This window comes from Nocardia transvalensis, assembly GCF_015477765.1.
In the GTDB taxonomy this organism is placed as follows: Bacteria; Actinomycetota; Actinomycetes; order Mycobacteriales; family Mycobacteriaceae; genus Nocardia; species Nocardia transvalensis_A.
In genome coordinates this window covers 399,879-457,549 of record NZ_JADLQQ010000007.1, presented here as the reverse complement: position 1 = coordinate 457,549, position 57,671 = coordinate 399,879, and the positions used below count along the sequence as shown (strand labels likewise).

Genomic DNA, 57,671 nt, shown 5'->3' with positions numbered 1-57,671 from the left:
CGCCTGAGCACCAGCGCCCCGGGCCGGGAACGACACGGCCTGGACACCAGCGAGCTGCGCCATTGCATCGAGGCCATCTCCGGAGTGTTCCTGCGGCTGGACAGCGGCGGCTGGACAGCGCTGGTCCCGCTGCAGCCCGGCGACGACGGCACGGCCACCGCGGCCGCGCTGGCGTCCCGGATGCCCGCGCGGGTCCCCGATCTGCCGCCCCCGTTCTGGGTGGGTGTCGGGGCGGCCCACACGCGCGCCGAGATCCCGGCCGTCTTCGCCGAGGCCCGGGTGCTCGCCGAACTGGGTCGCTGCCTGGACCGGCCCGAACAGCTGTGCCGCCGGAAGGATCTGCAGTTCGAATACACCGTCGCCGCCAGTGGTCCGGCCCGCCCGGGCCTGGCGACCGTGCTGGCGCCGCTGGACAGCCAGCCGCTGCTCGCCGAAACGCTCGCGGTGTTCGTCGACACCGGCTTCAATCAGCTCGCCACGGCGCGGCTGTTGAACATCCACCGCAACACGGTGACCTATCGACTGGCCCGGGTGCACGAACTCACCGGCCTGGATCCGCATCGGCCGACCGACGCGATGACCCTGTCGGCCGCCCGGATCGCGCGCAGGCTGGAATCGGCCGGATTCGCCCCGTGATCCGGCCGGTGTGTAAAAATCAGGGAAATTAAAAGTAAATTCCCTTGGCATGGGACGGTAGCCACATTCGGGCCTGTCGCATTGCCCCTGGTCGAAGTGCCGCCACGGCGAGCGGAAACCATTCTGTCCGAAATTTGCTACTTATTAGCGGCCTTCTTTACGCACCCCCTTGCACTGCCATCGAGACCTCGCCGTAACCTTTACTGGTCAGATGTCCTAGAGTCATCGGCATCCGGAGAACAACGAGGTCACCCGGAATTTCCGACCAGGGCGCGCGCCGCACGGCGCGGGCGAGGATTTCCCGTTTCGAGCCGGAAAACCACTTCCGTACGGGATTTTCTGAATACACGCGTGAAGGATGTCATGAAATTCGTCGATCCGGCCGGCATTCCCCTGCCGACCGCATGCGGTGACATTTGCGTGTCCCCTCTCGCCCGAGCATCCCGCCTGCCGCGTGCCCGTCGCACGGCGTCGCATTCCCGACCGCAGTACCGCGACGCCCACCGACGCATCGGACAAGGAGTACCGATATGGACATGATCCGCCTCACCGACTGGCTGCCCAAACCGGGTGAGCTGCTCGAATTCACCCCCAGCGCCACCGCTCTGGCGGCCGCGGCCGCCGCCGATCCGGCTCCGGTGGCCCCCTCCTACATCCAGGAGTTCCAGCTGCGACATCGGTCGGTGGATGCGCGGCACCCGGCCCGGACCGAGCTGTCGATGTGCTTCACCATCGCCGAACCGCTGGACCGCCAGGCGCTGCGCCGCACGTTCATCCAGTTCCTGCGCCGCCACGACGGGCTGCGCAGCTGGCTGGTCGCCGAGGCCACCGAGCGGTCGGCGAGCTGCCGCATCCTCGACCCCGCCTGGGTGGATCTGGACATCGTCTCCGTGGGCAGCTTCGCCTCCGGCGAGGCGTTGCGCGACCGGATCGACGACCGACTGCGGGCGCCGGACCCGGCCACCTGGCCCGCCTTCGCCCTCGGTGCGATCGACCACGGTGCGGACGGCTTCACCGTCTACGTCAGCATCGATCACGCATTCTCCGACGGCACCTCGCAGGTGGCCGCGATCTTCGAGATCCATCAGCTCTACACCTCCTATCTCGCGGGCACCGCGCCGACGCTGGCGCCGGTCGGCGGCTACTCCGACTACGCGCGCCACGAGCGGGCCACCGCCGAGCGGCAGCCCTCGGAACTGGAGCAGCTGGCCCGCATTCTCGCCGACAACATCGACCACATCCGGCCCCTCCCTTGGGATCTCGGGCTCGAGCCGGGCGCGTCGGCCGAGAGTATCGGGATGCGTTACGACCTGCTGACCGGCGCCGAATGCGACGCGTTCACCCGGGCGTGCGCGGCGGCGGGCGGTTCGTTCGCCTCCGGGATCTACGCCGCCATCGCGCTCACCGAACTCGAACTGGCCGGGCGCACGCGGTACGCGGGATTCAACATGGTCGGCACGCGCAACACCCCGAAGTTCCAGTTCACCCAGGGGTGGTTCGTCAATCTGATGCCGATCGTCTTCCACGTCGGCGTGGCGGCGCGGTTCACCGAACTCGTCGCGCGGGCGCGCACCGCCCTGCACGACATCAAGCCGCTCAGCGGAGTTCCGCTGTTCGCCGCGCTGCCGCGCGCCGCCGAACTGGCCGGGCGCGAGCTGCCGTGCGTGCGGAACTGGCCGTGGGTGTCGTATATGGATGCGCGGCCGATCTCGGGGGCGATGCTGGAACAGTCGCTGCCGGGACTGCACGGCATTCACGGGCTGTGCTCGACCTCGCCCACCGACCGGCCCTCGCCGCTGTCGTTCCACCGCGAGGCCGACCGGGTGCATGTCACCGTGTCGTTCCCGGACACCCCGCAGGCGCACGGTTCGGTCGAGCAGTACATCGAGCGCCTGCGGACGGTGCTGCGCACGGTGGCGGCGACCGGTGAATTCGCCACGGCGGCAGCGCCTTCCAGCCCTCGGCGGGAGATGCGAGCCACCGTCGTGGCCTGACGCGAGGCCAACCATTTGCCTATCGGGCAATTTTTCCCATCGGGAACTCTTGCCCAGTAGGCAAGTTTCTGTCAGGCTGGGTGCATGGCCGACGAACCCGTCCTCGGACTGCGGGAACGCAAGAAGCTCGATACCCGTAAGGCGCTCAGCGACGCCGCGCTGTGGCTGATGTTCGAGAAGGGGATCGAGAATGTGGTCCGTGAGGACATCGCGGCCCGCGCGGGGGTGTCGGTCCGCACGTTCAACAACTACTTCGCCAGCAAGTACGAGGCGCTGGCCTACCGGCAGCTCGAGCGGATGCAGCGCACGATCGATGCGCTGCGGGCCCGTCCGGCCGAGGAACCGATCTGGGATGCCGTCACGGCGGCCGTGCTGGAGCCGCTGGAGGCCGACGGTGTGCAATTCGGCCCGCCGACCCGGGAGCAGATGCGGGAGAGCCGGAAGCTGTTCGACATTCCCGAGATGCAGGCCGCCCTCAACCGCGGGATCTCCGACGATCTGGTCGCGGCGATCGCCGAACGTACCGGCACCGATCCGGATCGGGACCTGTACCCCAGGCTCGTGGCGGGTGCACTCTTCGCCGCCTATCAGGCCACCTTCGAGATCTATGTGCGAGCCGATCCTCCTGTGATCATCACAACCATTCTGCGCCAAGCGTTTTCCGCTATCGCGGCAGGGCTGCCGGACCCGCGAACTATTCGCTGATCTCCCGGGGGCCCGATCCGTCCCTGGGGTTGTCTCGTCGTTACCGAGATCCGGCGCGACCTTCGATTACCGAACACCCACCACGACAAGGGGTTTACCTAGCCATGTCCGAAACACGTACCGATGTCGTCATTTCCGGTGCCGGTCCGAACGGGCTGCTGCTCGCCATCGAGCTCACTCTCGCGGGCGCGCGGCCGGTCGTTCTGGAGGCCTCGCCCGCTCCGAGCACCACACCGAAGGCCAACGGCATGGTCGGCCAGATCGTGCGATCGTTGGATATGCGCGGCTTGTATCCCGGCGAGCCGCCGCGTCCGTTGCCCGCCTACATCTTCAGCGGGCTGCACATGGATTTCACTGTGCTGGCGCACAATCCGATGTACGCGTGGCTGATTCCCCAGCCCGAACTCACCCGCCTGCTGGCCGCGCGGGCACAGGAACTCGGCATCGAGGTGCGCTGGGGCCATGCGCTCACCGACTTCGCCCAGGACGCGGACGCGGTGACTGCCACCGTGACCGGACCGACGGGCGACTATCGGCTCGCCGCCCGGTTCCTGGTCGGCGCCGACGGCGGCAAGAGCCTGGTGCGCAAGCGATCCGGAATCGGCTTCCCCGGCTTCACCGCAGCCGATCGCATCTCCCGGATCGGTGCCGCGGAGGTTCCCGATCTGGTGCGCACCGACGACGGCGGATATGAGCTGCCCGGTTACGGCCGCATCTCCTGGGGGCACAACTGGACCGGACGCGGCATGTTCGTGCTGGCGGAATTCCAGCCGGGCCGCCCGCATGTCGCCACCATGGAGTACGGCGTCGACGCCATCGACGACAGTGTCGAAATGACCTGGGATGAACTGTGCGACAGCGTTACCCGCGTCCTGGGTGTCGAACTGGCGTTGCGGCGGCCGACCTGGCCCGGACCGCATCGGATGCTCCGGTATGTCGGCCAGAACACGCGCGTCGCGGACCGCTACCGTGACGGTCGAGTGCTGCTGGTCGGCGACGCGGCCCACGTCCACTCCGCGATCGGCGGCCCCGGCCTGAATCTCGGCATGCAGGACGCGCTCAACCTGGGCTGGAAGCTCGCCGCGCACGTGCAGGGCTGGGCACCGCCGAACCTGCTCGACACCTACGAATCCGAACGCCGCCCGGCCGCCGAGCGGGTGATGATGCACTCCATGGCCCAGAGCGCCCTCATGGCACCGGGCCCGGAGGTCGGTGCCCTCCGCCAGGTATTCGGCGAACTACTCCACCTTCCCGCCGCGGTCGATCACGTCGCCCACCTCTTGGCCGGCGCGGACATCCGCTACGACACCGGCTGCGACCACCCCCTTGCCGGACATCTCGTCCCGGACTTCACCATCCACACTCCCGACGGCCCCACCCGAATCGCCGAACTCCTCCGCCCGGCCCGCCCGCTCCTCCTCGACCTCACCGGCCACCTCACCACCCCGGCCCCCGCCTGGTCCGACCGCGTCGACACCATGATCGCCCCCACCCCCGACGCACCCGCCGCCGCCCTCCTGATCCGCCCCGACGGCTACGTAGCGTGGGCCACCACCGAACCCACCACCGAGGGTCTCCTCGAGGCCCTCACCCGCTGGTTCGGCTCGGCCCACGCCCTCGTCACCACCGACTGAACCACCTGGCAGGCGCGGACTGCGGGCTTACCGGGGAGGGATGCTCATGGCGTTGTGGAAGATGTTGTCCGGGGCGTACTTTCGCTTGATCGCCTGAAGCCGCGGAAGTGGTCGCCGTAGTAGCTGGCGTACAGGTCGCGGCCGTACAGACCCTCGTCGAGGTCGTCGTCGCCGATGTAGCCGCCGACGGTGTGCGGGTACATCAGCTCGTAGGCCCCGCGCTGCCACCCGCGGCGTGAATCACCCAGCCGGAGACCCACCGGCAGGCAGTCACCGCCGGGTGCCATGAGTTCGCCGTGCGTCCATGCCTCCCAGTAGAGGTTGGAGGCTGTTGTCCTCGATCGACCGTAGCCGACAATCAGGGCCAACTCGTCGAAGCCGCGCTGCTGTCGCAGAGTCGGCTGTCCCACCGGATCAAGCGCAGGGACAGCCTGAGGTCGATCCTGCGGCCGGTGCCGGACGCCCCGGCGAACCGACAGCAGGGCGACGGTCAGCGGGTGGGTGAGGGGACCGGTTCGAGGCAGCTCGACGGGGGGTCGACGATGGAGCAGGGGGTGGTGGGGCGGGTGGGGTGGTAGTCGGCGGGGACGCCGTTGTTGGTGACGATGTCGCGGTAGGCGGGGACGGCGTCGGTGGGGTGACGGGTGAGGGTGGGGTCGGTTTTCACGTTGACCGTGTAGAGGCCGAAACGTGGGGTGTAGGAACCCCATTCGTAGTTGTCGGTGATGCTCCAGTAGTTGTAGCCCATGACGTTCATGCCGTCGGCCTTGGCACGCTGCAACCAGTAGATGGTGTCGCGCAGGTTGTCGGCGCGGGTCCAGCCGTCGTCGCGGGGCTTGCCGTCCTGGGTGGGCATCCCGTTCTCCACGATGTAGAGCGGGCGGCCCGGGAATTGCCGCGCGTAGTGGCGCAGGGCGTAGTAGATCCCCTCCGGCTGCAGCGGATTGGCCCAGGGCGTATTGGCGGTGAGCGCATCGACCGGCGACGGGAGGCTGCCGTAGTAGTAGTCGATGCCGATGTAGTCGAGCTTGTCGGCGACCCGGTTCTCGAACGGCAGCGCGGCGAGGCTTTCGTATCCGGGTGTGTAGGACAGGTTGCTGGTGACCATGGCGCCGGGCTGGCGGGAATGGATGTAGTCGTAGATGGCGCGGTGCGCGGTGACCATCCGGTCCAGCGCGATTCCCGCCTGCCACGCGGGCAGATTCCCCTGGACGACGTAGGTCGGCGGGCCGAGGGTGGGCTCGTTGAAGGTGACCCACAGCGGATCGTCCCCGGCGTAGCGGTCCACCACGCGGCGCGCGTTGGCCACCCAGTCGTCGACCATGCCGGGATTGGACCAGGCCCCGCGATCGAGCTCCCACGCGGGGAACACCCAGTGGTCCAGGGTGATCATCGGCCGCATGCCGGCCTCGCGGATCGCGCCGATCACATTGTCGTAGAAGGCGAATCCCTGTTCGTCCCAGACGCCCGGCTGCGGCTGCACCCGCGCCCACTCGACGCTGATCCGGTACACCTTGACACCCAGGTCGGCCGCGAGCCGGATATCGTCGCGATAGCGGTGATAGAAGTCGACGGAATTGCCGTACTCGTCGGAGGTCCGCCCCGACGCGGCGTATCGGCTCCAGTTGCTGTCGGGTGCGCTGCCCTCGCTCTGGAAACCCGAGGAGGCCACACCCCACAGGAAGCCGTCTCCCATCGGCGGCACCCCGCCGTCGGCGGCCCGGGCCGGCGCGACCCCGCCGAGCGACAGCACGGCCGCGGCGGCGAGTGCGAACGCGGTAACGGGACCGAATCCTTTCGCGCGTCGAATCACCAGCACACCTTTCCACTACGACGATGTCGAACGATCACGCTACCGCCCCGTTTCTACCATCGCTCCCGGTGTCGATGGTTCGCCCGCAAGCGCGCTCACGCCGGATGCGCCTCCATGTAGTACTCGGCACCGATCAGGCCCAAGACCTGCCGCACACCCGGCGGGGCCCAGCTCGCCTGCGGATCGTGCCGCACCGCCGGAGTGGTCAGCGTCACCGTCCGCCCACCGGTTTCCAGCTCGAACCGATCGGCGGCGAGGATGTTCTTGAGCCAGTCGACGTCGCGCCCGTAGGTGAGCGCAACCCGGTAGCCACCGTCATGGGCGAAGATCGTCACCGGCGTGCGATAGACGCGGCCGGAGTTGCGACCCTTGTGCACGATGATTCCGAAGCCGGGCGCCCGGGCGATCACAGGTGCGGCGACCCGGTTGGTGACTCGTCGATTGAATCTCGCCAGCGCCTGCGGCAACGGCATGAGCATCCCCTCTCGGACATCCCTGCGAACCACAGGCTACGCCGGTGCCGCCGATTTCGCGCCGGGAACGCAGGGGACATTCGTGATCACGGCCGAACCCGCTGCGCAGCAGGCCAATCCATGCCTCCGGCTAGGGCGACCAGGGGCGGAACCGGACGCGCTGTCCCGGACGAGCCTGGGCCAGCAGGTCCACATCGGCGTCGATCACCGTGCCCACCACCGGATATCCGCCGGTGATCGGATGGTCGGCCAGGAACACCACGGGCTGCCCCGACGGCGGCACCTGGATGGCACCCAGGGGCATTCCCTCGGTGGGCAGTTCGGCGTCGCCGACTCGGCGCAGCGCGGGGCCGCCGCCGGCCCTGTCGAGCCGCGCACCGATCCGGTCGGAGTCGCTGGACACCTGCCAGCATCCGGCGAACAGCTCGGTGGGGTTGGTGAACCAGTCGTCCCTGGGCCCCAGCCTGACCCGTGCCGTCACCGTCGCACCGGTCATCGGTGCCAGGGGCGCGGCATCCACGGCGGGCCACTGCCGCGGCGGCGGCCCGATCGGCAGCTCGTCCCCGGCCCGCAATGGTTCGGGTCCGATGCCGGCAAGGGTGTCGCGGCTGCGCGAGCCGAGCACCGGCGGCACCGCGATCCCACCCCGCACCGCCACGTAACACCGCAGCCCGGTCGGCGCGACTCCCAATTCCAGCCGCTGCCCCTCGTCCACGAACAGCATCGACGCCTGCGCCTCGACCCGGCCGTCGACGGTGATCGGCGCGGGCGCACCGGTCACCGCCACGACCACGGCCCTGCTGAATTCCAACGCCAGTCGGCCCACGACGCATTCGATCGCGGCCGCCGCCTCGTCGTTACCGACCAGCCGATTGGCCAGGGCGAGCGAGCCCCGATCGGCCGCACCCGATATCCCGACCCCGGCGTGGAACCAGCCGGGTCGGCCCAGATCCTGAATCGTGCTGAACATTCCGGGCGCAACCACCCGCAGTGTCGCACCGCTCACCGCACAGTCCCCCGCGACCACACCCGCATCACGCCGCCTCGATCCCGCATCGCCTCGACAACCCCTCACCCCTCCGCCCGCACGAATCGCACGCGGCTGCCCGGGCTCAGCAGCGCGGGTTCGGGACGGTCGAGGTCCCACAGCGGCACGTCGGTGGTGCCGATGATGCGCCAGCCACCGGGCGAGGTGCGCGGGTAGACCGCACTGTATCCGCCTGCCAGAGCGACGGATCCGGCCGGGACCGAGGTCCGCGACCGGTCGCGCCGCGGCACCTCGAGCCGCGCGTCCGGCGCCTCCAGATAGCCGAAGCCGGGGGCGAACCCGATGAACGCGCACCGCCAGAGATGTCCGGTGTGCCGGGCGATCAGCTCGTTCTCGGAGATGCCGAGCAGGGCCGCCGTCTCGGCCAGATCCTCGCCGTCGTACCGCACCGGTATCACCAAAGGCCCACCGTCGCTACCGGATCCGGTGTCGCGGGACGCTGCCGCGGTGATCGCCTCACGCAGCCGGTCGGCCACCTTCACCTCCGGAGCACCCGGCCGCAGGGTGACCAGTACGGTGCGCGCGGCGGGCAGGAAATCGCACACCCCCTCGATCGAATGCTCCCGCAGGTGATCGACCAACCCGGCCAGCGTGTCGTGATCGGGCGGCTCCACCAGCAGCGCCCGATCGCCCGCCGGGAGAATCCGCACGGTCACGCGAATGCCCGCAGCTCGATGCCCTTGGCGCTCAGCGCTTCCCGGATCGATCGCGCCATGGCCACCGCACCCGGCGAATCACCGTGGACACACAGGCTGCGGGCGGGCACCGGCACCGCATTCCCGTCTCGGTCCCGGGTCACCCTGTCCACGGCGATCGAGACCGCCTGCGCCAAGGCCGATTCCGGTTCGAGCACGCTGCCCGGCTCACTGCGTGAGACCAGCGATCCGGCGGCGGTGTAGGCGCGATCGGCGAATCCCTCGGCGTGGAACGCGATCCCGGCCGCGACCGCGGCCTGTTCCAGCTGCGAGCCGGGCAGCCCCAACAGGCTCAGCCCACCGAAGGCCGACATCGACGCCACCACCGCCTCGGCGACCGCACGATCCACCGACGCCGAATGATAGAGCGCACCATGGGGTTTCACATAGCGCACCCGATCCCCCGCCGCCCGGGCGAAGGCGTCGAGCGCGCCGATCTGGTACAGGCATTCGTCGGTCAGCTCGGACGGCGGTACGGCCATGGCGCGGCGCCCGAACCCGGCGAGATCGCGGTAGGAGACGTGGGCTCCGATCCGCACCCCGCGCGCCACGGCCATCTCACACGTGCGCCGCATGATCGACGGATCCCCCGCATGGAATCCGCAGGCGATATTGGCGCTGGTGACGATGTCGAGCAGGGCCGCGTCGTCGCCCATCCGCCAGGCGCCGAAGCCCTCACCGAGATCACTGTTCAGATCGATCATCGCAGTCCTCTCACATCAGTTCCCGGCCGCGCGTCTCGGCCAGCCCGAACAGCGCCAGCACCGCAACCGCGTAGCCGAGCGCCCCGAACAGCATCGCACCCGCCAGCCCGAGCGAGGTGGAGGCCAGGTACCCCACCGCCGTGGGGAAGACCGCACCGACGCCGCGGCCGAAGTTGTAGGTGAATCCCTGTCCGGTGCCGCGCAACTGGGTCGGATACAGCTCCGACAGATACGAGCCGAACCCGGAGAAGATCGCCGAGGCGGAGAATCCCAGCGGGAAGCCCAGCACCAGCACCAAGGTGTTGGCGCCCTCCGGGACCTGGGTGTAGGCGACCATGAACACCACCGACAGCGCGGCGAACAACTGGATATTGCGTTTGCGGCCGAGCTTGTCGGTCAGGATACCGCCGCTGACATAACCCAGGAACGCGCCCGCGATCAGGAAGACCAGATATCCGCCCGTACCCACCACGGTCAGGTGGCGGCTGTTCTTCAGATAGGTGGGCAGCCAGGTGGCCAGCGTGTAGTACCCGCCCTGCACACCGGTCGCCAGCAGCGCCGCGAAACAGGTCGTGCGGATCAGCTCCCGGTCGAAGATCGCGGTGAAGCGCCCGCGCACGGCCGCGGTGTGTTCGCGGCGTTCGGTGGCGACCTCGGCGTCGCGGACGCTGCGGCGCACCCAGACGATCAGCACGGCGGGCAGGGCGCCGGTGAAGAACAGCACCCGCCACGCCAGCCGCTCGTCGAACAGGTGGAACACGATCGTGTAGACGCAGACCGCCAACCCCCAACCGGCCGCCCAGGCGCTCTGCACGAACGCTACTGCACGACCGCGATATTCGGGCCGGGCGTACTCCGCGACCAGGATCGCCCCCGCGGCCCATTCACCGCCGAAGCCCAATCCCTGCAGCGCGCGGAACACCAGCAGGCTCTCGAAGTTCCAGGCAAACCCGCACAGCACGGTGAACACCGCATACATGGCGATGGTGACCTGCAGGGTGCGCACCCGCCCGATCCGGTCGGCGAGCACACCCGCCCCCGCCCCGCCGAGCGCCGACACCACCAGCGTGACCGTGGTCAGCAGGCCCGACTGTCCGGTGGAGATGGCGAAATACGAGGCGATCGCACCCAGTGCCAGCGGCAACACCTGAAAGTCGTAGGAGTCCATGCCGTAGCCGCCGAACGCACCGAAGAACGCGCGCTTGCCGGTGGGACTCAGGGTGCGGAACCAGGCGAAGGGCCGCGCGGTGGCGGGCGAGCCGGGAGGTTGGGTGTCGGTCGACATATCGGTCATGGTGACCCCTCGGGTCGAAATGTGGCAGAGGTCTCATCGTACGAATCGTTGAACGATCCTGCAATACTACGAGCGGATCGTCGGTCGATCGCGGTAGTCTCGGAGCCGGCACATCCGCTCGCCGATCGGAGGATTCGATGACCTCGCCGTCCGGCACGGCCGTCGAGACGTATGCGAGCCTGGCCGCGCGTCGCGACCGGCTCGACCGGGCCAGCCGCAGCGCCCAGGTGGCCGATATCGTCCGCGACGGCATCCTGGACGGGACGTTCCGGCCGGGCACCCGGCTCTCGGAACCGGATATCTGTGCGGCGCTGAAGGTTTCCCGCAATACGCTGCGCGAGGCGTTCCGGACCCTGATCGAGGAGCGGCTGGTCGTGCACGAACTCAACCGCGGTGTGTTCGTGCGGATCCCGTCTCCCGACGACGTCGCCGAGGTGTACAAGTGCCGCCGGATCGTGGAATGCGCCGCGCTGCGGGATCATCCGCGCGTCGGCGGCGATCTCGGTCCGGTCGCCGCCGCCTTGGAACGCGCGGATCAGTACGCGGCGCAGGGCGATTGGACCGGCGTCGGCACGGCGGACGTGGATTTCCACCGCGCCGTCACCGCCCTCAACGACAGCCGCCTGCTGGATGCGCTGATGGCGGGCGTGTGGAACGAACTGCGGCTGATCTTCCACGTGGTGGCCGATCCCGACGCGTTCCACCGCCCCTACCTGCAGCGCAACCATGCCGTCTTCGATGCCCTGACCCGCGGCGAGGCCGAGGCCGCCGCCGAGATGCTGGCCGACTACCTGGCCGACGCCGAGGCACAGATCCAGGCGGCCTACGCCGAACGGGCGTAAGGGGCGAACCGGATGGGTGAGCTGATCGCGGTCTACGACCGAGCCGGACGCCGGGTGGGCAGCGCCGAGCGCGCGACCGTGTACGCCGAGGGGCTGTGGCATGCCAGCGCGGGCGTGCTGGTGCGCTCGCGCGACGGCGAACGGATCTATGTCCACCGGCGCACCGACACCAAGGCGGTGTTCGCGGGCATGCACGACTGCCTGGCCGGTGGCGTCCTCGGACCCGACGAGGACCCGGCCGCCGCGGCGGTACGGGAGCTGGGCGAGGAACTCGGCATCGAGGTGGGCGACGGCGAGGATCCGCCGCTGCCGCTGGCCAGCGTTTCCTGGGACGGCCACTGGGCGGGAAAGCCCATGCGGTGCCACCTTTTCGCCTACGAGGTGCGCTACGACGGCCCGATCCGGCATCAGCCCGACGAGATCGCCGAGGGCTGGTGGTGGACCGACGCCCAACTGCGCGAACGGCTGGCCGATCCGGCATGGCCGTTCGTGCCCGACACGCGCGTGCTGCTGCCCGACATCCTGCGCTGAGTCCGATCCCGCTGCGCATCGCTCCGCGCTGCGCAGCGGGAAACGAGGTGCGCCACGCTGGCGGGTCCACCGGAGCCGAAACACCCAACAGCCCACCGGGTCTGCGGTTCCGGTGGGCCGTCGGTGTGGGATACGGGCTAGTCGGCGCTGCCCGTCAGTAATTTGGCCAGGGTCTTGGCGAGTAACTCAACCAAGAACCCGGCGGCGGAACCGCTCTCCATATAGTGCCTCCCTCATCTTCGGATCGTCGCCACGTCTTCCATGGGCGACGACTGAAGCATGCCCTATTCATTTCTGGCCGGAAGGTCTTTGGCGGAGATGGCCGCATACCCCTTTATTGAACCCCTATAACGTTTCTCCGGCGAATGAGCTGCTACCCGGACGAGGTGACCGCACCCGCCCACACCGCGAATGCACCCGGGTTGCGGGTCTGCAGCAGCACCCGGCCGGGCCCGGTGAAGTCGAAGACCAGCCCCTCCCCCGACTTCAGCGATTGCAGTGACCGCCCCGACACCGCGCGGCGGATGCTGAACTTCACGGCCAGGTCGTAGGCGACCACATGCCCACTGTCGATGGTCACCGATTCGCCGGGTTGCAGGTCGACCGCATCGATCGCACCGTAGACGCCCAGCACCACCTCGCCCTGTCCGTGCGCCCGCAGGCCGAAACCGCCCCCGCCGCCGAACAGATTCGCCAGCCCGCCCCACCCCGTCTCCACCTGCACGCCATGGGAATTGGCGATCCAGCTGCCGCGGCTGATGAAGAACGGCCGGTCGGGGCCGATGGGCAGGGCCAGCATGTCCCCGGGCAGTGCCGGGGCGACGTCCACCCAGCCCCCCTGGGGCGGCGCGGTGAACGTCGACACGAAAAACGATTCGCCGGCCAGCACCGACCGCTTCAGCCCCGCCAGCAGCCCGCCCTCGGCCTTGGCGGTCAGCGTGACACCCGCCGAATGCGCCAGCATGGCACCGGTTTCCACCCGCAACGGTTCGCCCCCGGCGAGAAAGCACCGCGCGACCGTCGAGGAGGGATTGTGCCGCAATTCCACCTTCATGGCGGCGACAGTAACAGGGCCGGATATCGATCAGGTCGCATCGACGTAGCCGTCGGCGACGGTGAGGACATCGTCGAGGATTTCCAGGGCCAACTCCAGTTCGTCGGTGCTCGTCGTCAGCGGTGGGGCCAATTGCACGCGATTGGCCACCGAGAAGGGCCACAGACCGCGCTCCTTGGCGGCGGCGGTCACGCGGTTCATCGGTTCGGTGGCCGCGCCGGTGGCGGCGAACGGGACCAGCGGTTCGCGGGAGACCGGATCGCGGACCAGTTCCAGCGCCCAGAAGAAGCCCAGTCCGCGGACCTCACCGACCGAGGGATGCCGGGAGGCCAAGTCGTGCAGTCCTTTTCCGAGCACATCCGCTCCCGCGGTGCGCACGTGGTCGAGGATCCCGTCGCGTTCGAACACCTCGATCGAGGCGACCCCGGCCGCGCAGGCCAGCGGGTGACCGGCGTAGGTCAGCCCGCCCGGATACACGGTGTCGTCGTAGCGGGCGGCGATGGGTTCGGCGATGAGCACGCCGCCGAGCGGGACGTACCCGGAGTTCACCCCCTTGGCGAAGGTGATCAGATCCGGGGCCACATCGAAGGCCTGTACGGCGAACCATTCGCCCGCCCGGCCGAATCCGGCCATCACCTCATCGGCGATATAGACGATGCCGAATTCGTCGCACAGCGCCCGCACCCCGGCGAGGTATCCGGGCGGGGGCACCAGAATGCCGTTGGTGCCCACCACGGTCTCCATGATCAGGCCCGCGATGTGCTGCGGCCCCTCCAGCTCGATGACCTGCCGCAGATGCCGCAGCGCGGCCTCGGTCTCCTGCTCGGGGGTGGCCGTGCCCCACGGGGAGCGATACGGATAGGGCCCGAAGAAGCGGACCACGTCCACATTCGTCGGTTCGGCGCCCCAACGGCGAGGTTCACCGGTGAGCCCGATCGCGGTGCCGGTGCCGCCGTGGTAGGAGCGGTAGGCCGACAGCATCTTGGTGCGCCCGGTGTAGCTGCGCGCCAGCCGCACGGCATGTTCGACCGCCTCGGCGCCACCGGTGGTGAACAGCACCCGGTTCAGCGCCCCGGGGGCGCGTTCGACGATCAGGCGGGCCAGTTCGCTGCGCACCTCGTTGCCGACGGTCGGCGAGATCGTGGCCAGCGAATTGGCCTGTGCCACCACCGCGGCCACCACATCGGGATGCTGATGGCCGAGGTTGAGGAAGACCAACTGGGAGGAGAAGTCCAGGTAGCGTTTGCCGGTGGCATCCCAGAACCACGAGCCCGACCCGCCCGTGATCGGTACCGGATTCACACTCGCCTGCGCACTCCAGGGGTAGAAGACGTGATCCACTGCGAAGTCCCTTCTGGTGTTAGGAATCCCGTCGATCGCTCAGGTGGCGCTCGCGGTGGCGGTGATCGGACGGGTCAGGTGCGGGAGCACCGATTCTCCGTACGCCTCGAGCGTCGCGGACTTGTGGTCGTGCTGCAGGTAGACCGCGAACTGATCGACGCCGAGGGCTTCCAGTTCCCGCAGCCGGGCCACGTGGTCCTCGGGCGAGCCCAGAATGCAGAACCGGTCGACGATGGCGTCGGGCACGAAATCGGCGTGGGTGTTCCCGGCGCGGCCGTGCTGGTTGTAGTCGTACCCCGTCCGGCCCGCGATGTAGTCGGTCAGCGCGGCCGGAACCTCGCTGTCGGCACCGTATTTCGCCACGATGTCGGCGACGTGGTTACCGACCATGCCGCCGAACCACCGGCACTGCTCGCGCGCATGTTTGAGCGCCGCCACCGAGCCGTCGGTGATGTAGGCGGGAGCGGCCACGCAGATCGTCACCTCCGCCGGGTCCCGGCCCGCCCGCTCGGCCGCGGCCCGCACCCGCGCGATGGTCCACGCCGTGATGTCCGGGTCGGCGAGTTGCAGGATGAACCCGTCGGCGACCTCGCCGGTCAGATCCAATGCCTTCGGCCCGTATCCGGCGACCCACACCTCGAGCCGGGACGTGCGCGCCCACGGGAACTGCATCACGGTGTCACCGACGCGGGCGCTGCGCCCGTTGCCCAATTCCCGGATCACTCCGACGGATTCGCGCAGGGCGGCCAGGGTGTTCGGCCGTCCGCCCTGGGTGCGCACCGCCGAGTCGCCGCGGCCGATGCCGCACACCGTCCGGTTGCCGAACATCTCGTTGAGCGTCGCGAATGTCGACGCCGTCACCGTCCAGTCCCGGGTGGACGGATTGGTCACCATCGGCCCGACCACGATCTTGCGGGTCGCGGCCAGGATCTGGCTGTAGATGACGTACGGTTCCAGCCACAGTAGATGGGAATCGAAGGTCCATACGTGCGAAAAGCCGTGCGTCTCGGCCAGTCTCGCCAATTCCACCACCCGTGACGCGGGCGGGCTGCATTGCAGCACCACACCGATGTCCATGGGCCACACTCCATTCCGTTCACTCAGATGAGATTGCTCGACAGCCCGCGCGGCACGAACCGGCCGTGGCCCGTGCTGCCCAGATACCGGCCGTCGTCGACGATTACCCGGCCGCGCGAGAGCACCGTGTCGACGTGGCCGTCGATCTCGAAACCCTCGTAGGCCGAGTAGTCCATATTCATGTGATGGGTCTTGCCGAGGCCGATGCTGGTGTGCCCGTCGGGGTCGTACACCACGATGTCGGCGTCGGCGCCCGGGCTGATCACGCCCTTGCGCGGATACATGCCGAACATCCGCGCCGGTTCGGTGCAGCACACCTCCACCCAGCGTTCCAGCGAGATCCGGCCGTCCTTCACCCCTTGGAACATCAGATCCATCCGGTGCTCGACCCCGCCGATCCCGTTGGGGATCTTGCTGAAATCGCCGATGCCCATCTCCTTCTGATCCTTCATGCAGAAGGGGCAGTGATCGGTGGCGACGGAGGCGACATCACCGGTGCGGATATAGCGCCACAGCTCGTCCTGATGCCCCTCGGCGCGCGCCCGCAACGGCGTCGAGCACACCCACTTCGCACCCTCGAAACCCGGCGCGCCCAGCTGCTCCTCCAACGACAGGTACAGATACTGCGGGCAGGTCTCGCCGAAGACGTTGAGCCCCTGGCCGCGTGCCTGCGCGATCTGTTCGAGGGCCTGCTTGGCCGACACGTGCACCACGTACAGCGGGGCGCCGGTCACCTGCGCGAGCATGATCGCGCGGTGGGTGGCCTCCTCCTCCAGCTGCCACGGCCGTGTCGTGCCGTGGAAGTACGGTGCGGTGTCGCCGCGCTGCAGCGCCTGCGCGACCAGCACGTCGATGGCGATGCCGTTCTCCGCGTGCATCATCAACAGCGCGCCGAGGTCGGCGCTGGTCTGCATGGCCCGCAGGATCTTGCCGTCGTCGGAGTAGAACACCCCCGGGTAGGCCATGAACAGCTTGAAGCTGGTGACGCCCTCGGCCACCAATTCGGCCATCCCCTTCAGCGATTCGTCGGTGACGTCGCCGATGATCTGATGGAAGCCGTAGTCGATCGCGCACTGCCCGGCGGCCTTCTGGTGCCAGGACGCCAGCGCGTCCTGCACCCGCACCCCCGGTGTCTGCACCACGAAGTCGACGATGGTGGTGGTACCACCGAAAGCCGCCGCACGAGTGCCGGTTTCGAAGGTGTCCGATGCCTCGGTGCCGCCGAACGGCATCTGCATGTGCGTATGCCCGTCCACCCCGCCGGGGATGACGTACTTGCCGGTGGCGTCGATGACGACCTCGGCGAGGGTGGCCGGGTCCGCCCCGAAGACCGGCGTGCCCGGCTGCACGACCGCGGCAATGGTTTCACCGTCGATCAGGACGTCGAGAAGCTGAGACCCGGTGGCGGACACCACGGTTCCGCCCCGAACGAGCGTGCGTGTCATGACTGCACCTCACTCACGGCTGCACCAACGACCCGTAGGCGTCGGGGCGGCGGTCGCGGTAGAAGGCCCAGCGATCGCGCACCACCTTGATCAGGTCCATGTCCAGATCGCGGACGATCAGTTCGGGCGCGGAGTCGGAACCGACCTCGCCCACGAACTTGCCCTCCGGATCGACGAAGTAGCTGGTGCCGTAGAAATCGTCGTCACCGTAGTCGCTTTCGATGCCGACGCGGTTGATCGCCCCGACGTAGTACTCGTTGGCCACCGCCGCGGCCGGCTGCTCCAGCCGCCACAGATATCCGGACAGGCCCCGGGAGGTCGCCGAGGGATTGAACACGATCTCGGCGCCCGCCAGGCCCAGCGCCCGCCAGCCCTCCGGGAAGTGCCGGTCGTAACAGATGTAGACCCCGACCCGGCCGACCGCGGTGTCGAACACCGGCCAGCCCAGATTGCCGGGCCGGAAGTAGAACTTCTCCCAGAACCCCTTCACCTGCGGAATGTGGTGTTTGCGGTATTTGCCGAGATAGCTGCCGTCCGCGTCGATCACCGCGGCCGTGTTGTACAGCACCCCCGGCTGCTCCTGCTCGTACATCGGCAGCACCATCACCAGGCCCAGCTCCTTCGCCAGCGCGGCGAAGCGTTCCGTGGTGGGTCCGGGGACGGATTCGGCGTAGTCGTAGAACTTCGTGTCCTGTACCTGACAGAAGTACGGCCCGTAGAACAACTCCTGGAAACAGATGACCCGAGCACCCTGCGCGGCGGCCTGCCGTGCGTAGTCCTCGTGTGCCTTGATCATGGACTCCTTGTCGCCGGTCCAGTCGGTCTGGACGAGCGCCGCTCGAACGATTGCCATGCTTTGTTATTCTGCACCCTGAATCAGTTTCGTTGTGTTACTTCGGCGAGGAAACAGTTTCGAATCGGTAAAACCTGGGCCCCGATGACGAACGACCGGCCCGCACCCCCGCAGAATGACGCTGTGATCATCGAACCGACGGAGACCCCGTGATGGCATCGACCGCCGCCGAATCCGTGTCGGGGCCCGTCACCCCTGCGGCGGTCATCGCCGATCTCGACGACCGCACCGCGGCGGGTATCGCGGCCGCGGTCGGCCGCGCCGTCCGCTGCGGCGAGCTGGCGCCCGGCACTCGGCTGCCCACCGTGCGGGAGGTGGCGCGCGAGTTGAAGGTCTCCCCCGCGACGGTGAATCAGGCGTGGCGGGCGCTGGCCGCCACCGGCGCGATCGTCTCCAGGGGACGGGCGGGCACGTTCGTCGGCACCGCGCCTCCGGCCACGACGGCCGTGCCGATCGGGAGATATCAACGCCTGCACGCCCGTTCGGACGATGCGTTCCGCATCGATCTGTCCCGCGGTGTGCCCGATCCGGAGTTGCTGCCCGATCTCACCGCCGCGCTGCGCGTGCTGGCTCGCGACGGCGCCATCGACCACCTGTCGGCCACCTACCTCGGCGAGGCGATGCTGCCGGAACTCCAATCGGCGGTGGCCGCCGATTGGCCCTGCCGCTCCGAACGTTTCACCGTGCTCGACGGGGCCCTCGACGCGATCGACCGGCTGCTCACCGTGCATGTGCGGCTCGGCGACACCGTCGTCGTCGAAAATCCCTGCTTCCCACCGTTTCTCGACCTGTTGGCGCGGCTGGGCGCTCGGCCGGTTCCGGTGGGTATGGACGAATCGGGCCTGCTACCCACCGAACTCGCCGACGCCCTGGAGGCTCACAGTCCGGCCGCGCTGCTGCTCCAGCCGAGGGCCCAGAATCCGACGGGTGCGTCACTGACGACGCGGCGAGTCCGCGAGTTGGCCGATATTCTTTCCGGCCGCGACGTTCTCGTCATCGAGGACGACCATGCCGCCGGTATCGCGCATACTCCGCCTCGTTCGCTGGGCTCCTGTCTGCCGGATCGCACGGTGCACATCCGGTCCTATTCGAAGTCCCACGGCGCCGACCTGCGGCTGGCGGTGGCGGGCGGGCCCGCCGAGGTGCTCGATCCGGTCATCGAGCGCCGCATGCTCGGGCCCGGCTGGACCAGCCGTCTGTTGCAGCGCGTGCTGCTGCACATGCTGACCGACGAGAGCGCCTGTGCCGCGGTGGCGACCGCCCGAACGACCTACCGCGCACGCGGCGAGGCGCTGCGTAAGGCGTTGGCCCGCCACGGCCTCACCGTGCCCCGGCCGGACGGCATCAACCTGTGGTTACCGGTCGCCGATGAGAACGCCGCGACGATCTCGCTCGCCGCCGCCGGTATCAAGGCGGCCCCCGGCGGGCCGTTCGAAGTCACCGACCACCCGGACCGCGATCATCTGCGCGTGACCGTTGCCGCCCTCCCCGAGGGCGATATCGGGTCGGTGGCCGCCCATTTGGCCGCGGCGGCCACCGCGCTGCCGACCTACCGGCGGGTGCGGCGCGTCTGAACCCCTGCGCCGCACCGTCATCAGAACTGAATTTCCCGGGGTGCCGACCCATCCGAGCACTGCGTTGTCAGCGACGCGACGCTCCTGGGCTCGATCCGCCAGGTGACCGGCAGCGGCCCGGTCAGGGGGCAGATCGCCACGCCCGCCACGATCTGCGGTTCGGCGGTGCTGTTGAAACAGACCGGTCCGGCGCAGTAGACACCGGCGGGGACCGCCGCCGTCGCCGAGCCCGCCGCGGCGACGCCCAACGCCGATGCCGCGACGCAGGCCCCCGCCACTCCCATAGCAATGCGCTTCATCCTTGCTCCGTTCTCGCCCCCGGCGCTGGACGCCGAGCCTGTGGTTACCAACGAGCAACTTGCACGGACACAACTGTAAGGTGTCGCGCTTGCGACAAACGTGCTTTTCCGCATCGATTCGCGGGCTCTCCCGACACATACTGCGCCCGGCATGGAATGATGCCCGACAACATCATCCCGCGCGCCCGAATCAAGGAGGCTCACGCCGGTGCAGAGCGTTCCGCAGACCCCGCAGCTCGATCCCGTCCCGCCGACCCGCCGAAATCCCAAGTCACGCAAGGCGCTGCGGCGCTCGGCCCTCATCGCTGCCGGTGTCTCGATCGCGATCCCGGTAACCGGACAGGCAGTCGCGGCCCCCGTCCCGGCGCACACCGCCGCCCCCGGCTGCATGACCGCGGCCGAAGCCCAGCCCAACGGGAAGCAGTGGCCCGCCGAACCCGCCATGTCGATCGACCCGAGCGCCACCTACAGCGCGGACCTGCAGACCAACTGCGGCACGATCACCGTGGCGCTGGATGCCGCCCACGCGCCGCGCACGGTCAACTCGTTCGTATTCCTGTCCGGCGAACAGTATTTCAACCACACCCGCTGCCACCGCCTCACCACCGAGGGCATTTTCGTGCTGCAGTGCGGCGACCCCACCGGCACCGGCAGCGGCACTCCGGGCTATCAAATCGCCGACGAAAACCTCACCGGCGCAACCTACCCCGCCGGAACAGTGGCCATGGCGAATTCGGGCCCCGACACCAACGGCAGCCAGTTCTTCCTCGTCTACTCCGATTCGAAACTGCCACCCGCCTACACCCCGTTCGGCCGCATCGCCAGCGGCATGGACGTCCTGCAGAACATCGCCGCCGGCGGCACCAAGGACAACTCCGGCGACGGCTCCCCAACCTCGGACATCATCCTGCAGACCGTCACCACCCACAACTGACCCGGAACTACTGGCGGCCGACCCACTCCAACGGCACACGTCGGCCGCCAGCGGTCCAACCTCCCGCCCCGCTGTCCGGTAAGCGGCCTCTGCCAGGCCGCCCATCACCGGACGGTCCAGATGTCATCCCCGACCCCGCGCAACACCCCAACACCGGGTCCGCCCGACGTCGGACACTGGCCCCGCGCGGGATCTCGACACCCGCGGCCCGATCCGACCTCTCGACACCGAGTTCCTGTCCGGTGTCTCAACTTCCGCGCCCACGATCACGAATCCCGCCCCGCGCCATCACGAATCCCCCGGCGCCGCCAGGCGCCGGGGCGGGGCGAACGGGGGTCGTCAGCCCAGGCCCAGCATGTCCGACCATGCTTGCGACCATGGGCGGATCGGGCCGTCACAGCGCCAGAGGGTGACGTCACGGACGATTCCGGGGATGCCCAGGCGGGCGTTCACCCTGCCCACCGCCGTCACGGTGGTGAATCGCGAGCGCATATCGCTTTCCTCGCCGCCGACCCACAGGACCGTCGTCGCCGAGTCCGGCGGGGTGCCGAAGTAACCGAAACCACGGTTGGGGCTGTAGACGGCGGGCAGACCGTAGTCGTCGCGCGCGACATCCAGAGCGCCTGCCTGCCAGTAATTGTCGGTGACGATCACCGCGCGAGCGCGCTCCGGTTCCGGCAGTGCGCGATAGGCGGCCGCGACTGCCTCGCGCAGTTCCGTCCAGCCGAATTTGCCGTAGGTGCCCAGGTCCATGCCGATGGCTGTCTCGTCGTCGGTCGACGGAATCTGCGATTCCGGCTTCCAGGGCAGCGCCCACGCTACCGTGATCACCGAGACGACCACCACCGACGCCGCCACGATCCGCCGCCACCGCACCGCGCGATGGGCCCACCAGACGGCACCGGCGCCGATGATCGCCGGATAGCACCCGATCACGTAGTAGGCCCGGCCGTTGGTGACGAGGAAGGCCAGCATCAGCAGCGGCAGCACCAGACCTAGAAACCGATACGGGCGCAACGGTTCCCAGCGCAGCAGCGCCCACATCCCGCAGGCCAGCAGCAGCAGGCCGAGGGCACCGGCGAGGATCAGCGCCATCGGAACGAACGTGACCCGCCCGCCGATCGCGGACTGTTCCGCGGCCACCTGGGCACCCATGCCCAGCTGCGGCCAGCCGTGCCGGGCCTGCCAGAACAGGCTCGGCAGCATCGTCAGCGCGACCAGTGCGGCGCCCCACCACAGCATCGGGCGGCGCAACAGCTCGCGCGGGCCGAAGACCAGCACGCCGACGGCGATCGCCGCCCAGAAGAACGGGACCAGCCACTTCACCTGCATATCGATCGCCGTGACCACACCCGCCCACAGCAGCAGCATGTCCTGCCGGGTGCGCACCCACCGGATCACCAGCCAGCCGATCACCACCCACAGCGCGGTATCGACGGCATTGGTGGACAACTGCGCTCCCTGAGCCAGCAGGAACGGCGAGGTGGCGTAGGCAATAGCGGTCAGCACCTGCGCCCGTCGCGAACCACCGAACTCCCGGGCGATCTGCGCGCTGATCACGATCGCCGCGAGGGTGATCAGGACGGCCGGTATGCGCTGGGCCACCAGCGAACCCGGGGCCATCAGATCCATCAGGCGCGCGATCGCCGGGGCCAGCGGCCCCTGGTCGGCATAGCTCGCGGCGAGCCGGCGCCCGGCGGAGATGAAATACAGTTCGTCACCGAAGAATCCGTACCGGCCAATCGAGGCGAACAGGGCGATCGCGGACACGACGGCGACCGCAGCCACCCCGCCGATCGCGAACGGCGGCCGGTCGCCGCGCGTCTCCGGCTGCGGTGCACCGGTTTCGAGCACGGTGCTCATTGGTCCTTCCCTTTCGTTGCCAGGTCGAACATCCGGCACACTTGCGTGGCGTAGGTCCGCACGTCCCAGTCCGGTTCCCGAATCGCGCGTCCCGCAGCGCCGTCGACGACATCGCGCACCGCCTTGGCCATCACGATCGGATCGAAGTCGCCGAATTCGCCGCTGTCCTGGCCCGCGTCCAAAATAGCGATGAGCGGCTTGATGATTTCGCGCTCCCCCTCGGAGGAGGCGAACCGCGGCGTGCCGTCGTTCTTCCGAAGGTTCATCACGACCTGGGTGAGCGCGGCCACGTGCTTCCGGTTGGCGTCGATGAAGCGCAGATTCGATTCCAGGTAGGCCAGCAGCTTGTCGCGAGGCCCCTCGGCCTCCTCGATCACCGGTGCCATGAACTCGCCGCCGAGGATGTACAGCTGGACCACCAGCTGCGTCATCAGATCGTCCTTGCCATCGAAGTGGTAGGAGATCACCCCTTTGGAGATCCCCGCCCGCTCGGCGATCCGCGCCAGCGACGCATTGCCGTACCCCACCTCCGAGATCACCTCGACCGCCGCCGCAATGATCTGCCGCCGCCGCGCCTCCTCGATGAAGGACCGACGTTGGCCCTCCGTACTATTTTCTGGCCGCATGGCCAAATTCTAGCCCAAGCGGCCAGTCCCGGCCAAGTGCACGCCGGGACCTGCGTGGGAGGGACACCGGCTCGGGCTCGGGAATGCGGAAGGGCCGCGCTCCCGAGGGGAGCGCGGCCCTTGCGGTTTCCCGGTTTACAGGTACTGGCCGGTGTTGGACTCGGTGTCGATCGCGCGGCTGGCGCTGGCGTTCTTGCCGGTGACCAGCGTGCGGATGTAGACGATCCGCTCGCCCTTCTTACCCGAGATGCGAGCCCAGTCATCGGGATTCGTGGTGTTGGGCAGGTCCTCGTTCTCGGAGAACTCGTCCACTATCGAATCGTAGAGATGCTGGATGCGCAGGCCCGGGTTGCCGGTCTCGAGGACCGACTTGATGGCGTACTTCTTGGAGCGGTCCACGATGTTCTGGATCATGGCGCCGGAGTTGAAGTCCTTGAAGTACAGGACCTCCTTGTCCCCGTTGGCGTAGGTGACCTCCAGGAAGCGGTTGTCCTCGCTCTCGGCGTACATGCGCTCGACGACCCGTTCGATCATCGCCTTCACGCACTTCTCCCGATCGCCGCCGAATTCGGCCACATCGTCGGCGTGCAGCGGCAGCTCCGGCGTCAGGTACTTGGAGAAGATGTCCTGTGCCGCCTCGGCATCCGGCCGCTCGATCTTGATCTTCACATCGAGACGTCCGGGCCGCAGGATGGCCGGGTCGATCATGTCCTCGCGGTTGGAGGCGCCGATGACGATGACGTTCTCCAGGCCCTCGACACCGTCGATCTCCGACAGCAGCTGCGGCACGACCGTGGTCTCCACATCGGAGGACACACCCGAACCACGGGTCCGGAAGATCGAGTCCATCTCGTCGAAGAACACGATCACCGGGGTGCCCTCGGAGGCCTTCTCCCGCGCCCGCTGGAAGATGATCCGGATGTGGCGCTCGGTCTCACCCACGAACTTGTTCAGCAGCTCGGGGCCCTTGATGTTGAGGAAGAAGGACTTGGCCTCCTTGGCATCCTCACCGCGCGCCTCGGCGATCTTCTTGGCCAGCGAGTTGGCCACGGCCTTGGCGATCAACGTCTTACCGCAACCGGGCGGGCCGTAGAGCAGCACACCCTTGGGCGGGCGCAGCGCGTACTCGCGGAACAGATCCTTGTGCAGGAACGGAAGTTCCACCGCATCGCGAATCTGCTCGATCTGCCGCGACAGGCCACCGATGTCCTCGTAGTCGACATCGGGCACTTCCTCCAGCACGAGGTCCTCGACCTCGGCCTTGGGGATGCGCTCGAAGGCGAAGCCCGCCTTGGTGTCGACCAGCAGCGAATCTCCCGGCCGCAGTTTGCGGATCGGATGATCCGGGTCCTCGACATCGTCGACATCCACCAGCCTGCTCAGCGGGCCCGACAGCCAGACCACCCGTTCCTCGTCGGCATGCCCGACCACCAGCGCCCGGCGGCCGTCGTCGAGGATCTCGCGCAGGGTGCCGATCTCACCGGTCTGGTCGAAGTGCCCGGCCTCGACCACCGTGAGCGCCTCGTTGAGGCGGACCGTCTGCCCGTAGTGCAGGGTCGACGTCTCGATATTCGGCGAACACGTCAACCGCATCTTGCGCCCCGAGGTGAACACGTCGACCGTCTGATCGTCGTAGACACCGATCAGGATGCCGTAGCCACTCGGCGGCTGGCCCAGCCGGTCGACCTCCTCGCGCAGGGCGACCAGTTGCTGGCGGGCCTCCTTCAAGGTGTCCATGAGCTTGGTGTTGCGAATCGTCAGCGAATCGATGCGCGCTTCCAATTCCCTTGTGCGATCCGGCGAGTCGGCGAGTTGCCTTCGGAGTGCAGCCGCCTCGGCGCGTACTGCCTCGAGTTCCCTCCAGGCCGCCGAATCCGAATTCTCGATGGGGCTCATGATGCTGCTCCTCCCAGTCCCGGTCTATCAACGCTACCGGGCGCGAACCGTTCTCGCTTTCCGACATGGTTTCGTCGTGATCACATCTCGGCTGCGGCCTGCGGATGCAGTTCGTGGCCGGGCCACCATGTTAGCCTGCCCTAACCTGTTTCCGACGAGTTAATGTCGCCGGACCGAGCCGAAAGGTGTGTGTCGTCGATGCTCCTTCCCACCGGTCTTACCCGTTGTAGTGGCAACGCTGCACGCCATGTTCGTGTTTCCAGCGTTCGTCTTGTGACGGCTACCGCATTTGCGACCCTCGCCGTTACGGGCATGGTGGCATGCAGCTCCGACAAATCCGACCAAGCACCGGCCGGCACCACCACCAGCGCGGCCGTGACCAGCACTTCCGGTGCCGCCGCCAGCCCCACCGGCACGAGCGCACAGGCCGCCGCCGCACCCACTCCCGAGACCCTGCAGGCGACCCTGGACGGATTCGTCGACCCGGCCACGCCGACCGCGGACAAGCAGAAGCTGGTCACCGACGGGCAGAAGCGCACCGCCAACATCGACACCATGACCCAGGGACTCGCCCACTACGGCAAGATCACCTTCACCGTCTCCGATGTCAAGGCCGAGGGCGATACCGCCACCGCACAGGTGGTCATCACCTCCCCGCACGGTCCCGCCCCGGCGATGCCGATGACCTGGCAGCACAGCGCCGCGGGCTGGCAGCTCTCCGATGCCAGCGCCTGCCAGCTCCTGGCCATGGGCAAGGCGCCCTGCCAGGCCTGACGAATCATCCATACCGGATGCGGGGGCTCAGCCCTTCGAGGGACGGCGCTGCGGCTTCGGGGGTACCACGCCATCGGCGAGGCGGCGCGCGCCGACCAGGAAGGCCGTGTGGCCCTGCATCCGGTGCTCGGGGCGCACCGCCAGGCCCACCACGTGCCAGGGGCGCACCAGCGATTCCCAGGCGCGCGGTTCGGTCCAGCACTGCTGCTGTCGCAACGCCTCCACGATCTCCGACAGCTGTGTGACCGTTGCCACATAGACGATGAGCACGCCGCCGGGAATGAGCGCCTTGGCCACCGACGGCAGTGCGTCCCAGGGCTTGAGCATGTCGAGCACCACCCGGTCGACCTGGTCACCACCGTGCTCGGCGACGTCGCCGACGGTGAGCGCCCAGTTAGCGGGGCGTTCTCCGAAGAACTTCTCCACGTTGCGGACCGCATGCTCGGCGTGGTCGTCGCGGATCTCGTAGGACAGCACCTGCCCCTCGGGGCCGACCGCGCGCAGCAGTGAGCAGGTCAGCGCGCCGGATCCGGCGCCGGCCTCCAGCACCCGGGCGCCGGGAAAGATATCGCCCTCGTGCACGATCTGCGCGGCGTCCTTCGGGTAGATCACCGCGGCGCCGCGCGGCATGGACAGGACGTAGTCGACCAGCAGCGGACGCAGTGCGAGATACGGTGTGCCGTTGGCGGATTGCACCACGCAGCCCTCGTCGGCGCCGATCAGGTCGTCGTGGCGGATCGGGCCCTTGTGCGTGTGAAACTCCTTGCCCGGCTCCAGCACGACCGTGTGCTGGCGCCCCTTGGCATCGGTCAGCTGCACCCGGTCCCCGGCGGTGAATGGACCGGTCCGTCTGGCCGTCATGGATCTCCGTTCTCCTGCGCTTTTTCCTGGTTGGTGCGGGCGTACCGGATTTGTCGGTACCCGCGGATAGCCTGCCAGGTATGACAGCGCCACCGACGACGACCCCGCCCTCTCGCGACGGCGGAGACGATCCCGTTCGGCCCGCTCCCGCGCTGTCGCCTTCACGGGCAATGGATTTCAAACAATGTCCGTTGAAATATCGATTACGTGCGATCGATCGGATTCCGGAACCGCCCGCGCGGTTCGCGGTCCGCGGCACAGTGGTACACGCGGTGCTGGAATCGCTGTACGGGCTACCGAGCGGTGAACGCGTCCCGGACCGGGCGGCCACGCTGATCGCCCCGGCATGGGAGCGATTGCTGGCCGAGCGCCCGGAACTGAGTTCGCTGGTCCCCGACGGGCACGAGGGCTTCCTCGACGAGGTGCATCGGCTCGTGCAGAGCTACTACCGGCTGGAGGACCCCACCGCATTCGACCCGCAGTCGTGTGAATCGCTGATCGAGGTGGTGCTGCCGGACGGCTCGCCGCTGCGCGGTTTCGTCGACCGGATCGATGTGGCGCCGTCGGGTCAGCTCCGCGTGGTCGACTACAAAACCGGCCGGTCTCCGGCACTCGGCGCCGAGGGTCGGGCCCTGTTCCAGCTCAAGTTCTACGCCCTGATCATGCTGCGCTCGCGCGGTGTGGTCCCCACCCAGCTGCGCCTGATCTATCTGGCCGACGGCCAGATCCTCACCTACACCCCCGACGAGGACCAACTCCTGCGTTTCGAACGCATCCTCTCGGCACTGTGGTCGGCCATCACGACCGCCGGACGCAGCGGCGACTTCCCGCCGAATCCGAGCTGGCTGTGCGAGTTCTGCGACTACAAGCCGTTCTGCCCGGCCTACGGCGGCACCCCGCCGCCGTACCCGGGCTGGCCGTCGCAGGTCGACGACCCGCGGTAGGGGAAGCAGCGCTACATGATGCAGACGCCGCTACCTGCCCAGCAGAACAGCTGGGTCAGCCATTCGAGCAGGTTCGACGGGGTTTTGGCGGGGACCAGAAAGGGCATCATCACATTTCCTCCGTGACTTCGTTGCCCCGACCCGCGCACCAGTCTGCCGGTGCGAGCCCGGCGATCCCAGCCCTCAGAAAGCGCGGCAGGAGCGGATGTCGGTGGCGAGGATGGCCTTGGCGCCGAGTTCGGCGAGCTGATCCATCACGTCGTTGCCCTGTTTGCGCGGGACGAGGGCGCGCACGGCGACCCAGCCGGAGTCCGCCATCGGCGACACCGTGGGCGACTCCATGCCGGGAGTGATCGCGACCGCGGCCTCGAGCAGTTCCTTCGGGCAGTCGTAGTCCAGCATCAGGTACTGCTGCGCGAACACCACACCCTGGATGCGGGCGACCAATTGATTGCGCGCCTTGTCGCGGCGGTCGGATCCGGCGGCCTCGATCAGCACCGCCTCCGAATCGCACAGCGACTCCCCGAACGGAATCAGGTTGTGCTGGCGCAGGGTTCGCCCCGAGCCGACCACATCGGCGATGGCGTCGGCGACACCGAGCTGGATGGAGATCTCCACCGCCCCGTCGAGCCGGATCACCTCGGCCTGGATGCCGCGGCGCTGCAGGTCGGCGAGCACCAGATTGGGGTAGGCGGTGGCGATGCGCTTGTCGTAGAGGTCCTCGACCTTCCATTCGCGACCGGCGGGCGCGGCGTAGCGGAAGGTGGAGCGGCCGAACCCGAGGCTCAGCCGCTCCTGCACCGGCGCACCCGAATCCAGCGCCAGGTCACGACCGGTGATACCCAGATCCAGCTCGCCCGAACCCACATAAATGGCAATATCTTTCGGGCGCAGGAAGAAGAACTCGACCTGGTTGGCGTTGTCGAGCACCGACAGTTCGCGGGAGTCGGGACGCTTGCGGTAACCCGCCTCGGTCAGGATCTCGACGGCGGATTCGGACAGGGCGCCTTTATTGGGGACGGCGACGCGCAGCATGGCAGTGTTCCTTTCGGGACGTGTGACGGGACGGGTGAATGTCTGTCACAGATGTCGGTACACGTCCTCGAGCCGCAATCCGCGGCCCACCATCAGCACCTGAACCCAGTACAGCAGCTGCGAGATCTCCTCGGCGAGGTGGTCGTCGCTCTCGTGTTCGGCGGCCAGCCACACCTCACCGGCCTCCTCCAGCACCTTCTTGCCCTGCGCATGCACACCCGCATCCAATGCCGCCACGGTGCCCGACCCTTCGGGGCGGTTGACCGCACGATCCTGGAGCTCGGCGAACAGGGTTTCGAAAGTCTTCACGGGGAGCCATTGTTTCAGACGCGGGCTTATCTTCCGCAATCGACTTATCTGTCGATGCGATAGATGAAGTGATGGCCGTCGTCGGCCGGGTTGTCCGGGGTGAGCGGACCCTCGGCGATGCGGCGCAGGCCGGCGTTCTCGAGGGCCCGCCAGGAGGCCCGGTTGGCCGCCGTGACCGGCACGATCACGCAGTCGGCGCGCGGGTGGTCGGCCCAGGTGCCCGCGATGACCGCCCCGATCATCGCCGAGCCGAGCCCGCGCCCGACCAGTTGCGGATCGCCCACGAGATAATCGATCGACATCGCCTCGGCGGGCACCTCGATCAGCGGCGTCAGCTCCGCCACGTACTCCGGGAAATCGTGCAGTCGACAGCGCTGCACCAAACCGACCGGTTCGCCATCGGCATAGATCAGCAGGTCCTCGGACGGGTCCTCCCCGCGCGCGCTCGGCCCGAAGTCCCGCTCGATCGCCTCCGGCGTGAACTCGTGATTCCACCATCGCCGCACATGCGGTTGCGCCAGCCACTCGCCGAGCATCGGAAAATCCTCGGTGGTCAGCCGACGACAGGTGAACTGCGGTGTACGGGTGCCGGTCATGACCGCGACGCTACCGCCGCCCGCCTACGCCCGGCACCGGATTTTCGGCTCACCCGGCACCGGCCAGCAACTCCTCCAGCTCGCGCACCGCCACCCGCAGCTGATCGGCGAACTCGGACATCTGCGCCCCCACGCTCGTCGGCGTGGCCAGGTAGATGTTCCATCGGTCGGGCAGCAGCACATACGCGACGCCGATGCACTTGGGGCTGGTGCAGCCGAATCCGAAGTACCGGATATTGGCCGAGGGCGCCGAGCTGGTGCTCAGGTAATCGTCGCGGGTGATGCGCCAGCCCGGGCTGTCGTAGAACGGCATCGGATCGGTGGCGCCCAGCTGCTCACCCCGGCGGCGCTGGATGAGCTGCAGCTCCCACAGGTGCTGTTCGGGCGCCTCACCGCGCTGACATTGCTTGGCGCGGGCGACGTGCGCATCGGCGGCGGCCCGCGCCTTCGCCAGCTTCGTCGCCGCGTCGGCGGCCGAATCGTCCATGGCCGCCACGAATTCCAGGATCTGCGGCGTCACCACCCGCATCGCCTCGGTGCGTCCGTTGCGGAACTGGCGGGTGGCGATCGATTCGTAGGTGGCGCCGTTGAGTCCCTTGCTGCGCCGATGCGCGAGCTGATACGACAGCTGCGCGAAGGCGTCGGGCGAGATGCCCAGCGCCTTGGCACGATCGGTGCCGAAGTGCTCGAACGAGACGGTGGCCGTGGCGTTGTCGGCCACAAACTGCTCGAATCCCGCTGCGGCCGAGGCGATCTCGGCGCGCAGGGTGCCGTCGAGGACGAAGTCGATCGGTTCGATCGCGGGCAGCCCCTGCGGCTGCGCCCCGGACCGCGTCGCATGCTCGTCCACCGGCGCCGCGAGCAGGGCGTCGACGAACGACAGGATGGTCGTGCCGTCGAGCCCGCAGTGCTCGACATTGATTCCGGCCTGCCCGTCGGCGAAGACGACGAACGACACCGACTTGTCGAACCACCGGTTACCGCTGTCGCCGTGCAGCAGCTGATCACAGGCGTGCAGACTGTCGCGGGGCGCGAAATCCTCCAGGCAGACACAAAACAGGGCGGTCTCGATGGTGTCCAGGGCCGCGACGTTGGCGGGCTCGGCGCGCAGAGTCGTGCGCACCGCGGCCCATTCGGCGCGAGCCATCGTGGTCAGATGGCCCACCGAGGTGTCCACGGCCGCGCGCCGCGTCCCGGCCTTCTGCACCGCCCGCAGTCCCGCGGCCAGATCCTCCGGCGTATACGGCACGCCGCTCGGGCCCAGCACATCCATCCGGAACATGTTGCCGCGGAAGAAGACGACGATGTGCCGGGCCTGCGACGGACCCGGCCATTCGGCGCTGTAGGGCACCCGGACCGTGTCCTGCGGATCGCCGGGAATCCTGGTCTCGGAGAACAGGAATTTGTTCTGCGCCATCGACAGATGCTGCCCCCGCTGCGTCACCGGCGGGACGGCCTCGGCGTCGAGCAGCAGCTTGTAGTTCACCGCGGCACCGACGATGGCCGCGGCGCGCTCGGCCTGCTGGTCGGAGGTCGAGCGGGCCAGCGCGGTGTCGTCGCGGAACAGGAAGAAGAAGTTGGCGTTCAACGCTATCCGGTCGCGGCGGCCCAGATACCGCGAGGGCCAGAATTCGTCGAGCCAGCTGGCCACGCCGGGGGTGGCGTCGAACCGCTGCAGGTCCGCCTGCAGGATGCGGGCCGGTCCGTCCGGTCGCAGCAGATCGGCGATCGTGCGCTCGGTCTCGGCGTACTCGTCCTCGGTCAGCAGCGGCGCGGACCACTGCAGAAACCGTGCGCAGCTGTCCTCCAGGGTGGGCAGCGGCACCCGGGGCAGCTGGTCGTCGAAGGCGAAGGTACGGTCGGTCACGGGCGGTCCTCGGGGTCGGTCGGGGCGGGGCGGTCATCGGGCATGCAGAGATACAGCTGGGCGTGCAGCCACCCGTCGGCCTCCAGTCCGGTCGGATCGGTCCCGTTGGCGGACAGGGCGTTCAGCACCTGTGTCTGCTCGGCCTGCGAGGCGAAGCGGCGCTGCCGGAAGGTGCCCGGCTGCCGCTCGATCCGGTAGCCCAGGCCTGTCAGTTGCCGGGCGATCGGGTCGAAGGCGAACATGCGCAGCACGAAGTGTGCCATCCACGGCAGCCTGCTGCCGTGTGACCGCGCCACGCGCACCAGTGTTCGTTCGTTGATGTAGCCGACGCAGCCGGTGGAAATCACCAGATCGGCGGAGCCGAGCACCCGGCGCTGGGCGTCGGTCGGATCGCCGGCCTCCAGATCCGCGTGCACGATCTCGTGCAGCAGCCCCGCCGAGGCGGCATAGGCCAGCGCCGGGGCCGAGGCGTCCATGCCGATGAACCGGACCTGCGGCTGCCGGTCCACCGCGGCCAGCCGCTCGCGGTCGCGGGCAATCCGGGCGGCGGTGTCCCCGGCTCGATAGTGTTCGGCCAGCTCGGCAACGGTGGTGTCGAAGCGCAGCAGTGCGGCGTTCACCCCGTAGGAGCAGCCGAGATCCAGGACGGTCGGTGCGCTGCCGTGCGCGGCTCGATAGTCGGCGATGAGCTGTTGGAAGTGCGGTTTCGCCAGTTCCGGGATCCGATAGTCCAACTCGGACAGACGGGTGTAGTAGGAGCTCGGATCGGGTCGGTCGTAGATGTCGTCGAATGAGGCTTTTCCGGTGCTGTGCAACGAAACCGGCACGTGCGCATCCTCTCAGTCGAGCAATCGATCTCCGCGGACGGTCTTGCCTGCGGCAGCGAAATGGTCGGGAAGCACGCGCCCGAACAGCTGCCGGGTGCGTTCGACGTTGCCGATGACTCCGGGCCGCTGGTTGTAGGCGAAGATCGCGGTGTGCCGCTGGGTGGCCCCGGCGACCGGCGAGACCCGATGCAGCGAGAATCGCCCCTGGAACAGTTGCAGATCGCCCGGCCGCAGCGCGAGGCGTCGCACGAAACGCTCACCGCCGCCGGTCAGCACCGCGTGCACGTCGGCGAAGTTCTCGGCCTCGGCGGACCGGATGCCGGGGCAATATTCGAAGACGCCGCCCGTATCCGGTGCCTGGGTGAGCATGGAGACGGTGAATTCGTTGGTGTCGAAGTGCCAGGGGTGCGACATGCCCGGTGCCACCACGTTCAGGCACAGACCGGCCAGCGGGTCGGAGAACTCGTGCAGGTCGGCCAGCCCGAAGCAGTCGGCGATGAAGCGCTGGAACAGCGGATGGGTGTACAGCACCTGGATCAGCGCGTCGCGCGGAATGAGATCGCGTGCCACGAAGGCGTTTCCGCGTTCGAGCACGATCCGACCGGGGTGATCCGGCGGCAGTTCGGTATCGAGCGGGATGTTGTAGGCGTTGACCTTTTCGACCGTGTAGTACGCCCGCGGAGCCAGTGCGGCGCCCTCGGCGCGCAAGGTGTCCAGCAGTTCCGGGCGAATGAAACCGGGAAGCACCGTGCACCCGTCGGCGGCCAGATCTCGCCGGGCCCGGTCGACCACCTCGAGCCAGCCCACATCCTGCGGATCAGCCAGCGGATACCGAGCGGTATCGACTACCGTTGCCAGTGCTCGTGACTCGTCCTCTCCCCCAGTGCCTTCCGAGGCACACGCGTCTGCCCGACCCCCGCTCGCCGCCACCATGCCGACCATTGTGACCGACCACGGATGACCACAGGGCGGATTCGACCGGATCGTTGGGAAACCTCACAAACCGACGAGTAGCAATGCGAGTCGGAACTATTCGCGTCCACAAACAGCTCGTAGCTCGTGGATGTCCGCCGCCGTCAGCCCGATCAGCGAGTCGCGCACGACCACTCCGGGACGCACCGGGACCGGCACCTCACACGGGACCACCAGCACCGCGCACCCCGCCGCGGCGGCGGCCTGCGAACCGGTGGGCGAATCCTCCACGGCGACACAGTCTTCCGGTGCGACGCCGAGAAGTTCGGCGGCACGCAGGTACGGATCCGGTGCCGGTTTGCCGCGCTCGACCTCGTCGCCACACACGGTGATGTCGAAATGCTTCCGGCCGAGGGTGTCCAGGCACAGTTCGGTGACGGACCGTTTCGTATTGGTGACCAACCCGGTCCGGAATCCGGCCGCCCGCACGGTCGCCATGGCGTCCTCGGCACCGGGGCGCCAGGGCAGCGGCCCGGTCATCAACTCGACGACGCGCTTGTCCATCCACTCCCCCGCCGCCCGCATCTGTTCCCCGGTCGGCTCGATTCCCAACCCGGCGAAGGTGATCCGCAACGCATCCGGGGCCGCGGCCCCGATGAGCGCATGCCGCGTAGCGTCGGTCATCTCCCCGCCCAATTCGACCGACAGCTCCCGCATCGCGATATCCCAGAGCTTCTCCGAATCCAGCAGGGTCCCGTCCATATCCCACAACACGGCGACCGGTCGCTTGCTCACTCATACTCCTGTCGGTTATGTGCCGGACGCGGTGATCAGCAGCCGACCGCTGGACGAGTCGAATCGGAACCACCGGGTTTCGGAGGTGACCTCACCGCCCTTCTTCCGGTAGGTCAGCGAGGCGACCGCGCTGTCGGGACCGTTCTGCGTGACGCTGTTGACGGTCACCGACGCGATGGTCGACCACCAGCTGGCATAGGACTGGTATCCACCGGTCTGCGCCTGATAGCCGGGCGAGAGCATGCTCCACGCGCCCGATGTATTGCCCGGCAGCATGCCGTAATAGCCGTAGACCAGCCCGTTGACATCGGCGGGCCGGGGCGGGCCGAACGGGGTGGTCGTGACGACCGGGGGTGTGGTGGTGCTGGGCTGCGCGGGCGAACTCGAGGGCGACGGCGTCGCCGACGGGGTGCTCGAGGCGGCGGCGCTGGTCGAGGGCGGGGCGGTCGTGGTGGCCGCGGCGTGGCCGGTGGACTGGGCGGGGGCCGGGGCGATACCCGCGGCCGACGGCTCCGGGGACACGGGACCCGGGCCGACGGCCGAGGTGTCCGCCGCGGTCGAGCCGCTACCGTCGTCCTTGTTGCCGTTCAGCGCGACGGCCGCAATGGCGACGATCACCACGACGAGGGCGACGGCCGCGGCACCCAGCGCGAGCAGGCGGCGACGGCGCGCATCGTCGCCCGAATCCGGTTGCAGCGCAGTCCTTGCCGCCGGGGTGGTGCCGCCCGCACCGGCCCCGGCCGCGACGTGCACGGTCGGATCGTCGGCGTTGCCGATCGGTGCGGTGGTGGGTGCGGACGACAACACGGTGGTGGCGGCGGCCGCGTCCACGGCTTCGGTGGGCTTCGGCAGCACCTTCGTGGCCGCCGGGGTGATCGACGACGTGCGTCCCTCGGCGACCGCCTCCAACGCCTCCTGCGCCTTGCGCATGCTCGGGCGGTCGGCCGCCTCGGCGGCCAGCAACGCCATCAGCACCGGACCGAGCGGCCCGGCCCGCTTCGGCTCGGGCACCTGCGCGCGCGCCACCGAATGCAGCACGGCGAGCGGATTGTCGCCCTCACCGAAGGGCGGTGCGCCCTCCACAGCCGCATACAGCGTCGAGCCCAGCGCGAACACGTCCGAGGAGGGTTCCGGATTCTCCCCGCGTGCGATCTCCGGCGACAGATATGCCGGGGTTCCGGCGAGGAATCCGGTCGAGGTGACAGTGACGTCGCCGACCGCCCGCGAGATGCCGAAGTCGGTGATTTTCACCGTGCCGCTGTCGGAGACCAGGATGTTGGCGGGCTTCACATCCCGGTGCACGATCCCGGCATCGTGGGCGGCGGCCAGCGCCCCGGCCACCTTGGCCCCGATCCGCGCCACCTCCTGCGGATCCAGCGGTCCCTTCTCCCGCATGAGCGCGGCCAGGCTCGGCGCGTCGACGTACTCCATCACCAGCCACGGCTGGCCGTCCTCCTCGGCGACATCGAAGACGGTCACGGCGTTCTGGTGGTGCAGCCGCGCGGCGATCCGGCCCTCGCGCATGGCCCGCATCTTCGCCTCGAGCGCCTGCGAACGGGTCAGACCGGGTGCCAGCAGCAGCTGTTTGACCGCGACGGTCCGTCGCAGCCGCACATCGGTGGCCCGCCATACGACACCCATCGCTCCCGTGCCGATGGGGTCACCGAGTCGATACCGCCCCGCGATCAGCCGGTCTGCCGTCATGTTGTTGTACCCCTCCTGCGCTCACACGCCGAGCCACTCTGCCACTCTGCGTAGAGCCCGGAATTCCAAAAACCTTATGCGTTGAAGTATTTCGCTTCCGGATGCAGCAGGACGAAGGCATCCGTCGACTGCTCCGGATGCAGTTGCAACTCCTCCGACAATGTCACACCGATGCGCTCGGACTCCAACAGCGATACCAGTTTCGCGCGATCCTCGAGATCCGGGCAGGCGCCGTACCCGAAGGAGTATCGCGCACCGCGATAGCCGAGTTTGAAGTAGTCCTGGACGTCGGCCGGATCTTCGTCGGCGACCGAATGTCCTTCCAGCACAAGCTCTTCGCGGATGCGACGATGCCAGTATTCGGCCAGCGCCTCGGTCAACTGCACACCGATGCCGTGGACCTCGAGGTAATCACGGTAATTATTGCCCGCGAACAACTCGTTGGCGAAATCGGCGATCGGCTGGCCCATGGTCACCAACTGGAACGGCAGCACATCCACCTGTCCCTTTTGTGCCGCGAGTTCGCGCGAACGCACGAAATCGGCAATGCACAGGAACCTGTCGCGTTGCTGACGGGGGAAACGGAACCGATAGCGCTGCGGCGCACCGGGATCCGGTTCGGTCAGCACGATCACCTCGTCGCCTTCGGACACAGCCGGGAAATACCCATAGACGAGCGCGGCATGCTGCAGCACGCCCTCGGCGGTCAGCCGATCCAGCCAGTAGCGCAGCCGCGGGCGTCCCTCGGTCTCCACCAGCTCCTCGTAGGTGGGTCCGTCGCCACCGCGCTGGCCGCGCAGCCCCCACTGGCCGAGAAACAGCGCGCGCTCGTCGAGCAGACCCGAATACTCGTGCACGCCAAGGCCTTTGACCACACGCGTACCCCAGAACGGCGGCACCGCGACCGGTAGGTCGGCGGCCACATCCGAACGCTCGGGCACCTCGACGGGCGCCTCCTTGGCGCGGCGCTCGGCGGCGATGCGCTTGGAGCGCTCGTGGCGGGCCTTGCGTTCGGCGGCCTTCTCGCGCTCGGCGATCGCCTCCGGGCTGTCGGCGTCGACGCTGCCGCCGCGCTTGCGGGTCATGATGTCGTCCATCAGCCGCAGGCCCTCGAACGCGTCGCGGGCGTAGTGCACATCGCCCTCGTAGACGTCGGTGAGGTCGTTCTCGACGTAGGAGCGGGTCAGCGCCGCGCCACCGAGCAGCACCGGGAACTGCTCGGCCATCCCCCGGGTGTTCATCTCCTCGAGGTTTTCCTTCATCACCACGGTCGATTTGACCAGCAGCCCGGACATGCCGATGACATCGGCCTTCTTGTCCAGCGCGGCGTCCAGGATCGCCGAGATCGGCTGCTTGATACCGAGATTGACCACCTCGTAGCCGTTGTTGGACAAGATGATGTCGACCAGATTCTTGCCGATATCGTGCACATCGCCCTTGACGGTGGCCAGCACTATCCGGCCCTTCCCGGAGTCGTCGGTGGCCTCCATATGCGGTTCCAGATACGCGACCGCGGCCTTCATCACCTCGGCGGACTGCAGCACGAACGGCAGCTGCATCTGCCCGGAGCCGAACAGTTCGCCGACGGTCTTCATGCCCGACAGCAGGGTCTCGTTGATGATCTGCAGCGGCGGCACCTGCTGCATGGCCTCGTCGAGATCGGCCTCCATCCCGGCCTTCTCGCCGTCGACGATGCGCCGCTCCAGCCGCTCGAACAGCGGCAGCGCCGCCAGCTCCTCGGCCCGCGACGCCTTCGACGACGACGCCGACACGCCCTCGAACAGCGCCATCAGCTTCTGCAGCGGGTCGTAGTCCTCGGTGCGGCGGTCGTAGACCAGATCGAGCGCGGTCTCCCGCTGCTCGTCCGGGATCCGGCTCATCGGCAGGATCTTCGAGGCGTGCACGATCGCCGAATCCAGTCCGGCTTCCACACATTCGTGCATGAACACCGAATTCAGCACCTGCCGGGCCGCCGGATTCAGACCGAAGGAGATATTCGACAGGCCCAGCGTGGTCTGCACATCCGGGTGGCGGCGCTTGAGTTCGCGGATGGCCTCGATGGTTTCGATGCCGTCGCGGCGCGACTCCTCCTGACCGGTGCCCAGGGTGAAGGTCAGGGTGTCGATGATGATGTCGCTCTCGGCCAGACCCCAGTTGCCGGTGATGTCGGCGATCAGCCGCTCGGCGATCTCGACCTTCTTCTCCGCCGTGCGGGCCTGGCCCTCCTCGTCGATGGTCAGCGCGACCACCGCGGCACCGTGCTCGGCGACCAGCTTCATGGTCTGCTGGAACCGCGAATCCGGGCCGTCGCCATCCTCGTAGTTGACCGAGTTGATCGCGCAGCGCCCGCCCAGATGCTCGAGTCCGGCCTGCAGCACCGCGGTCTCGGTGGAGTCCAGCATGATCGGCAGCGTCGACGCGGTGGCCAGCCGCGAGGCCAGCTCGGCCATATCGGCCGTGCCGTCGCGGCCCACGTAGTCCACGCACAGGTCGAGCATGTGGGCGCCGTCGCGGGTCTGGTCCTTGGCGATGTCCAGGCACTTCTGCCAGTCGCCCGCCAGCATCGCCTCCCGGAACGCCTTGGAGCCGTTGGCGTTGGTGCGCTCACCGATCATCAGGATCGAGGCGTCCTGCTCGAACGGCACCGCGGTGTACATGCTCGACACGGCGGGCTCGTGCTCTGGCGTGCGGGCGGCCGGTTGCACCTCGGCCACGGCCGCGGCCACCTGGCTGATGTGTTCGGGGGTGGTGCCGCAGCAGCCGCCCACCAGGGCCAGGCCGAATTCGGTGACGAAACCGCGCAGCGCGGCCGCCAGTTCCTCGGGCGTGAGCGGATACTCCGCGCCGTTGGCGCCGAGCACCGGCAGGCCCGCATTCGGCATCACCGACACCGGCAGCCGCGCATGCTTGGACAGATGCCGCAGGTGTTCGCTCATCTCGTCCGGACCGGTCGCGCAGTTCAGGCCGATCATGTCGACGCCGAGCGGCTCGATCGCGGTCAGGGCCGCGCCGATCTCGCTGCCGACCAGCATGGTGCCGGTGGTCTCCACGGTGACGTGGGTGATGATCGGGATGCGCCGCCCGGCCTTGGCCATCGCGCGCCGGCTGCCCGTCACGGCGGCCTTCACCTGCAGCAGGTCCTGGCAGGTCTCGATCAGGATCGCGTCGGCACCGCCGTCGAGCATGCCGAGCGCCGCCTCGGTGTACGCATCGCGCAGCGACGCGAAGGGGGCGTGCCCCAGCGTCGGCAGTTTGGTGCCCGGACCCATCGACCCCAGCACATAGCGCGGGGTTCCGTAGGGGGTCGGGCCCATCTCGTCGGCCACCTCGCGGGCCAGCCGAGTGCCGCGCTCGGCCAGATCCCGAATTCTGTCCGCAATGTCGTAATCGGCCAGATTGGGAAGATTGCAACCGAAGGTGTTGGTCTCCACCGCATCGGCCCCGGCCTCGAAATACGCGCGATGAATTGTGCGCAGCACGTCGGGGCGGGTGTCGTTGAGGATCTCGTTACAGCCCTCCAGGCCGCGGAAATCGTCCAGCGTGAGATCCGCCGCCTGCAACATGGTGCCCATCGCACCGTCGCCGATCACGACGCGCTTGGACAGCGTGTCGAGAAGCGTGGTATCGAACGCGGCACCCGAGGACACAGACATGTACTCAAGAGTAGTGGGAACCGCAGACAATCCCGACCGCAGAGCAGGGCCCGACCGGGGTGACGTGGCGTGGACCACATTTACGGTGGTGCCGACACGCGCGATCGAAGCATATGCGGTGAACAGCCAGGCCCTCACCCCGTAGGCTGTGCGAGTGAACCCCAGTGCAACACCCGATCCGGAACTGCCTACGCTGCGCGATCCGGTGCTCGTCGCCGCCTTCGAGGGCTGGAACGACGCGGCCGATGCCGCCAGCGGGGCTGTGGAACATCTGGAACTGATCTGGGACGCCGAACCCCTAGCCGAATTGGACTCCGAGGATTATTACGACTACCAGGTGAATCGGCCCACCGTGCGTCAGGTGGACGGGGTCACCCGCGAGATCCAATGGCCGTCGACCACGCTGTCGGTCTGCTCCCCGCCCGGCAGCGATCGCGATGTCGTCCTGCTGCACGGTATCGAACCGAATATGCGCTGGCGCAGTTTCTGCAACGACATCCTCGAACTGGTCGAACAGCTCGGTGTCTCAACCGTTGTCATCCTCGGCGCCCTGCTCGCCGACACCCCGCACACCCGCCCCGTGCCCGTCACCGGCACCGCCTACAGCAAGGAGGCGGCCGAGCGGTTCAATCTGGAACAGACCCGCTACGAGGGACCGACCGGTATCACCGGCGTCCTGCAGGATGCCTGCGTGCGGGCGGGCGTCCCTGCCATCTCCTTCTGGGCCGCGGTGCCGCACTACGTATCCCAACCACCCAATCCGAAGGCCACCATCGCCCTGCTGCACCGGGTGGAGGACGTGCTCGACATCGAGGTCCCGCTGGGCGAGCTGCCCGCCCAGGCCGAGGACTGGGAGTCGGCGGTCGACGAGATGACCGCCGGCGACGAAGAGGTCACCGAATACGTGCGCTCGCTCGAGGAGCGCGGCGATGCCGCCCTCGATCTCAACGAGACCATGTCCAAGATCGACGGCGACGCCATCGCCGCCGAATTCGAGAAGTATCTGCGCCGTCGCGGCCGACCGGGCGGTTTCGGACTCTGACGAGCGTGGCGCACCGAGGCCGGTGGGAGCACTGCCGGATTCAGCTCTCGACGGTCCAGACGCGCGCCTCCGCTTCGTGAGCGAGCTTGGCGATCAGCAGATCACGGGGAATCGTCTGCCCGGCAAGGTGGTCCAGTGACGGAACAACCACGTGGTGGGCGTCGGCACGCTTGAGTTCGGCGGTCAGCTCCGCGAAGGCGGTGCCGTCGCCAGGGGTGGATTCATGGAACGTCGCGGCGAAGCAGAGTCCTGCCGAGGCGGCGAGGCTGCACATCGCATCCTCGAGCTCTTCGGTCTGGCCGTCGGCCAGGTCGTCACGCACGTATCCATAGATCAACGCTTCCACCCGAACCTCCGATTTGGATGTGGACTGGGATTCGCTGTTCTCTTGTTTGGATTCCCCGGCCATGGGCAAGGCCATGGCGGGGTACTGCGTCGGGTCGGCAAACGGCCCACTATCAGCATGCGGTACTCGCAGATGCAATTGCAGATGTCAATACGGGGACATCTGCGTGCCCTATCCGGGCCATCTTGCGTTAACTGGTGGGATACTACAGAGGTGACCGCTGGTGACGACCGACCTGTCTGGGCTGTCAGAATGCGCTCGGAACGCGACGCCCGGGGGTGGTCACAAGCCGACGCCGTCCGCGCGATGCGCGCCAAGTCATCTCACAACCTACCGACAGATAGCACTCTGCTGCGGAACTGGCGCCGCTGGGAATCGGGCGAGTCGCGCCCGGACGATTTCTACGCGCCGATCATCGCCGCCGCATTCGACACCGTGACCGCGGCATTCTTCCCGAAGGCCCGTCCCAACCGCGACGACGAACTGTTGTCGTCCACGGGGATGGACACCCTCGAGTTCATCGGGCGTCTACGCATGTCGGATGTGTCGTCGGCAACCCTGGACGCCATCCGCATCACCGCCGAACGGCTGTGCTGCGAATACCCTTGTGCCGACCCGCAGCAACTGCACACCGAGGGGACGGCGTGGCTGCGGCGCATCACGTCCCTATTGGACGGTCGGCTTACGTTGGCTCAGCATCGCGAGGTGCTGGTGCTGGCCGGTTGGGTCGCACTGCTGGTCGGGTGTGTGGATTACGACCTGGGCTGGCGCACCACCGCCGAGGCCACCCGGCGCGCCGCACTATCGCTCGGGCAGGAGGCCGAACACGCCGAAATCCAAGGCTGGGGAGCGGAAATGGCGGCCTGGTTCGCCCTCACCCAGGGCAATTACCGCGGCGCGATCGAGGCCGCCGATGCCGGACTGGCAACCGTCGGGCAGCAGGGCGTGGGTGTGCAGTTGGCCGCGCAGCAGGCAAAGGCGTGGGCCCGCATCGGCGACCGGCAAGCCATGGAGGCGGCCCTGAATCGAGGCCGAGCAATTCTCGAGCGACTCGACCATCCGGCCAATCTGGACAACCACTTCGTGGTCGATCCGCAGAAGTTCGACTTCTACGCCATGGATTGCTGCCGGGTCGCGGGCGACGACCGCCTGGCCGAAACCTATGCGCGCCAGGTGATCCGCACCTCGACCGGTCTCGACGGCACGGTCCGCAAACCGATGCGGGTGTCGGAGGCACAGCTCACCCTCGCGGTGGTGGCGGTGCGCGACCGCAATCTGGAACTGGCCGTCGACGAGGGCATACGCGCCTTCACGGGCAAGCGCCGCTCCCTGCCGTCGCTGCTGTGGATCGCGGGCGAGGCGGCCCGCGAAATGATCGAACGCTTCCCGGGCGACCCCCGCACCCGCGATTACCTCGATCAACTGCGGTCCCTGGCAGCTGGCTGAACTGTTGCTAGTCTGCGTCGAATGGACTTCAGTCTGCGGAGTTGCTCGTGGCGCGGGCATGCCACCTACGCGCCGGACGAGGCGGATCTGGCGGCGCGCCTGCACGTTTCGACACCGGCCGGACCGGCGTGGCGGTGCCTGCGCTGCGGCGACTTCGTGGTCGGTGAGCCCAGGCAGCGCGGTCCGGCCGACGAGGCGCCGGAGGTGCCGCGGGGGCGACTGCTGCGCGACCGGTTCATCATGCGGTTCCTTGCCGTCGAGCGGGTTCTGCGCGGCCTGGTGTTCATCGCGCTGGCGGCCGGGGTGTTCAAGGTGCGCAATTCGCAGGACCGGCTGAAGGCCGCCTTCGACAAGGAGATGCCGCTGATCCGACCGCTGGCCGACCAGATCGGCTGGGATCCGGACAATTCGAAGATCGTGCACTTCATCGAGAAGGGGTGGACCCTCTCGCCGACCACGCTCACCTGGATCGCCGTCGGGTTGCTGGTCTATGCGGCCATCGAGATCATCGAGGCCGTGGGGCTGTGGCTGGTGCAGCGCTGGGGCGAGTACTTCGCGGTCATCGCGACCAGCATCTTCCTGCCGATCGAGATCTACGAATTGACCGAGCGGATCACGGCGCTGCGCCTGGGTGCGCTGCTGGTCAACATCGCGGCCGTCGTCTGGCTGCTGTGGTCGAAGCGACTGTTCGGTCTCAACGGCGGCGGACGCGCCTACCACGCCGAACACAGCGAGGAGAGTCTGCTCACCGTCGAACGGGCCGCCGTCGCCGCCGGAGTCGACTGATTCCTGCCGGTTCCGGCAGATCGGGCGGCCACGGCACGCCGACACCCGGGCACGCGTCACCGCGGCCCGGGTCGGTACTACCCTCTTCCCGGTGACCGAGTCCGCTGAAGGATTGCTGCCCGACGCGCCCGCGCTGTTCGATTCCCTCGAGCGCGGGCGTGTGGTGTTCGCACCCGCCGGATTCGACGGGGCGGCCGTCGAGGAGCGGCTGCGGCTGTTCTCGTTCGCGACGGCGGAGAAGCGTGGCGAGTATCTGTGGGTGCTGCGGGCCTTCGATCACGCCCGCGCCGCCTACGTGGTGTTGCTGCATGCCAGCGATGTCGCCGAGGCTCTGACCCGCTTTCCGGAGGCGCCGCGGCTGACCGCGACCGAGGTCGGTCCGCTGTTGGAGCAGCTGCATCAGTGGGGTGTACTCGAGCGCAGTTACGACGGCACGCGCGCGGCGACGCTGGCCGAGTACCGGAACCGGCATTTCGTCTACCAGTTCTCCCAGTCCGGATATCAGGCGTATCGCGCGATCACCGAGGTGCTGGGAGCGCGGCTGGACGAGGCGTCGCTGTCGCGGCTGGTACTGCCGGAACTGCTCGCCGATCTGCAGGCACTGGCCAAGGCCAACCGGACCGGGGACGCCGAACGGGTCTACCGCATCCTCAAACGTCTCGACACGGCGCTGTCGGAGCTCGCCGACCGGGCCGCTCACTTCTATCTGACGCTCGGCGACCTGGTACGCACCACCGAGGCGACACCCGAATCGTTTCTGGCGCACAAGGATGCGCTGCTGGCCCATATGCGCGAATTCAGCATGGATCTGGCACGATTCGCGCCGCGGCTGGCCGCCGCCATCGCCGAGGTGGAGGACACCGGCGTGGACGAGCTCATCGCGCGCGCGGGCGCCTGCGACGAACGAGTGCTGCTGAGCGTGTCCGAGCGGGAGGCGGACTGGCGGGCGCGCTGGCAGGGTCTGCGCGGCTGGTTCGTGGCCACCGCCGCCGAAACTGTCGTGGGCGAAGGCAATTCGGGGACCGAGGCGGAGCGGTTGCGCGAGGCGACCATGAGCGCCATCGCGGCGGTGCTGTCACTGCTGCGCCGGGTCACCGAAACGCGGAAAGGCGGGATCAGCCGCGAGTCGGCGCTGCGCCACCTCGCCGGCTGGTTCACCGCCGCGCCGACCACCGAGTGCGCGCACGCACTGTTCGACGCGGTCTTCGGGCTGAGCCGGCCGCGGCACCTGTCGATGGAACATCCCGACGCCGATATCATCCCCCCGATCCGATCCTGGTGGGACGCACCGCCGTTGGAGATCGCGCGCACCCTCGCCGAAACCGGCAGGCCCCCGTCGCCGGGCGCGCCGTCGCGCATCCAACGCAACGACGCCGGTATTCGGCGGCTGCGCGAGGCGCAGCTGGATGCGCAGCGGGCCCGGGCCGAGGCGGCCCGCGCCCTCGCCTCCGCCGATGTGCACGAGCGGGTGCTCGACGAACGTGAAACCGAGGTCCTGCTGCGGCTACTGGATGCGGCCTCGACGGCGTGGGTGCCGGTGAGTGGGCGTGTGAGCACCACGGGCTCCGACAGTGGCGTCACGCTCACGGTCTCCGAACACGACGGGCCCACGGTGGTGCGCACCGCGCGAGGGCTGCTACATCTGAACAACCGGCGGTTGAGCGTGCGCGAGAACTCGCGTGCCCGGACCGCCTCCGGGCGGGCGTGATGCACGCCCGCACCATCGACTCGCTGGCGCTGGACAGCTATCAGCGCGCCGCGCGCATCATGCTGGCCAATCATCTGGTGACCCGCACCTATCCCGATCGCATTGCGCTGCCGCTGATTCGGCGGTGGGCCACCGAACTGCGGGAGGATCTGGCCGAACTGTTCGGGTATCGGCTGGAGGTCACCGAGACCACCGCCCGGCTGTTTCCGGTGCTGGACCACCTCGACGCCGGTCGGCCCGCCCGTACCCCGGCCGAGCGGGTATTCGATCGGCGCCGCTATGCGTATCTGGCGCTGGCGCTGGCCGCGCTCGGCCGCGCGGGTGACCAAACTACGTTGTCGGAGTTGGCCGATCAGGTCGCCGCGTATGCGACACGCGTCGATGGTTTGGAGCTGTCCACCGATCGCGCCGCGGACCGCGACGCCTTCGTCGACGCCGTCGCTTGGCTGGCCGCCCGCGGCGCCCTCACCCTCGCCGACGGCGATGCGGGCGGCTGGGCCGCCGATCCGGAGGCCGGTGAGGCGCTCTACGATATCGACCGCTCGGTGGTGTTCGCGATCTTCCGTCCGCCCCGGGTGCTGCAGCATCTGCAGAGTGTGCGCGGGCTGTTCGCGGATGAATCCGACGGTCGCGCACCGGGTTCCACGCCGCAGGCGCGTGCGGCCGTGGCGCGCCGCGTGCGCCGGGCACTGGTCGAACGGCCGGTGGTGTACGCCGAGGAATTGACCGGCGACGAACGCACCGCGCTGGGGTCGGAGAAACTCGTCAGGGAGGTCGAGTTGCTGACCGGCCTGCGCGCCGAACGCCGCGCCGAGGGCGTCGCCCTCATCGACACCTCGGGCCGTTTCACCGACATCCGTTTCCCCAGCACCGGCACCCTGGCCCAGGTGGCACTGCTGCTGATCGGTGAGATCGCCGATCTGGTGCTCGACATCGACAACCCGGTCGCGCGCCGCCCGCTGCCGGAGCCGTCGACGGCTCTGATCGACCAGCTCGACAGCGCGATTCCCGAATCCACCGTCTTCGCTCCCCTGGCCCTGCCACCGGATCCCTTTGCCTCCGAAGAGGATTCGTCCGATACCGAGGACGCGGCCGAGATTCCCGAACATCCGTTCATCCCTTCGTCGTGGATCGACGAGACCGTCCAGGCCCTCACCGACCGCTACGGTTCCACCTTCGCCGCCCAGTGGCAGGCCGACGTCCCGGGCCTCACCAAGGAGGTCGTCGCCCTCCTGGAACGCCTGCGTCTGGTCCTGGTCCTGACCGACGGACTGCTGATCCTGCCCGCCCTGGCCCGCTATCGCGGCGCCGTCGTCACCGTCCGCACCCGCGCCGAAACCGAATTGTTCGCCTCCGCAACCAAACTCGGCGCGCACGCCCAACCCCCGGAGACCGAGTCCCGAGCGGACGGTGCCGCATGACCGACGCTACCCGCCCTCCTGCGCCGGGCGCATCACCTGTTTATCTGCCGCACCCCTTTCGTGCAGACGCACCCCTTCCAGCGGACGTAAAGGGTGCATTTGCGAAGAGAGGGTGCGGCTGTGGCTTCGCGCTGGGCAGGAGGCGGCGGCTCGCGCAGAATCGTCAGGGGCCCGGGGAATCAGGCATGGCACGGAAGGGGATGGAGTAGTTGATGGACCTCATTCATGGTGGTGTTCGGTTCGTCCCTTCCCGTGCGGGGATCATCAATCTGTGGGACTACCGGGATCAGGAGTTCTGCTTCGCCGACGGGCGGTTGGTGCTGCGCGGTCCGAACGGGTCGGGTAAGACCAAGGCGCTGGAGGTGTTGTTCCCGTTCGTCTTCGACGGGCGCATCGAGCCGCGGCGATTGAATCCGTTCGCCGGTGAAGAGCGGACGATGAAGTCGAATCTGCTCTACCGCAAGCAGGAATCGGCGTACTCGTACGTGTGGATGGAGTTCGCGCGCGGCCGCTGGTCGGAGCCGGAGGTCGTGACCGTCGGCATCGGCATGCGCGCCACCCGCTCCTCGGACAAGGTGACCCGCTGGTACTTCGTCGCCGACGGCCGGGTGGGTGTGGACTTCTCGCTGATCGGCCCGGACGACAGGCCGCTGACCCGCAAGCAGCTGGCCGAGCAGATCGGCACCGACGCCATCGTGGACCGGCCGGTGGACTACCGCGCCGCCATCGACGCGCGCATGTTCGGGCTCGGGCTGCAGCGGTACGACCAGCTGATCAATCTCATTCTCACGCTGCGCCGCCCGCAGCTGGCCAAGAATCTGGACCCGCGCGGGCTCTCCCAGGCGCTCACCGACGGTTTGCGGCCGCTGGACGAACAGCTCATCCTCGACGCGGCCCGCTCCTTCAGCGATATGGAGGAGGTCGGCCGCACCCTGGAGGGGTTGGTCCAAGCCGACACCGCCACCCGCTCCTTCGTCGACGTGTATCGCAAATACCTTGCGGTGCAGGCCAAATCGGATGTGGATCAGGTCCGCGCGCGCCTGGACGCGGTCACCCACGCAAGTACGGCCCTGTTCGCGGCCACCGCGTTGCGGGAGCGCCGGGAGGCCGACCGCGCCGCGGTCGAGGTCCGCGCCGAGGAGGCCGACCGCGCCTACGAGCAGGCGCTGTCGGATCGCGAAACCCTGCAGCGCTCCAGCGCCTACGAGGGCAAACAACAACTCGACGACCTCGCCGATGCGGTCCGGCGGCTCGAGACCTCCGCGGCCGTGCACCGCGACAAGGCGACCAAGGCCCAGCAGACCGTGGAGCAGCGCACCGGCGAGACCGAACGCGCCCGCGCCGCCGCCGAATCCGCGGTCGGCGCCCTGTCCCGCGGTGAGGACGAGTTGCGCGCCGCCGCCGAGGAGGCGGGCATCGCCTGGGCGACGCTGCCCGAACAGGCACGTGCCGAGCAGCTCACCACCACCGTGCGCAGCCACGCCGAGGAGCGCGATGCCGATGTGCGTGCGGTCCGGCAGGCGCTGACCCTGGTCGACGCGGCCGCCGCCGATCGCACCCGGGCCGAGCGAGCCGCTCAACGCGCGAGCGAACAGCGCGACACGGCCGCCGCCGCGCTGGCCGAGGCCGAGGCCGCGGTCACCCTGGCTCGCTCGAATACCGCCGCGGTCCTGCGGGAATGGTGGGAGGCCCACCGCGAGATCCTCGCCCCCGTGCGCTCCGGTTTGTTCGAAGCCCTCGACTCCGCACTGGCCGATGCCGGGTCCGACGATGCGCCCAGTCTGGCCGAGGTGCTCACCGAGCGCACCGAACCGCTCACCGAGGAGATCCGCGCCCGCCGCCAGCAGGCCCGCGCCGCCGCCGAGCAGGCGGTGGCCCGCACCGCCGAGCTGGCGGCCGAGCGGCAGCAGGTGGCCGCCGAAAACGATGATGCGCCACCGTCTTTCGCCGCACGCACCGACAGCCGCGACGGCCGCCCCGGCGCCCCGCTGTGGCGGCTGGTGCGCTTCGCCGACGGCGTCTCTCCCGAGCAGGCCGCCGCACTCGAGGCCGCGCTGCAGGCCGCCGATCTGCTCGACGGGTGGATCTGCGCGAACGACGAGCTGCCCCCGCATGATTCGGACCAATTCCTGGTTCCGCTGCCGACCGGGTCCCGCCCGTCCGGCCGCACCCTCGCCGATGTGCTGGCCGTCGAGGATTCGATCGCCGTCCCGGAACAGGCCGTGGCCGATGTGCTGGCTTCGATCGCCCTGCAAGACGGCGGGAGCCTCGCCGACCTCGATCCGGCGACGGCCGTCACGATCGCCGCCGACGGCCGCTACCGCCAAGGCGTGCAAGTGGGCCGCCATACCAAACCGCACGCCGAATTCATCGGCGCCACCGCCCGTGCTCGCCGCCGCGAACTGCGCCTGACCGAGATCGCCGTCGCCATCGAGGCCGCCGAACAGGCCGAACAGACCGCGCGGGCCGAGCAGGAGGAGGCGACAGCGGAACTGGCCCGGATCTCGGCCGCCGCCAAGGCATTACCGCGCACCAGCGCCGTCACCACGGCACTGCGGGCGGTGTCGGAGGCGGCCGGCATGCTGCGCTCCCGCGCCGAGGCCGCCGCCCAAGCCGACCGCGATCTCGACCAGGCCGTCGCCGAATTCACCGCCGCCGACAAGAAGGTCCGCGCCGTCGCCTCGGCGCACCGGGCGCCGCGCGATCCCGCCGAATTGGATGCCCTGGCCGCCGCGATCCGCCACTTCGAGAACACCGGCACCGCGCTGCTGCGGTTGCGCGGCGATCATCAGCGCGAGAACGAACGGGTTCGCGAGGCCGAGGATCGGCTGGCCGAGGCGCGCGATCTGGCCGAGGCCTTCGCCGAGGAGGCCGAGGCCGCCCGCGCCGGCTACGAGGAGCAACTGCGCAAACTGCAAACCCTGCGGGAAGCCCTGGGCGCCGGTGCCGCCGATATCGACCGCGAACTCGAGCAGGCCCGCGCCCGCATCGAAGCGGCACGCGCCGAACAGAAGGCGGCCCGCAAGGCCGCCGCCGAGGCCATCGAGGGGGTCGGCAGCGCGGAGGGCTCCTACCGGGCCGCCCACGACGCCCTGGGCACCGCACTGACCGAGTTGCTGGCCGATGTCAGGCACCTCGCGCCGTATGCCCGCCCGGATCTGCTCAGCCTGCTCGGCGCTCCGGAGGACAGTCGCTGGCCCAGCAGCGACGCCGCCTGGTCCACATCCGAACAGCTGCTGTACCGGATCGAGACCGGCGGCCCCGACGCCGAGCTGCGGGTGCTGCCCGACGAGGTGCAGGAGCTTTTCGACAACCTCTCCGCCGCAACGACATCCGTGCGCGCCGGTGAGGCAGCCCGCAAATCGACGCGCAGCGCGGTGACCGCCGCCCTGCAGGAGTTCGATGCCGCGCTCGCCGCCGCCCGCCAGGACTATCGCCTGCAGTGGGATGCCGCCGACGGACTGACCGTGGTGCAGGTGCACGACGATCAGGGCGTCACACCGCTGGCCGATTTCGCCGACCGGATCGGTCGCGCCCGCGCCGACCAGGAGCTGCTGCTCACCGACGCCGAACGCCGCATCCTCGAAGATGCGCTGCTCACCGGCCTGGCCCAGCAGATTCACGAACGCACCTGCGACGCCCGCGATCTCATCACCCGCATGGGTACCGAGATGAAGCAGCGGCGGATGTCCTCGGGTAACACCATCGGCGTGCACTGGGTGCTGGCCGACAATCTGTCGGAGTCGGCGCGCGCGGTCTGCAAGCTGCTCGACCGCGACGCCTCCGATCTGACTCCCGACGATCTGGCCACCATCCGTGCCCACTTCGCCGCCGAGATCCGCGCCGCCCGCGCGGCGCACCCCGAGCGCTCCTACCCCGAAATCCTCGCCACCACACTCGATTACCGCACCTGGCGGGTGTTCTCGTTCACCCTGATCACCGCCGACGGCACCGAGGACCGCCTCACCGTGGCCCGCCACAGCGCGCTGTCGGGTGGTGAACAGTCGGTGTCGCTGCATCTGCCGCTGTTCGCCGCGGCCCACGTGATGCTCGACTCCGCCGATCCGCAGGCTCCTCGCCTGCTGGCGCTGGACGAGGCATTCGCCGGCGTCGACGACAACGGTCGCAGCGAATTGCTGGGCCTGTCGGTGGATTTCGACCTGGACCTGTTCATGACCGGCTACGACCTGTGGATCACCTACGACCACGTCCCCGCCTGCGCCCACTACGACCTCGCGCATTCCGCCGCCGAGAACACCGTGAGCGCCACCCTGCTGGTCTGGGACTCCAGGGATCTGCTCGCCGAACACGACGGCTCGGATCTCACCACGGCCCTCGGTTCCCCCAACCGCCGCCGCACCCCCCACACCATCGAGGGCGGCATCCCCTTGGACGAGGAACTGGAGCTCACCCCGTAGATCCGGGCGGGGCGTGGCGCGACGGGGATCACAGGATCCCGCCGCCCGCCTCGGACTTAGCCTCGGATCATGGACAGTGAAAACAGCGAGACCGGTCTGGATTTACTGCGCTCGATCGTCGACGGCGAGCGGCCCCAGGCGCCCATCTCCGACACCCTCGGTTTCGTGATCGTCGCCGTCGAGCCCGGCGTTGCGGTCTTCGAGGGTGAGCCCGACGAGCGCATCTACAACCCGATGGGCACCGCCCACGGCGGCTACCTGACGACACTGCTCGACTCCGCCATGGGCTCGGCGGTGCTGACACGGCTGCCGGGTGGGCGCGGTTATACGACGGCGCAGATCAACGCCAATATGCTGCGCCCGGTCACCGCGCGCACCGGCAAGCTCCGGGCCACCGGCACCGCCATCCACGTCGGTCGCACCATCGCCACCGCCGAAGCCCGCTTGACCGGGGTCGAGGACGGCAAGCTGTATGCGCACGCCACCACCACCTGCGCGATCCTTCCTCTCACCTGACCCCGAGGCCACTGGTCTGACCACTTGACCTCTTACCATTAGTCGGCCTATGGTCGGCCCATGGCACTGCAGCGGATCGATCGGCGTACCGTTCCCGACACGGTGTTCGAGCAGTTGGTGGACGAAGTGCTCGACGGCGAACTCGCGCCGGGACAAGCGCTACCGGCCGAGCGACAACTGGCCGAGACGCTCGGGGTGTCCCGGCCGACGGTGCGCGAAGCGCTGCAGCGGCTGGCGCACGCCGGATTGGTCGAAGTCCGCCAGGGCGGGGCAACGACCGTGCGGGACTTCCGGCGCTTCGCCGGGGTCGATATGCTGCCGCGCCTGATCGTGCGTCGCGGCAAACTCGATACCGCGGTGTTGCGCAGCATCCTCGAGACGCGGCTGACGATGGGATGCGAGGTCGCCGCGCTGGCCGCCGACCGTGCCGGTGCCCGGATCTCCGATCGGCTGCGCGATGCCGTGCACTCGCTTGCCGCTCACCATGATCCGGTGGCGCAGCAGCTCGAGGCCCTCGGGTTCTGGGATCACCTGGTGGACGCCGCGGACTCGATCGTGCTGCGTCTGCTGTTCAACAACCTGCGCGCCGTCTATGAGCCGACGATGGTGGCACTGGCGCAGGTGATGGCGGCCGAGGTGGGGCAGATCGACCGGTATCGGGCCCTCGCGGACGCGGTCACGGCCGGTGACGCCACCGCGGCCCGGCAGGCGGCCCATCGGCTGTTGTCCGCGGCGACAACGGAATTCGACACCGTGATCCGTCGCCTCGAGGAGGTACAACCATGACCATCGCCGACAGGATTCGCGCGCACCGCACCCGCGAGGCCGACATCGACCGCCGCGCCCGCCGGCGGCTGGCCGCCGACGCCGCCGAACACGCTCGCCGTCAGCGGGTTTCGCTGTCCGACGCGTTCACGGTGTTCCTTCGCCGGCCATCGCCGTGGATCATCGCCGGTATGCTCGCCACCGCTGCGACCGCACGATTCGTCGTGGGCGACTGGCAGCTCACCGATGCGGTGGTGCCGGTCGTCATGCTGGCACTGTTTCCCCTCGCCGAGTGGGTGATTCACGTCTGCGTGCTGCACTGGCGGCCACGCCGCATCGGCCCGGTCACCATCGATTCCCTGCTGGCTCGCAAACACCGTGAGCACCATGCCGATCCGCGCGATGTCCCGCTCGTGTTCATCCCCTGGCAGACCTTCCTCTGGCTGCTCCCGGCGCTGATTCTGATTGCGCTGCTGGCCTTTCCGCGCGTCGGTCTCGGCCTGACCTTCCTGACCGTGCTGGGCGTCCTCGGCCTGAATTACGAGTGGACGCACTACCTCATCCACACCGACTACAAGCCCCGCACCCGGCTTTTCAAGGCCGTCTGGCGAAATCACCGCCTGCACCACTTCAAGAACGAGCACTACTGGTTCACCGTCACCACCTCGGGCACCGCCGATCGGCTCCTGGGCACCCATGCCGACCCCGCCGCAACCCCCAACTCCCCCACCGCCAAAGCTCTCCACGCCCGCACGGCCGCCTGACCTCCGGCCGCCACTCGCATCGCCTCTTCATACACACCGCAGCGCCCCAAGGGATTCCACACGTAGCAGGCGCCCCGCCTCACACCGAAATGCCCAGTGCCCCAGCGACCGCGCGGGTCAGGTGCTCGGTCGTTTCGGCCGGAGACCAGTGCCGATGTTCGGTGAGGTCGTAGACCACGCGTTCGTCGAAAATGGTGGTCCACATCAGCACCGCGTAGGTGGTGTCGCTTTCGGGGGCCCGGCCGACTCGCGTCAAGGCGGTGAGAACGGCGCCGAGGGTGTCGTGCAGGGCGGTGATGATGGGGTCGCCGACGGACAGGCGCTCGATGAAACCCTTACTGCTGCGGATGAAACGGACGGCAGACCCCCACTGCATCGCCTCCTCGACCCAGGTGCGGCAGCAGCGGTGGAATCGCTCGACCGGGTCGAGACCCGGGTCGACGGCGGCGAACGCCGCGAGCAGCTGTTCGACGGCGCGGCGATGGAAGGCCTGCATGGCGTCCTGCGGGGTGGGGAAATGCCGATACGCCGTCGCCACGCCGACACCCGCCTCGGTGGCGAGTTCGGGCACCGAAAATCCGACGCGGCCGGCGTGCAGCAGGCTGCCGACCGCGTCGACCAACAGCATCCGGCTGCGTTGCGCGTCACTGCGGGTGTTCACGGGCATCCTGCCATCCTGCATAAACGGGTCCGATCGCGGAGCGGGAGGGCGGCAACCCGCGGACCGGTGTGACCGGTGTTACAGTCAGCGGGTTCAGAGCGCGATGGGGTCGCTGTAAACCATCCTCGTGGTCTGCCCCGCCGATGTCGCCACGGTCAGCTTGACGTACAGCCGCAGGTTGACCTGCCCGAGCGCGCCCTTGACACTCATGTGCACATTCGACAGATCGAGGTAGACGAGCGGGTTGGTGAGGTTCAGGGTGGCGAGGCTCTTCTCCTCGATACCGCCCGGTGTCACCGTGAACACCGCCTCCTGCGAGGGCAGAATCGTAGCCGTCACACCGGCGTTGGCTCCGACCTGCGGGCTGATGCCGATCGAGGGTCCGGTCGGGCCGATGGTCAGCGGCACCGAAACCCCCGCCGACACACCGCCGTTGACCCCGACACTGGGCGTGTACACGTCGACAGCGATGTTCTGCAGCGACCACGGCACCCCGACCTCGAATCCCACGTCCAGCGTCGCGCCCGACACCGTCGCGCCGACGGGCCCGTCGACCTGCCCGATCGCCACACTGGACAGGAACGCCTCGCGGCTCAACGGATTTCCGTCCAGCGGAGGGACGCTGCGCGAAGAGGTATTGGCCTCGGTCACCATGAGCTGGAAGCCGTCCAGCGTCGACGCGGATTCCTGATGCATGACCCGCAGTCCGTACGCGGCCGGGTCCGCGAACTCCGCCGAGGCGGGCACCTGCCCGGCCAGCGCAATGGTCACGGCCCCGACGGCGACGCCCAAATAATGTTTGCCAACCGATAGCATCCTCATCACCTCCAACTGAACGAACGAACAGTTTGCTTGCAGCAGGCCAAATTGGCCGCTGAATTCCCGGCCGAACATCAAATTGCTAATTATTTGCCCAGTCTAATTACCGGTGCCGGAAAATCCCGATGATGCGGATCACACTCCGCGTGACGGTATTCGAGCGTTTCATGTCGCGATCGCACCGATCAGCACCGAATGCGCTGTCCGGCAACCGATCAGATTCAGCCCAGCACGGACGCGTGTGACCGCAGGCGTCGCCAGCCCGGCCAGGGCCGGGGGCCTTCGTCGCCGCGCAGGCAGGACAGCCGATGTAATGCCTGGCTGCGATGACCGGGCCGGGCGGCGCGCAAGGTCAGATGCAATTCGCGGATATCGCGCAGCAGAAAATAACCCGCCCACCGCACTACGTCGTACCCGTAGGCGTGGCAGAACTCGGCGTAGTGGTGGGCGGTGGTCCAGCCCAGCGACATCAGCTCGAGCGCGGTCGGGACCAGATCCCATTCCGGCGGGCCGATCATCAACCGGTCGAGGCGGCGCACGACGACGCGTCCGTCCGTGGTGGCCACCACCGCGCCGGTGGTGGCGTCGCCGTGGATGACGCACCAGGGCCGTCCGGCCGGAAGGGCCGTCCAGCGGTCGCGGAGTTCGCCCAGATGCTCACGCAACCATCGTCGATCGTCCTCGCCGAGTGTGGTGACCGCCCGGATGCGGTGCTCCAGCGGCGCGAACGGTTCCACGAGACCGAGGTCGAGTTCGGGTGGCAGTGGCAGGCTGTGCACATGCGCCAGGGCCGCCGCCGTCTGCGCCGGTGCGGCGGGCCGGTGCGGAGGCAGCTCCCGCCAGAAGGTCACCGCGCGGTCGTGAACCTGCAGCGGCTGGCGCACTCCCGAAAGGGGTTGCACCGCATCGACTCCCGACCAACGCAGCCAGCGCGCGGAGGCGACCGTCCGCTGCGCCTGCGCACCCTGCCCTGGGCGGTGGACGCGCGCCACCACACCGCCTGGCAGTCGGTAGACCGGCCGCGCGCCGAGCCGGACGGGCTCGCTGTCGTCGGCATCGATTCCGGCGAGCAGACAGGCCGCCCGCACAACGGTGCGCATCTCACTGTCGGTGGTGCTCAGGCTCATATGGCCACCCACGTCGTGCCTGGTGCCGCTTCCGGGCCGAAGCGATCCCGGCCCTTCCCAATCGTCGCACAGCCGACCGAACACGAAGCGGGGCAGCAGTATTCGCTAGCCGTTGCCTGACAGCCCATGCCACGCAATCACTCTAGCCCGAGCGAATGCACGGCGAACACACTACGGCAGCAAGGACCGATGTCACGCGGCCGACCTCACCACCACCCGGCAGTCCGCTAGCACCACGCTGATCATGCGCTCGCACACCACGACACGACCGAACTCGCGACGGCGCCGCGCCCGCGACTCGCCGAAACCTCCACCTCCCAGGCACCTACATCCCCGCCCCTGACCCACCTACGGGCTTTTCGGCGTGCCCGCCCACACGACTTCCGGCACACCCTGCTTCCGCGGTTTCCGGCACGAGGCCACTCACGCGGTTTCCGGAGCGGGTCCAACCATGTGGTGTCCGGCATGGCGCAAGCTAGGTGGTTTCGGGCATAGGCCGACCTAAGTGGTTTCTGCAGGCTTATGCCCGGAACCGCCCGGCGCTCCGGTCTCGGTCCCGCCGAGGAAGGCGATCGCATCCATCTGCTTCAGGTGGCTCGGGTTCAGCGGAAAGTAACCCGGATCCTCGGTGGTCGCGGCGGTTGTGGAGGGTGCCGCGCTGTTCAACAGGTCGCGGGTGGGAAATAGGGCGCGACCACTGGTTGCCTCGGCGAGTAAGTGCTGTAGCGTGCCCGGCTGGTGCGCCTCGACGGCGTGGTCGGTGGCAATGAAGGCGTAGCGGGGGCCGAGGGTCGTCGAGACGAGGGCTCCGGCGCTCCACCACCGCAGATCCATTCCGGCCAGGGTCCAGGCCGAGCGATGCCGTTGCAGGTGGGCGTTCTGGGCCCAGACCAGGGCCGGGCCCCGGTGCCGTTCGGCCTCGACGATGTCCAGGAGATTGTCGGCCATCATCGCATCGCGCGTCCCGAGCATGTGGGCGACGCGGTCGGGCCGGGTCGAGGCCATGAGGGCGTGGTAGCGCAGCAGTCCGACCGCGGTCCGGGCCTGCCTGCGCGCGAGCCGTAAGCCTTCGGCGCCCGAGGCCGCGGCCAGCGTCGGAGTCTCCCGAGTCAGAGCGGCCACCAGATCGTCGGCGAGGACCCGGAGCGCACGGGCTCGCGCAGAGTCGCCGATCGATCGCGAACCGTCGAACAGCGCGGCCTGATCGGTCCAGTCCGCCTCGCGACCGATCAGCTCGTCGATCTGCGCCTGCGAGGGCAGCGGGACGGAGTCGCCCAGATGTGTTGTCAGATAGTCGAGTACGGCGGTCAGCGTGGCACGCGGGCTCGGCGCGTAGTACATCTCGAGCGGTGCGTCGAATCCGTATACGCGCACCCGATCGTGCGGCGGCACCGTCTCGTTGTGTGCGCGCACCCACTGCACCAGCGTCCGGGTCGAAGGCCGAGCGCCGAAACCGTGGCTGAACCCGAGCCGCAGCACCTCGTCCGGATCGGCGTCCGCACCGTTGACGTATGCGTCCACGAGCTCCGCGGCCAGGCCGTCGGATTCCAGCGCGATCGCGCGGTATCCGAAATGCTCGACCAGGCAGGCGAATACGTCATTGCACAGCTGCGGGAATGCGTCCACCTCGTGGGTGGGTTCGCCCACCGCCAGCAGCGCCGGTGTGTGCGCCAGCCCGCCGAGGAACCGCCCGAGGCCGTCCCGGATCGTCTCGGCATCGGCCAACGGGAGCGCGGTCGGCAGCACAGTCCTCATCGGTTTCCTTTCCTCGCAGATTCCCTCCCTTCGACGCTATCGTTGAAGTATCTGTTGGAACTTTTCCAAGCTGATAGTCTGAAATCGCCGTGAAACCCTCGAACTCTCGAACACTGCGTCCGATCGACCTGGCCCGCGAGCATGCGCTGTCCACCCAGGCGGTCCGCAACTACGAAGAGGCCGGAGCCATCCCGGCGGCCGAGCGCAGCCCCAGCGGCTACCGCCGCTACACCGAACTGCATGTGCGGGCCTTGCGCACCTTTCTCGTGTTGCGCGAGGGGTACGGCCATCAGGCCGCCATCGATCTCATGCGCGCCGCCAACCGCAACGACCTCACCGGCCTCTACACCCGATTGGACGAACTCCACGCCGGTTTCCTGCAGGAGCGCAGAACCTACGTCCAAGTCGGTTCCGCGCTCGGCACTCTCACCACGGCCCCGCCGCCGCGGCACTCCACCTCGCCGCTCACGGTCGGGCAGCTGGCGCATC

General features: G+C 68.5%; 51 protein-coding genes (2 of these 51 cut by a window edge). 20 read left to right on the top strand and 31 right to left on the bottom strand.

The features are described 5' to 3' along the window. The 4 genes from IU452_RS39245 to IU452_RS22905 all read left to right on the top strand — a co-directional run. Nucleotides 1-636, top strand: the 3' portion of a protein-coding gene (locus IU452_RS39245; RefSeq protein ID WP_195111162.1) for a PucR family transcriptional regulator. The gene continues 558 nt to the left of window position 1, outside the view; 636 of the gene's 1,194 nt are visible here — the last part of the coding sequence; its start codon lies off the left edge, out of view; it ends in the stop codon at nt 634-636. A 530-nt stretch (nt 637-1,166) separates the two neighbouring features. Further along, nucleotides 1,167-2,630 carry a condensation domain-containing protein gene (locus tag IU452_RS22915; protein WP_195111161.1) on the top strand — a complete coding sequence of 488 codons (1,464 nt, stop codon included), beginning with the start codon at nt 1,167-1,169 and terminating at the stop codon, nt 2,628-2,630. Nucleotides 2,631-2,714: 84 nt separating this feature from the next. Further along, entirely contained in the window at nt 2,715-3,335 is a 621-nt protein-coding gene (locus IU452_RS22910) for a TetR/AcrR family transcriptional regulator (RefSeq protein ID WP_195111160.1), read from the top strand. 104 nt (nt 3,336-3,439) lie between these two features. Next, on the top strand, nt 3,440-4,969 hold the full coding sequence (locus IU452_RS22905; RefSeq protein WP_195111159.1) for an FAD-dependent monooxygenase: 1,530 nt from the start codon (nt 3,440-3,442) through the stop codon (nt 4,967-4,969). 27 nt (nt 4,970-4,996) lie between these two features. On the opposite strand, the gene IU452_RS39580 is transcribed toward IU452_RS22905, so the two are convergent. The 7 genes from IU452_RS39580 to IU452_RS22870 all read right to left on the bottom strand — a co-directional run bounded on the left by IU452_RS39580 (nt 4,997) and on the right by IU452_RS22870 (nt 10,996). Next, on the bottom strand, nt 4,997-5,197 hold the full coding sequence (locus IU452_RS39580; protein ID WP_416382350.1) for a BBE domain-containing protein: 201 nt from the start codon (nt 5,195-5,197) through the stop codon (nt 4,997-4,999). Between the two features lie 262 nt (nt 5,198-5,459). Then, nucleotides 5,460-6,782, bottom strand: a complete 1,323-nt coding sequence (locus tag IU452_RS22895; RefSeq protein ID WP_416382349.1) for a glycoside hydrolase family 1 protein — start codon at nt 6,780-6,782, stop codon at nt 5,460-5,462. Between the two features lie 95 nt (nt 6,783-6,877). Further along, entirely contained in the window at nt 6,878-7,255 is a 378-nt protein-coding gene (locus IU452_RS22890; RefSeq protein WP_195111158.1) for a nitroreductase family deazaflavin-dependent oxidoreductase, read from the bottom strand. Nucleotides 7,256-7,385: 130 nt separating this feature from the next. Beyond that, nucleotides 7,386-8,261 carry a biotin-dependent carboxyltransferase family protein gene (locus IU452_RS22885; protein ID WP_195111157.1) on the bottom strand — a complete coding sequence of 292 codons (876 nt, stop codon included), beginning with the start codon at nt 8,259-8,261 and terminating at the stop codon, nt 7,386-7,388. 65 nt (nt 8,262-8,326) lie between these two features. Then, nucleotides 8,327-8,965, bottom strand: coding sequence for an allophanate hydrolase subunit 1 (locus IU452_RS22880; RefSeq protein ID WP_195111310.1), 639 nt, complete (start codon nt 8,963-8,965; stop codon nt 8,327-8,329). Further along, the gene (locus IU452_RS22875; RefSeq protein ID WP_195111156.1) at nt 8,956-9,702 is read right to left on the bottom strand and encodes a LamB/YcsF family protein; all 747 of its coding nucleotides are present in this window, start codon (nt 9,700-9,702) and stop codon (nt 8,956-8,958) included. The genes IU452_RS22880 and IU452_RS22875 overlap by 10 nt, the downstream gene beginning before the upstream one ends. 10 nt (nt 9,703-9,712) lie before the next feature. Next, nucleotides 9,713-10,996: an MFS transporter gene (locus IU452_RS22870; RefSeq protein WP_228818529.1), complete on the bottom strand. Its 1,284-nt coding sequence runs from the start codon at nt 10,994-10,996 to the stop codon at nt 9,713-9,715. Between the two features lie 137 nt (nt 10,997-11,133). Between IU452_RS22870 and IU452_RS22865 the strand changes: the two genes are divergently transcribed. Both IU452_RS22865 and IU452_RS22860 read left to right on the top strand, forming a co-directional pair. Then, nucleotides 11,134-11,838: a GntR family transcriptional regulator gene (locus tag IU452_RS22865; RefSeq protein ID WP_195111155.1), complete on the top strand. Its 705-nt coding sequence runs from the start codon at nt 11,134-11,136 to the stop codon at nt 11,836-11,838. 12 nt (nt 11,839-11,850) lie between these two features. Next, entirely contained in the window at nt 11,851-12,369 is a 519-nt protein-coding gene (locus IU452_RS22860; protein ID WP_195111154.1) for an NUDIX hydrolase, read from the top strand. Between the two features lie 373 nt (nt 12,370-12,742). Here the strand turns inward: IU452_RS22860 and IU452_RS22855 are convergent, their stop codons facing one another. From IU452_RS22855 to IU452_RS22835, 5 genes are read right to left on the bottom strand one after another with little or no spacing between them, the layout of a single operon-like run. Next, nucleotides 12,743-13,423 (bottom strand): TIGR00266 family protein, encoded by a 681-nt coding sequence (locus IU452_RS22855; RefSeq protein ID WP_195111153.1) that lies wholly within the window; start codon nt 13,421-13,423, stop codon nt 12,743-12,745. Nucleotides 13,424-13,453: 30 nt separating this feature from the next. After that, the gene (locus IU452_RS22850) at nt 13,454-14,764 is read right to left on the bottom strand and encodes an aspartate aminotransferase family protein (protein WP_195111152.1); all 1,311 of its coding nucleotides are present in this window, start codon (nt 14,762-14,764) and stop codon (nt 13,454-13,456) included. A gap of 39 nt (nt 14,765-14,803) precedes the next feature. After that, nucleotides 14,804-15,841, bottom strand: coding sequence for a TIGR03842 family LLM class F420-dependent oxidoreductase (locus IU452_RS22845; RefSeq protein WP_195111151.1), 1,038 nt, complete (start codon nt 15,839-15,841; stop codon nt 14,804-14,806). Nucleotides 15,842-15,864: 23 nt separating this feature from the next. Beyond that, the gene (gene hydA / locus IU452_RS22840; protein WP_195111150.1) at nt 15,865-17,286 is read right to left on the bottom strand and encodes a dihydropyrimidinase; all 1,422 of its coding nucleotides are present in this window, start codon (nt 17,284-17,286) and stop codon (nt 15,865-15,867) included. A 13-nt stretch (nt 17,287-17,299) separates the two neighbouring features. Then, nucleotides 17,300-18,139: a nitrilase-related carbon-nitrogen hydrolase gene (locus IU452_RS22835; RefSeq protein ID WP_195111149.1), complete on the bottom strand. Its 840-nt coding sequence runs from the start codon at nt 18,137-18,139 to the stop codon at nt 17,300-17,302. 152 nt (nt 18,140-18,291) lie between these two features. On the opposite strand from IU452_RS22835, the gene IU452_RS22830 reads away from it, so the two are divergent. Next, a complete protein-coding gene (locus IU452_RS22830) occupies nt 18,292-19,713 on the top strand; it encodes a PLP-dependent aminotransferase family protein (RefSeq protein WP_195111148.1) in 1,422 nt (473 codons plus the stop codon). 20 nt (nt 19,714-19,733) lie between these two features. On the opposite strand, the gene IU452_RS22825 is transcribed toward IU452_RS22830, so the two are convergent. After that, nucleotides 19,734-20,012 carry a hypothetical protein gene (locus IU452_RS22825; protein ID WP_195111147.1) on the bottom strand — a complete coding sequence of 93 codons (279 nt, stop codon included), beginning with the start codon at nt 20,010-20,012 and terminating at the stop codon, nt 19,734-19,736. 208 nt (nt 20,013-20,220) lie between these two features. Here IU452_RS22825 and IU452_RS22820 point away from each other — a divergent pair, with 208 nt between their 5' ends. Further along, nucleotides 20,221-20,946, top strand: a complete 726-nt coding sequence (locus IU452_RS22820; protein ID WP_324192765.1) for a peptidylprolyl isomerase — start codon at nt 20,221-20,223, stop codon at nt 20,944-20,946. Between the two features lie 339 nt (nt 20,947-21,285). Here the strand turns inward: IU452_RS22820 and IU452_RS22815 are convergent, their stop codons facing one another. From IU452_RS22815 to arc, 3 genes are all read right to left on the bottom strand, one after another. Further along, nucleotides 21,286-22,809, bottom strand: coding sequence for an ArnT family glycosyltransferase (locus IU452_RS22815; protein WP_195111146.1), 1,524 nt, complete (start codon nt 22,807-22,809; stop codon nt 21,286-21,288). Then, entirely contained in the window at nt 22,806-23,435 is a 630-nt protein-coding gene (locus tag IU452_RS22810; RefSeq protein ID WP_195111145.1) for a TetR/AcrR family transcriptional regulator, read from the bottom strand. The genes IU452_RS22815 and IU452_RS22810 overlap by 4 nt, the downstream gene beginning before the upstream one ends. A gap of 135 nt (nt 23,436-23,570) precedes the next feature. Further along, the gene (gene arc / locus IU452_RS22805; RefSeq protein WP_195111144.1) at nt 23,571-25,331 is read right to left on the bottom strand and encodes a proteasome ATPase; all 1,761 of its coding nucleotides are present in this window, start codon (nt 25,329-25,331) and stop codon (nt 23,571-23,573) included. 273 nt (nt 25,332-25,604) lie between these two features. On the opposite strand from arc, the gene IU452_RS22800 reads away from it, so the two are divergent. Further along, the gene (locus tag IU452_RS22800) at nt 25,605-26,105 is read left to right on the top strand and encodes a hypothetical protein (RefSeq protein ID WP_324192764.1); all 501 of its coding nucleotides are present in this window, start codon (nt 25,605-25,607) and stop codon (nt 26,103-26,105) included. 27 nt (nt 26,106-26,132) lie between these two features. Here the strand turns inward: IU452_RS22800 and IU452_RS22795 are convergent, their stop codons facing one another. Beyond that, the gene (locus tag IU452_RS22795) at nt 26,133-26,966 is read right to left on the bottom strand and encodes a tRNA (adenine-N1)-methyltransferase (RefSeq protein ID WP_195111143.1); all 834 of its coding nucleotides are present in this window, start codon (nt 26,964-26,966) and stop codon (nt 26,133-26,135) included. Between the two features lie 80 nt (nt 26,967-27,046). On the opposite strand from IU452_RS22795, the gene IU452_RS22790 reads away from it, so the two are divergent. Then, nucleotides 27,047-27,910, top strand: a complete 864-nt coding sequence (locus tag IU452_RS22790) for a RecB family exonuclease (protein WP_195111142.1) — start codon at nt 27,047-27,049, stop codon at nt 27,908-27,910. Between the two features lie 183 nt (nt 27,911-28,093). Here IU452_RS22790 and hisG read toward each other — a convergent pair whose 3' ends face one another. From hisG to metH, 9 genes are all read right to left on the bottom strand, one after another. After that, nucleotides 28,094-28,945, bottom strand: coding sequence for an ATP phosphoribosyltransferase (hisG, locus tag IU452_RS22785; protein ID WP_195111141.1), 852 nt, complete (start codon nt 28,943-28,945; stop codon nt 28,094-28,096). A 45-nt stretch (nt 28,946-28,990) separates the two neighbouring features. Next, on the bottom strand, nt 28,991-29,254 hold the full coding sequence (locus IU452_RS22780; RefSeq protein ID WP_195111140.1) for a phosphoribosyl-ATP diphosphatase: 264 nt from the start codon (nt 29,252-29,254) through the stop codon (nt 28,991-28,993). A gap of 44 nt (nt 29,255-29,298) precedes the next feature. Beyond that, nucleotides 29,299-29,850, bottom strand: coding sequence for a GNAT family N-acetyltransferase (locus tag IU452_RS22775; RefSeq protein WP_195111139.1), 552 nt, complete (start codon nt 29,848-29,850; stop codon nt 29,299-29,301). 49 nt (nt 29,851-29,899) lie between these two features. Next, nucleotides 29,900-31,717 carry a choline/carnitine O-acyltransferase gene (locus tag IU452_RS22770; protein ID WP_195111138.1) on the bottom strand — a complete coding sequence of 606 codons (1,818 nt, stop codon included), beginning with the start codon at nt 31,715-31,717 and terminating at the stop codon, nt 29,900-29,902. Further along, nucleotides 31,714-32,544: a class I SAM-dependent methyltransferase gene (locus tag IU452_RS22765; RefSeq protein WP_195111137.1), complete on the bottom strand. Its 831-nt coding sequence runs from the start codon at nt 32,542-32,544 to the stop codon at nt 31,714-31,716. Before IU452_RS22765 ends, IU452_RS22770 begins: the two co-directional genes overlap by 4 nt. 12 nt (nt 32,545-32,556) lie before the next feature. Further along, nucleotides 32,557-33,351 carry an arpA protein gene (locus IU452_RS22760; protein WP_324192763.1) on the bottom strand — a complete coding sequence of 265 codons (795 nt, stop codon included), beginning with the start codon at nt 33,349-33,351 and terminating at the stop codon, nt 32,557-32,559. A 222-nt stretch (nt 33,352-33,573) separates the two neighbouring features. Then, nucleotides 33,574-34,251: an HAD family phosphatase gene (locus IU452_RS22755; RefSeq protein WP_324192762.1), complete on the bottom strand. Its 678-nt coding sequence runs from the start codon at nt 34,249-34,251 to the stop codon at nt 33,574-33,576. A gap of 15 nt (nt 34,252-34,266) precedes the next feature. Further along, nucleotides 34,267-35,955 (bottom strand): protein kinase domain-containing protein, encoded by a 1,689-nt coding sequence (locus IU452_RS22750; RefSeq protein ID WP_195111136.1) that lies wholly within the window; start codon nt 35,953-35,955, stop codon nt 34,267-34,269. 74 nt (nt 35,956-36,029) lie between these two features. After that, the gene (gene metH, locus IU452_RS22745; protein WP_195111135.1) at nt 36,030-39,608 is read right to left on the bottom strand and encodes a methionine synthase; all 3,579 of its coding nucleotides are present in this window, start codon (nt 39,606-39,608) and stop codon (nt 36,030-36,032) included. A gap of 154 nt (nt 39,609-39,762) precedes the next feature. Between metH and IU452_RS22740 the strand changes: the two genes are divergently transcribed. Next, a complete protein-coding gene (locus IU452_RS22740) occupies nt 39,763-40,650 on the top strand; it encodes a PAC2 family protein (RefSeq protein ID WP_195111134.1) in 888 nt (295 codons plus the stop codon). A gap of 40 nt (nt 40,651-40,690) precedes the next feature. Here the strand turns inward: IU452_RS22740 and IU452_RS22735 are convergent, their stop codons facing one another. Continuing rightward, on the bottom strand, nt 40,691-41,071 hold the full coding sequence (locus tag IU452_RS22735) for a hypothetical protein (protein WP_228818527.1): 381 nt from the start codon (nt 41,069-41,071) through the stop codon (nt 40,691-40,693). Between the two features lie 177 nt (nt 41,072-41,248). On the opposite strand from IU452_RS22735, the gene IU452_RS22730 reads away from it, so the two are divergent. From IU452_RS22730 to IU452_RS22695, 8 genes are all read left to right on the top strand, one after another. Beyond that, nucleotides 41,249-42,442, top strand: a complete 1,194-nt coding sequence (locus tag IU452_RS22730) for an XRE family transcriptional regulator (RefSeq protein ID WP_228818526.1) — start codon at nt 41,249-41,251, stop codon at nt 42,440-42,442. Between the two features lie 21 nt (nt 42,443-42,463). Then, complete coding sequence (locus tag IU452_RS22725) at nt 42,464-43,228, top strand: DUF2127 domain-containing protein (RefSeq protein ID WP_195111133.1); 765 nt, start codon at nt 42,464-42,466, stop codon at nt 43,226-43,228. Between the two features lie 208 nt (nt 43,229-43,436). Further along, nucleotides 43,437-44,936, top strand: a complete 1,500-nt coding sequence (locus tag IU452_RS22720) for a TIGR02677 family protein (protein ID WP_195111302.1) — start codon at nt 43,437-43,439, stop codon at nt 44,934-44,936. Next, nucleotides 44,936-46,357, top strand: a complete 1,422-nt coding sequence (locus IU452_RS22715; RefSeq protein WP_195111132.1) for a TIGR02678 family protein — start codon at nt 44,936-44,938, stop codon at nt 46,355-46,357. Before IU452_RS22720 ends, IU452_RS22715 begins: the two co-directional genes overlap by 1 nt. Before the next feature lie 212 nt (nt 46,358-46,569). After that, nucleotides 46,570-50,775 (top strand): TIGR02680 family protein, encoded by a 4,206-nt coding sequence (locus tag IU452_RS22710; protein WP_195111131.1) that lies wholly within the window; start codon nt 46,570-46,572, stop codon nt 50,773-50,775. A gap of 69 nt (nt 50,776-50,844) precedes the next feature. Further along, nucleotides 50,845-51,291 carry a PaaI family thioesterase gene (locus tag IU452_RS22705; RefSeq protein WP_195111130.1) on the top strand — a complete coding sequence of 149 codons (447 nt, stop codon included), beginning with the start codon at nt 50,845-50,847 and terminating at the stop codon, nt 51,289-51,291. Between the two features lie 60 nt (nt 51,292-51,351). After that, entirely contained in the window at nt 51,352-52,077 is a 726-nt protein-coding gene (locus IU452_RS22700) for a FadR/GntR family transcriptional regulator (RefSeq protein ID WP_195111129.1), read from the top strand. Beyond that, nucleotides 52,074-52,820 carry a sterol desaturase family protein gene (locus IU452_RS22695; RefSeq protein WP_195111128.1) on the top strand — a complete coding sequence of 249 codons (747 nt, stop codon included), beginning with the start codon at nt 52,074-52,076 and terminating at the stop codon, nt 52,818-52,820. Before IU452_RS22700 ends, IU452_RS22695 begins: the two co-directional genes overlap by 4 nt. A 79-nt stretch (nt 52,821-52,899) precedes the next feature. Here IU452_RS22695 and IU452_RS22690 read toward each other — a convergent pair whose 3' ends face one another. The 4 genes from IU452_RS22690 to IU452_RS22675 form a co-directional block, all read right to left on the bottom strand. Next, nucleotides 52,900-53,487: a TetR/AcrR family transcriptional regulator gene (locus IU452_RS22690; RefSeq protein WP_195111127.1), complete on the bottom strand. Its 588-nt coding sequence runs from the start codon at nt 53,485-53,487 to the stop codon at nt 52,900-52,902. An 87-nt stretch (nt 53,488-53,574) separates the two neighbouring features. After that, nucleotides 53,575-54,252 carry an MspA family porin gene (locus tag IU452_RS22685; protein ID WP_195111126.1) on the bottom strand — a complete coding sequence of 226 codons (678 nt, stop codon included), beginning with the start codon at nt 54,250-54,252 and terminating at the stop codon, nt 53,575-53,577. A 269-nt stretch (nt 54,253-54,521) separates the two neighbouring features. Further along, a complete protein-coding gene (locus IU452_RS22680; RefSeq protein WP_195111125.1) occupies nt 54,522-55,427 on the bottom strand; it encodes a phosphotransferase family protein in 906 nt (301 codons plus the stop codon). Nucleotides 55,428-55,928: 501 nt separating this feature from the next. Then, entirely contained in the window at nt 55,929-57,182 is a 1,254-nt protein-coding gene (locus IU452_RS22675; RefSeq protein WP_195111124.1) for an erythromycin esterase family protein, read from the bottom strand. A gap of 89 nt (nt 57,183-57,271) precedes the next feature. Here IU452_RS22675 and IU452_RS22670 point away from each other — a divergent pair, with 89 nt between their 5' ends. After that, on the top strand, nt 57,272-57,671 hold the 5' portion of the coding sequence (locus IU452_RS22670; protein ID WP_324192760.1) for a MerR family transcriptional regulator. 335 nt of this gene lie beyond the right edge of the window; the window shows 400 of its 735 coding nt (coding positions 1-400); the start codon lies at nt 57,272-57,274; its stop codon lies off the right edge, out of view.

Bases quoted from the DNA above. Each gene is read 5' to 3' on its own strand.
- IU452_RS22735 (WP_228818527.1), bottom strand. From the start codon at position 41,071: ATGGCCTTGCCCATGGCCGGGGAATCCAAACAAGAGAACAGCGAATCC.
- IU452_RS22815 (WP_195111146.1), bottom strand. From the start codon at position 22,809: ATGAGCACCGTGCTCGAAACCGGTGCACCGCAGCCGGAGACGCGCGGC.
- IU452_RS22870 (WP_228818529.1), bottom strand. From the start codon at position 10,996: ATGACCGATATGTCGACCGACACCCAACCTCCCGGCTCGCCCGCCACC.
- IU452_RS22915 (WP_195111161.1), top strand. From the start codon at position 1,167: ATGGACATGATCCGCCTCACCGACTGGCTGCCCAAACCGGGTGAGCTG.
- hydA (WP_195111150.1), bottom strand. From the start codon at position 17,286: ATGACACGCACGCTCGTTCGGGGCGGAACCGTGGTGTCCGCCACCGGG.
- arc (WP_195111144.1), bottom strand. From the start codon at position 25,331: ATGAGCCCCATCGAGAATTCGGATTCGGCGGCCTGGAGGGAACTCGAG.
- metH (WP_195111135.1), bottom strand. From the start codon at position 39,608: ATGTCTGTGTCCTCGGGTGCCGCGTTCGATACCACGCTTCTCGACACG.
- IU452_RS22750 (WP_195111136.1), bottom strand. From the start codon at position 35,955: ATGACGGCAGACCGGCTGATCGCGGGGCGGTATCGACTCGGTGACCCC.
- IU452_RS22910 (WP_195111160.1), top strand. From the start codon at position 2,715: ATGGCCGACGAACCCGTCCTCGGACTGCGGGAACGCAAGAAGCTCGAT.
- IU452_RS22690 (WP_195111127.1), bottom strand. From the start codon at position 53,487: ATGCCCGTGAACACCCGCAGTGACGCGCAACGCAGCCGGATGCTGTTG.
- IU452_RS22725 (WP_195111133.1), top strand. From the start codon at position 42,464: ATGGACTTCAGTCTGCGGAGTTGCTCGTGGCGCGGGCATGCCACCTAC.
- IU452_RS22680 (WP_195111125.1), bottom strand. From the start codon at position 55,427: ATGAGCCTGAGCACCACCGACAGTGAGATGCGCACCGTTGTGCGGGCG.
- IU452_RS22905 (WP_195111159.1), top strand. From the start codon at position 3,440: ATGTCCGAAACACGTACCGATGTCGTCATTTCCGGTGCCGGTCCGAAC.
- IU452_RS22825 (WP_195111147.1), bottom strand. From the start codon at position 20,012: ATGAAGCGCATTGCTATGGGAGTGGCGGGGGCCTGCGTCGCGGCATCG.
- IU452_RS22845 (WP_195111151.1), bottom strand. From the start codon at position 15,841: ATGGACATCGGTGTGGTGCTGCAATGCAGCCCGCCCGCGTCACGGGTG.
- hisG (WP_195111141.1), bottom strand. From the start codon at position 28,945: ATGCTGCGCGTCGCCGTCCCCAATAAAGGCGCCCTGTCCGAATCCGCC.
- IU452_RS22710 (WP_195111131.1), top strand. From the start codon at position 46,570: ATGGACCTCATTCATGGTGGTGTTCGGTTCGTCCCTTCCCGTGCGGGG.
- IU452_RS22730 (WP_228818526.1), top strand. From the start codon at position 41,249: ATGCGCTCGGAACGCGACGCCCGGGGGTGGTCACAAGCCGACGCCGTC.
- IU452_RS22865 (WP_195111155.1), top strand. From the start codon at position 11,134: ATGACCTCGCCGTCCGGCACGGCCGTCGAGACGTATGCGAGCCTGGCC.
- IU452_RS22875 (WP_195111156.1), bottom strand. From the start codon at position 9,702: ATGATCGATCTGAACAGTGATCTCGGTGAGGGCTTCGGCGCCTGGCGG.
- IU452_RS22790 (WP_195111142.1), top strand. From the start codon at position 27,047: ATGACAGCGCCACCGACGACGACCCCGCCCTCTCGCGACGGCGGAGAC.
- IU452_RS22855 (WP_195111153.1), bottom strand. From the start codon at position 13,423: ATGAAGGTGGAATTGCGGCACAATCCCTCCTCGACGGTCGCGCGGTGC.
- IU452_RS22795 (WP_195111143.1), bottom strand. From the start codon at position 26,966: ATGACGGCCAGACGGACCGGTCCATTCACCGCCGGGGACCGGGTGCAG.
- IU452_RS22860 (WP_195111154.1), top strand. From the start codon at position 11,851: ATGGGTGAGCTGATCGCGGTCTACGACCGAGCCGGACGCCGGGTGGGC.
- IU452_RS22830 (WP_195111148.1), top strand. From the start codon at position 18,292: ATGGCATCGACCGCCGCCGAATCCGTGTCGGGGCCCGTCACCCCTGCG.
- IU452_RS22810 (WP_195111145.1), bottom strand. From the start codon at position 23,435: ATGCGGCCAGAAAATAGTACGGAGGGCCAACGTCGGTCCTTCATCGAG.
- IU452_RS22890 (WP_195111158.1), bottom strand. From the start codon at position 7,255: ATGCCGTTGCCGCAGGCGCTGGCGAGATTCAATCGACGAGTCACCAAC.
- IU452_RS22715 (WP_195111132.1), top strand. From the start codon at position 44,936: ATGCACGCCCGCACCATCGACTCGCTGGCGCTGGACAGCTATCAGCGC.
- IU452_RS22775 (WP_195111139.1), bottom strand. From the start codon at position 29,850: ATGACCGGCACCCGTACACCGCAGTTCACCTGTCGTCGGCTGACCACC.
- IU452_RS22695 (WP_195111128.1), top strand. From the start codon at position 52,074: ATGACCATCGCCGACAGGATTCGCGCGCACCGCACCCGCGAGGCCGAC.
- IU452_RS22700 (WP_195111129.1), top strand. From the start codon at position 51,352: ATGGCACTGCAGCGGATCGATCGGCGTACCGTTCCCGACACGGTGTTC.
- IU452_RS22705 (WP_195111130.1), top strand. From the start codon at position 50,845: ATGGACAGTGAAAACAGCGAGACCGGTCTGGATTTACTGCGCTCGATC.
- IU452_RS22835 (WP_195111149.1), bottom strand. From the start codon at position 18,139: ATGGCAATCGTTCGAGCGGCGCTCGTCCAGACCGACTGGACCGGCGAC.
- IU452_RS22675 (WP_195111124.1), bottom strand. From the start codon at position 57,182: ATGAGGACTGTGCTGCCGACCGCGCTCCCGTTGGCCGATGCCGAGACG.